The sequence below is a fragment of the Pseudomonas sp. LBUM1661 genome, from assembly GCF_059695925.1.
Genome location: NZ_CP166794.1, coordinates 4,819,252 through 4,867,500, shown reverse-complemented (window position 1 = coordinate 4,867,500; position 48,249 = coordinate 4,819,252). Strand labels below are relative to the sequence as shown.

Below are 48,249 nucleotides of genomic sequence, written 5' to 3'. Positions count from 1 at the left end.
CGTCGTGAGACAGTTCGGTCCCTATCTGCCGTGGACGTTTGAGATTTGAGAGGGGCTGCTCCTAGTACGAGAGGACCGGAGTGGACGAACCTCTGGTGTTCCGGTTGTCACGCCAGTGGCATTGCCGGGTAGCTATGTTCGGAATAGATAACCGCTGAAAGCATCTAAGCGGGAAACTAGCCTCAAGATGAGATCTCACTGGGACCTTGAGTCCCCTGAAGGGCCGTCGAAGACTACGACGTTGATAGGTTGGGTGTGTAAGCGCTGTGAGGCGTTGAGCTAACCAATACTAATTGCCCGTGAGGCTTGACCATATAACACCCAAGCAATTTGCTGACCCTTCTTTATCAATGAAAAGGGGCACCAGATTGCGGTGTGTGAAGACGAAACGAACCGAAAGTTCGAGATCTTGCAAAACACCGAAAGCTATCACTTACCCAATTTGCTGAAGCGCGGCCAACCGGCCACGAATCGGTACCCGAATTTCTTGACGACCATAGAGCATTGGAACCACCTGATCCCATCCCGAACTCAGCAGTGAAACGATGCATCGCCGATGGTAGTGTGGGGTTTCCCCATGTGAGAGTAGGTCATCGTCAAGATTAAATTCCGAAACCCCTATCTGCGTATGCAGGTAGGGGTTTTGTTTTGTCCGCAGGAAAGTGGCCTGTAAAAAAGGGACAGCCCAATGGCTATCCCTGGTTACAGCAACATCGTTAGTGGAACTTCGGTAGAACGTGTTCAGCAATCTCTTCAATCACCTCAGCCACCGGACGCTCACTACGACGCACGTGCAAACCGACATGCTGTACACCCGCCTCCCGCAATGCCTGAAGCTCGTCGATCAATGCCAACCGCCCGCAACTGCCGCCAAACCGCACGCGTCGCATCGGTGCATGAGGATTGTCCGCCAGATCCAGATGAACGAAGCTGATGTAGGGTTTATCGCCACCTACCTCGCGCCACAACCCCACTCGACGACGATGTTCGTCCGGAGTGCCGGGGTAGGCGAGCCAACCATCCATGTGTTCACCGATCCAGGCCGGAGATTGCTGCCCAAGACCCGCCACCAATAACGGTACCGGTTGATCACGCTCCGGAAGCAACCGAGCGCCTTCAGGCAGTCGCCCCTCGCCTTGGCTGCGCAGCAACTCGACCGTGTCGCGAAAGATCTCGCCGCGCTGATCGTAGTCGACGCCAAACAACGGATACTCCATCGGGCGGTCGCCGCTGGCCACGCCAAGGAGCAATCGGCCATCGCTCAACTCGTCGACACTGTTGGCCGCCTTCAGCGTTAACCAAGGCTGACGTAGCGGCAGTACCACTGCCGCCGTACCCAGCATGATGTTGTCGGTGATCCCGGCCAGGTAACCAAGATAAGAAAAGGTTTCGAAAACCTGTGCGGCATCACCGAACTGAGGGTCGTAGACCGGCACATCGCGCACCCAGAGTGAGCTGAAACCTGCCTTGTCAGCCAGGCGGGCCATCGCCGCGTGCTGCTTCAGATCGGGTACACCAAACGGCCTACCCTCGGCCATCCTCAGTCGCTGGCCATCGCTGGACCAATCGTTATCCAGTGGCAGTTCCAGGCCTATGGAAAATCCATTCGAGCCAAGCAATCGTTGAAAACGAGGGTGCATGAAATACTCCAAAAAAGGGAATGACATACACCCAGTATCTACAGGCCCTTCTGCAAGAAAAATGCATGAATGGGAATATCAATCTTGCGTAAAACACACGAGTAAGAAAAAAGCCGACCGTCTTTTGGCCTTCAAGGACAACCGTTCAAGGAAATCGCACTAAAGTGATCGCGCTGTTTTTGGTATCGTGCAGCTCGTTTTTTTAACGGACCGATTTCAAGCCCACGGATCGGTGCTCCCTTTTTCAGTCAACGAGCTGCTGCAGAAATGCCCGAAGCCATACCCATCAAGGACCATGAAGTCGAAACGCGCCTGGTCAATAAAAGACTGATGGCGTGCGCGCTCTTCGTCGTCGCGATTACCTGCGCGCTGGTGGTGCGCATGTATGTCCTGCAGGTGGTCGAATTCGACTATCACTCGACGATCTCCGAAAATAACCGGGTCCACGTCCTGCCGATCACGCCCACACGAGGTTTGATCTACGACCGCAATGGCGTGGTTCTGGCGGACAACCGGCCGAGCTTCAACCTTACGATCACCCGCGAACGTGCCTCAGATGTCAAAGAAGAACTGGATGAAGTCGTCAGCCTCCTGCATTTGCCGACGGAAGACCGCACGCTGTTCGACAAGGCAATGAAGCAGGCGCGGCATCCGTTCGTACCCGTCACCCTGTTCTATGAGCTCAGCGAAGAGCAGATCGCCGTGCTCGCGGTAAACGAGTTCCGTCTGCCGGGAATCGATGTCGAGCCACAGTTCGTTCGACACTATCCGTTGGGCGCACATTTTGCGCATTCGATCGGCTACGTCGGTCGTATCAACGAGAAAGAATCCAAAGCCCTGGATACCGTGGAATACCGAGGCACTCAATCCATCGGCAAGACCGGTATCGAAAAATTCTACGAGTCCGAGCTGCACGGTCAGGTCGGTTACGAAGAAGTCGAAACCAACGCCCAGGGCCGCGTGCTGCGAGTGCTCAAGCACACTGATCCGATCCCCGGCAAAAACATCGTCCTGAGCCTCGACGTCAAGCTTCAGGAAGCCGCCGAGGAAGCCTTGGGTGATCGCCGTGGCTCGGTGGTTGCGCTCGATCCGTCGACCGGCGAAGTGCTGGCCATGGTCAGCAAACCGAGCTTCGACCCGAACCTGTTCGTCACCGGTATCAGCTTCAAGGAATACGCGGCGCTGCACGACTCGATTGATCGGCCGCTGTTCAACCGCGTCCTGCGCGGTCTCTACGCGCCGGGTTCGACCATCAAGCCGGAAGTGGCGATTGCCGGCCTCGATGCGGGCGTGGTTACGCCGCAGACCCGCGTCTTCGACCCGGGTTATTACCAGCTCCCGGACTACGACCACAAATACCGCAACTGGAACCACAGCGGCGACGGTTGGGTGGATATGGACGCGGCGATCATGCGCTCCAATGACACCTACTTCTACGACCTCGCCCACAAGCTGGGGATCGATCGCTTGCACGACTACATGGCGATGTTCGGCCTCGGCGAGAAAGTCTCGCTGGACATGTTCGAAGAGTCGGCCGGCTTGATGCCTTCCCAGGCCTGGAAACGCGCTACCCGCCGTCAGGCCTGGTTCCCTGGTGAGACGGTGATCCTCGGCATCGGTCAGGGCTACATGCAGGTCACGCCGCTGCAGCTGGCCCAGGCCACGGCGTTGATTGCCAACAAAGGTGTATGGAACCGCCCGCACCTGGCCAAGACCGTCGACGGTGTCGCGCCGGTGGATGAGCATCCGATGCCGAACATCCTGCTGAAGAATCCGCATGACTGGGAACAGGTCAACCACGGCATGCAGATGGTCATGCACGATGCTCGCGGGATTGCCCGAGCGGCGGCGCAGGGGGCTCAATACCGCATCGCCGGCAAGAGTGGTACCGCGCAAGTGGTGGCGATCAAGCAGGGCGAGCGTTACAACCGGGCGAAAACCCTGGAGCGTAATCGGGACAACGCCTTGTTCGTCGGTTTCGCCCCGGCGGAGCACCCGAAGATTGTCATTTCGGTGATGATCGAAAACGGCGAGGCCGGTGGTCGTGTTGCCGGTCCTGTGGTGCGGCAGATCATGGATGCCTGGCTACTCGATCAGGACGGCCATCTCAAGCCGCAATACGCGACGCCAGCGAAAGCGCCCGGCGATCCTCACGTCTGAATGATCAGGCTTCACAGCGCAGGCTCACGAATACTGAGCATGTGCTGGAAGCTTTCGAGGAACACCGTTTCGGCCTGACTCATCTTCTGCTCGCGATTCCACAACAGCTGGATATCGAAATCTACCACCGACCGCCGCCTTCATTGGCGCGACCGTAACGAAGCCGAAGATGTGCTGCCCGAAGACGTGCGCCAGTGGGAGCAGGCTTGCCCGCGATGAACGATGACTCGGTCCCCCAGATGAAACACAAGCGCTGTAAGGCACTTGCCATCCCCCTGACGTTAACGTAAAGATTGCGACAGGGCGCTGAACTTGAAAGGCGCAAAGCGGACCGATCTGGAGCGCTTGATGACGCTAATAAAAACAACTTCACCCAAACTGCACCGCGAAGCCCGGCTGGCCCGGGAAAAACTCCATCTCGAGGGCGAAGTCCCCGATGGCGTGTTGCGCGCGGAAATCGATGCGTCGTGGCGGCGCAGCCTCAGCCATGGCGTGCATTTCAACGGCAAGCATGAGTTGGCGCTGGAATCGAGCGCGACGCTCGACGTGCTGCTGTCGAGCAATCGGCTGCTGATCGACGCGGCCATGCCGGCGATCGATTACCTGGCCGAACGCCAGGGCAAGGAAGGCCTGATCATTCTCGCCAACTCCGACGCGACCATTCTCGCCGTCGAAGGTCGTGCCGATCGCCTCAAGGGCAGCGGCCTGCAAGACATCACCCTCGGTGCGTGCTGGAGCGAAGCCGCTCGCGGCACCAATGCGCTGGGCACCGCGCTGGTCGAAGCCCGGCCAACGATGATCGATTGCGGCGAACATTACCTCGATCGCCTGACCGATTTCTCCTGCACTTCGGTGCCGATCCACTGCCCGCAGGGCGACATCCTCGGCGTGCTCGACCTGACCCGCGAAGGCCCGCTCGGCCGCGTCCACGACAGCACTGCATTACTGGCCATGGCCGTCAGCCAGATCGAAAGCCGGGTGTTCAACGCCAGCTACCCGGACCAGATCGTCCTGGCCTTCCACAGCCGTCGGCAATACCTCGAATCGCCGTGGCAAGGTTTGCTGGCTGTCAGCCTCGGCGGACAGATTCTGGCGGTCAGCGCCCAGGCCTGCCAGTTGCTGCATGCCGAACGCTCGGCGTTGGTTGGTCGACGCTGCGAAGAATTCCTCGGCGTCGATGGCCTGCAATTGTTATCGCGCCTGCATCAGGGTGGCATCGGCAGCCTGCAAACCGCCAAAGGTGAATTCTTCTACAAAACCCTGCGCGCGCCACAGCGCTCGATCAACGTCAGTACACCTGCGCGCAGCACCGTCAAAACCGCCAAACCCCAACCGGATCTGGATGCTCTGGCCGGCAGCAATGTCCGTTATGCCCGCGCCTTGCGCATGGCCCGGCAAGGCCTGGCCAATGAATTGCCGGTGTTGCTGCTGGGCGAAACCGGCACCGGCAAAGAAGTCATCGCCCGCGCCCTGCACATGGCCGGCACGCGTTGCGACAAGCCCTTCGTCGCGGTGAACTGCGCGGCGATTCCTGAAGGCCTGATCGAGTCGGAACTGTTCGGCTACCGCGAAGGCGCCTTCACTGGCTCCCGGCGCGGCGGCATGATCGGCCGCCTGCAACAGGCCCATGGCGGCACCTTGTTTCTCGATGAAATCGGCGACATGCCGCTGGCCTTGCAGGCGCGTCTGCTGCGGGTGCTGCAGGACCGCAAAGTCGCACCGCTGGGGGCTGGCGAGGAACAGGACATCGACGTCTCCCTGATCTGCGCCACCCACCGCGACCTCAAGCGTCTGGTGGAAGAAAAACACTTTCGCGAGGACCTGTTCTACCGGGTCAACGGCATCAGCGTGATGCTCCCGGCCCTGCGCGAACGCGACGATTTCAACGCTCTGGTCGGCCGGCTGCTGACCAAGCTCGACGCACCGACCGCCGTCCTGCACGACGATTTGAGCCGCTTGCTCGGCAGCTATCACTGGCCGGGCAACATCCGGCAACTGGAGATGGTCCTGCGTACTGCGCTGGCCATGCGCGAACCGGGCGATACCGTGCTCACACTCGACCACTTGCCCGACAGCATGCTCGACGAACTGACCGCCACCGAACGGCCTCAGGCCGGGAGCATTCGTGAAAATGAACTTGAGCTGATTCGCCAATCCCTGGACAGCCATCAGGGCAACGTCTCGGCCGCCGCCGACGCCTTGGGCATCAGCCGCGCGACCTTGTATCGCAAGCTCAAACAGTTGCGCTCGTGATGCAGCGCTTGATCGTTCGGCTGATCCACAGCCAGGACCCCGAAGCCCTGCACGTGGCGTTGCGTTGGCTCTACAGCTTTGTGCGGCCCCATCGGCTGGCGATTGCCGGGTTGCTCGGTTTGTCGGCCTGTGCTTCAGCGCTGGTGCTGGTGCAACCGTGGCTGACCAAACTGCTGATCGACGACGGCCTGCTGGCGCGCAACTTTCCGATGCTGGTGCTGATCGCCGGGCTGATGATCGTTGCCGGGTTGCTCGGCACGCTGCTCTCGGGCATCAATCGCTACCTGCACACGCGGTTGTCCGGGAGAATTCTGTTCAGCCTGCGCGACGACCTTTATCGGCATTTGCAAACCCTGTCGCCGAGCTTTTACGGCCAGCGGCGCATCGGCGACCTGATGTCGCGCCTCGATGGCGACGTCGCCGAGATTCAGCGTTTTGCCGTGGATTCGCTGTTCTCGGCGGTGTCGAGCGTGATCGGCCTGGTGGTCGCCGTGGCCATGTTGTTGACCCTGTCGTGGAAGTTGTCGTTGCTGGCGCTGGTGCTGATTCCCCTCGACGTGCTCTGGCTGCGCTGGATGCGGCGCAAGGTCGAGCGCGATGTGCGGCAATTGCGCGAGCGTTCGGCGGACATGTCATCGTTCATGGTCGAGACGCTGCCGGTGATGAAATTCATCCAGTCCGCCGGCCAGCAACAGCGTGAAGCGCGCCGGCTGGAGACCCTGGGCCATGGCTACATGAGCCAGTTGCTGCGCTTGCAAGTCACCGAATTTTTCACCCAGGCAGTGCCGGGCACGCTGACCTCTCTGTCCCGCGCCTTTGCGTTTTTGATTGGTGGTTATTGGGTGGTGCAAGGCACCTGGCAACTCGGCGCGCTGATCGCGTTCTCCACGTATTTGGGCATGGCCGTCGGGCCGGTTCAGAGTTTGCTTGGACTGTATGTGGCGATTCAGCGGATGACCGTGAGCCTTGGGCGCGTGATGGAATTGCGCGGCGAGGAGCCGACCGTGCTCACACCGGTTTCGCCGCAGCCGATGCCGACCTCCGGCGAGCTGCGTTTCGACGACGTGCACTTCAGCCATCCGGGTCGTCCGACCACCTTGCGCGGCATCGAAGCGCGGATTCCCTACGGCTTGAAAGTTGCCCTGAGCGGCGGTTCCGGGGTGGGTAAATCGACCCTGATTGATCTGCTGCAACGGCACCACGACCCACAGTCTGGCCGAGTGTTGCTGGGGGAGGTCGATTTGCGCGAACTGGACCTGTTCCAGCTGCGTCGGCGGATCGCCGTGGTCAGTCAGGACATCGTTTTGTTTCGCGGCAGCCTTGCCGATAACCTGGCCTACGCCGTGCCGGACGCCAGCCGCGAGGCGATCACCGAAGTGGCGCGTTTGGCGCAACTCGACAGCCTGATCGCCTCTTTGCCCGAAGGCCTCGACAGTCCCTTGGGCGAACGCGGTCAGCAGTTGTCCGGTGGGCAGAAACAGCGCATCGCCATTGCCCGGGCGCTGTTGCAGGACCCGTTGATTCTGGTGCTGGACGAAGCCACTTCGGCGGTCGATGAAGCCACCGAGCGCGAAGTGATCGAGGCCATCGACCGCCTGTTTGCCGGGCGCACGCGGATTCTGATCAGCCACCGTCCTTCCACCCTGGCCGACGCCGATCTGCGCTTTGAATTGTTCGACGGCGTGCTTATTTCAAAAACGGTGCTGCATGAAGCCTGAGTTACGGATCGGCGTGGTGGACAGCGGTCACTCGGCGGCGCAACGGGTGCAGGTGACAGCCGGGCGACGCTTCTCGTTGCTGGCGGACGGGCTGGCCGAAAGTGACCTGCGCGATGATCCGCTGGGCCATGGCAGTGCGGTGATCGAAGCCATCGGCCGGCGCGCACCTTCGGCGGTGTTTTGCGTGGCTCAGGTGTTCGACCAGCGTGGGGTCACCAGCGCGTTGCAGATTGCTACGGCGATTGACTGGCTGGTGGCGCAGGACGTGCGGCTGATCAATTTGAGCCTCGGCTTGCGTCAGGACCGCAGCCTGCTGCGTGAAGCCTGTGCGGCCGCCGTGGCGCGGGGCGTTTTACTCTGTGCATCCAGCCCGGCCCAGGGCGAGGGCGTGTTTCCGGCGAATTATCCGCAGGTGCTGCGGGTGACCGGCGATGCCCGTTGCGCCGAACAGGAATGGTCGTGGCTCAACAGCGCCCAGGCGGATTTCGCGGCGTGCGTGCATGGGACGTATCCGGGGCAGTCCGGTGCCAGTCTCGGTTGCGCGGCGTTGAGCGGGCACATTGCCGGTTTTCTCGCTGAACACCCCGAAGCCAGCAATGAACAGGTGATTGAATGGCTGCGGGAGAACGCTCGATATCGTGGTCCTGAACGGCGTTTCTCACCATGATTCTGATTCTTGGCGCAGGGCCCGCCGGCGCAGCGGTGGCCTTGGGTTTGCGTCGGCTCGGTTACCCCGTGACGCTCGTCAGCGAGTGGCGCCGGTTTGCCGCGCTGGAGGGCGTTAACGTGCGGGTGCTGGAGGCATTGCGTGGTGCCGGCCTGCATCAAGCGCTGGCGGATGCGGCATTGCCTTCCCAGCGGCAGGTGTCTTGGAACGGCCAGCAGCATGCACAAAATATCGAATTCCTATTGGATCGCCCGAGCTTCGATCGAGGCTTGCGCGAGGACCTGCGTGTTGCCGGCGTCGAGCTGATCGAAGGTCGGGTAGTGACGGTACAGTCCTCGGCTTCGGGGCACCGAGTCGAGATCGAAGGACGCGAAACACTGTCCGCAGATTTTCTGGTGGAAGCCCGTGGCCGTCAGGCGCCAACCCTCGGCAAAGGCTTGCGCGGGCCAGAGACCGTCAGCCTGCTCAATCGCTGGCAAGGCACGCCGGGCAGCACCGCCAGTGCGGTGGAAAGCCTTGAGGACGGATGGGCGTGGATGGCGCGGCGGGCCGACGGTCAGTGTTACTGGCAATGGACGGTGGACGTGGCCAGCGCTGAGTTGCCGGGCAAGGCGATGTTGCTCGATTACTGTCGTCAGCGACGCCAGGGCTCGGCGTTGGCCCGGGCGTTTTTCGCTGACGGGCCGGAAACGAATCTGCAACTGCATGCGCGCAGCAGCACCGCTATTTTGTGCCCGCAGGTGTGTGGCGATCACTGGATTCGGGTCGGCGACGCCGCGATGGCGGTGGACCCGCTGTCAGGCAATGGGATCTTTCAATCGTTGTCCTCGGCGTTACAGGCGCCGACGGTGATCAACACGCTGTTGCGCAAACCCGAGCGAGCGGCGCTGGCTCAGCGCTTTCATCAGCAGCGGGTGGAGCAGTTGTTTTTGCGCTTTGCGCGGATCGGGCGGGATTTTTATGCGGATGAACAGCGGTGGCTGGATCAGCCGTTCTGGCAGGCGCGGCGGCGGTGGCCGGATGCTGAGGTGGCGCATGCCGAGGCGGATTTTGCGTCGCTGAGGATTGAGCGGGCGCCGGTGCTGAAGGATGGGTTTGTTGATGAGGTTGAGGTGGTGATTACGGCGGATCAGCCACTGGGGATTTGGCATGTTCAGGGCGTTGAGCTGGCGCCACTGGTGCGGCGCTTACAGACCGAGTCGGCCGAACAGGCGTTGGCCGGGTTGACGGTGGAGCAGAGGCGGGTGGTTCGGGGGTGGTTGTTAAACCAGGGATTTAAACCCTGAGATTTGCGGTAGCCGGTCTGGCCTCATCGCGGGCAAGCCCGCTCCCACAGTGATCTGTGTGATGCCAGAGAGTATGGCTTCAACACAAAACCTGTGGGAGCGGGCTTGCCCGCGATGGCGCCCGAGAGAGCGCCGCTCTTACAACTTGATCAACACCGACTTCAACTCGGTGTAATGCTCGATCGCCGCATACCCCATCTCCCGGCCAACCCCCGACATCTTGTACCCGCCAAACGGCAGTGCCGGGTCCAGGGCGCTGTGGCAGTTGACCCACACCGAACCCGATTTGATGCGCGGAATCATCCGGTGCACCGCCGCCAGGTCATTGGACCAGACGCTGGCCCCCAGCCCATAAGGACTGTCGTTGGCCAAGCGCAACGCCTCGGCCTCGTCATCGAACGGAATCGCCACCAGCACCGGGCCGAAGATTTCTTCCTGCACCAGTGAATGCTTCTGATCGACATCCACAATCACCGTCGGTTTGACAAAGAACCCCGGCCCGAACTGCTCGCCGCCGCAGGCGATGGTCGCGCCACTTTCCCGGCCCTTTTCGATGTACCCGTAAACCCGCTCCTGCTGGCGCGCCGAGATCAGCGGCCCCATCTCGACACTCGGGTCCAGCCCGTTGCCGAGCTTCATCGCGTTGGCGATGTCGGCGATGTCCGCCACCACATTGTCGAAATGCTTGCGCTGCACATACAACCGCGAACCCGCACAGCAGACTTGCCCCTGATTAAAGAAAATCGCGCTGGCGGCACCGGCTGCGGCGGACTTCAGGTCGGCATCGGCCATGACGATGGTCGGTGATTTGCCGCCCAGTTCCAGGGTGACGCGGGTCATGGAATCCATGGCGATCTTGCCGATCTGCTTGCCCACGGCGGTGGAGCCGGTGAAGGTCAGCTTGTCCACCAGCGGGTTGTGGGTCAGGGCCGAACCTGCGGTGATGCCGGTGCCGGTGACCACGTTGAACACGCCTTCCGGATAACCCGCTTCCAGCACCAGTTCGGCGAGTTTCAATGCGGTCAGCGGGGTTTCGTCGGCGGGCTTGAGCACCACGGTGCAGCCGGTGGCCAGGGCCGGGCCGAGTTTCCAGCAGGCCAGCAGCAGCGGAAAGTTCCAGGCGACGATGGCGCCCACCACGCCCACCACGCCCACCGCTTCGCGACGAATAAAGCTGTGGAACTGATCGTTGGGCATCAACGGCATCGACACTTCAACGCTGGAGCCTTCGATCTTGGTGGCCCAGCCGGCCATATAGCGCAGGAAATCGATGGACAGCTGCACATCCATCACCTGGGCGACGGCGGCACTTTTGCCGTTGTTCAGGCATTCCAGTTGCGCCAGCAGTTCGGCATCGCGCTCCATCAGGTCGGCGAGTTTCCACAGCAGGTTCTGTCGCTCCCGGGGGCGGGTGCGGGTCCAGGCGGAATCATCGAAGGCCTGGCGGGCGGCGAGTACCGCGCGGTCGACATCGTCGGGCGTGGCCCGTGGCACCACGCACAGCACTTCGCCGGTGGCCGGGTTGTGCAGCGGCATGGTCTGGCCGTCGGCAGCCTCGACCCATTCGGCACCGATCAGCATGCGCGGCGCGCGCTGGATAAACGCCGAGGTGGCGGGAAGCAAATAAGGGAGGGGCATGGCGAAACCTCTTGTTGTTCGTGAGAGCAGGGGTTTCGCAATGGCTGTGCCAAGTGCCGGGAAGGGCCGGGAGAGCCCTTGCCTGGTTGGGTTTTGCAGCCTGCCAACGGATGACGGTGGTCGGGGTTTTTTCGCATAATGCGACACCCGTTGAGACGACGAGCAACCGGGTTGCGACCTTGAGGCCTCCACTATTGAGGACTAGAATTTTCAGGCTCGGTGGGTGAAATGACGGAGCATTTACCCCGTCACACCTCTGGCTCGAGGGAGGTAGCGATGTTCCTTTCAACCCTGGAAATACAAAGCATCATTGAGCATAAAATGTTGCCCGCCGTGTGCACGTGCAGCGTCGAAGCAGACCAATCCCTGACGATTCGGGTCTGCGACTGCATGACCGGCAAAGTCGATCTGGTGGCGACCCATGTTCCCCTGTGGACGCTGGACAGCCCCCACGCAATTGCCTCGCTGGTGGCCGATATGCGGCAGGAAATCGAAGCTCATAAAGGCGTTCAGCCGACCTTTTACATCTGAACCGGCGTCATGCCGCACCACGGAGGTGGTGCGGCTCGCGCCAATTATTCAAGACGCAATTTTTCGCGAAATTTCTTCGAACGTGGCGCCATCTACGGCGGCTAACAACTTTCGGTCATCGTCCAGTGTTGCCAGAAAGGTCACTTCGGTTTCCTTGCCCGCCAACATGAAACCGGCGATCGCCCCGATAGGGCCCAGCAGCATGGCCCCGGCCACGGGTGAAGCGGCGTTCTGAGGGTGAAAACGCCGTCTCTGTACTCTCCGTCACCCTGCAGAAAGTCCCCCGCCAGGACAGTGATGCTTGCCATTTTTTTATCCTCGACTGGCAATCGGTGAACAACCATTTCGCACGTGCAAGGAACCGTCGTCAATCGTCGGGCGATGAGCTGTTCCGGCCGGGGCATCTATGCTTGTCTCAGACTGCAACACCTGTCGCGATATTAGACGCAGGCGATCGGGTCCAGACTGCGGTTTACGCAGTCGTCTTCACGCAACTCATTGATTCAAAAGCTTATCGGCAAGCTGGCACGCTCCGTGTATTGCTCATGGCAGACGTTTCTCTTGCCTCCGTCAGCGGTGCGCCGCCGACGGCAGAAACCATAAAAACGATAAGCCACAACAATAAGAAAGCACCGTGCGAGGTTCGACGTTGATGAAGAGAAAACTCCGATCAGGCCTGAGCGCCAGTCTGCTGGCCGTGGCCGCATGTGTGGCGCTGCATTCGCCTTACAGCCTGGCAGCCCGCGACGCCCAGACCATCCTCAAGGAAACCTGTCAGGGCTGTCACACCCCTGAAGCCGATAACGCCCTGAGCCGTATCAGTCACCAGCGCAAAACCCCGGAAGGCTGGTTGATGAGCATCGCCCGCATGCAGATCATGCACGGTTTGCAGATCAGCGATGACGACCGTCGTGCCTTGGTCAAATACCTGGCCGACACCCAAGGCCTGGCGCCCAGCGAAACCGACGGCGTGCGTTACGCGTTGGAGCGGCGACTCAACACCGTCGAGAAATTCGACGACCAGACCAGCCAGATGTGCGGCCGCTGCCACTCCGGTGCGCGAGTCGCCCTGCAACGCCGTCCGGCCCAGGAATGGGAACGCCTGGTGAACTTCCACCTCGGCCAATGGCCGTCGCTGGAATACCAGGCCCTGTCCCGCGACCGCGACTGGTTCGACCTCGCCCGAAAAGACATGGTGCCGCTGCTGGCCAAGCGTTATCCGCTGGACAACCCGGCCTGGAAAAAATGGCTGAGCACCGCGCCGAAAGCGGACGCTTTGGTCGGTGACTGGAGCTTCAGCGGCCACTTGCCCGGCAAAGGCGAACTGGCCGGCGTGATGAGCGTCACGGCCGATGGCAGCGACACGTTCAAGGTCAGCGTCAAAGGCCAATACGCCGATGGCAGCCCGTTCAACGGCGACGGCAGTGCGATTCTCTACACCGGCTACGAATGGCGCGGCAACGTGACCATCGACGGCGTGACCATGCGCCAGGTCTTCGCCGCTCAAGGCAACGCGATGCAAGGCCGGATGTTCGAGGCTGAACACGACGAACGCGGTCTCGATTTTGTCGCCGCGAAACAAGGCAGCAGCCGTTTGCTGGCGGTGCAGCCGGGTTACCTGAAGGCGGGTGCCGAAACTGAAGTGACCCTTGTTGGCAGTGGTCTCACCGGTAAACCGAACTTCGGTAAAGGCGTGGAAGTGGTCGCCATCGTTGAACAAAGCCCTGAGCGGATCAAGGTCAAGCTCAAGGCCGCAGCGAATGCCCAACCGGGCCTGCGCACTGTCACCGTCGGGACGCTGAAAGGCCCGACCTTGTCGGTGTACAGCAAAATCGCCGAAGTCAAAGTCGTGCCGGAATTCTCGGTGGCGCGAATCGGCGAGGGCGGTGGTTCGACGCCGAAAGTCCAGGGCCGTTTCGATGCCGAAGCCTGGGGCAAGGGCACCGATGGCAAGCCGTATCGCATCGGCGTGTTCCCGGCGCAATGGTCGGTCGAAGCCTTCGACGACCGCGCCAGGGAAGACGAGGACGTCAAGTTCGCCGGCACCATGCAGGCGGACAGCGGCGTGTTCACACCGGGCGATGCCGGGCCGAACCCACAGCGCAAAATGTCCACCAACAATGCCGGCAACCTCAAGGTGATCGCCGCCGTCGACGACGCAGGGAAATCCCTGACGGGCGAGGGCCACATGATCGTCACGGTGCAACGCTGGAACAATCCACCCATTCCATGAGTTGACTGATTTCTCACGGTTTCAGACATCTTTTTGGAATGACCGCAGGCCCCGCCAAGCGGGGTTTGCACAGGAGGTTGCAATGGGCGCTATTTTGAATCTGGTCGAACGGAACCTGCACGAAGTGCACGTCGATGCCGACCGCATGCTTTTTCACATTCCCAGCAGTTCGCTGTTCGCCAGCGATGAACTGACGGGCACCATCATTGATACCTTGCGCGGTCCTGGTTGCTCCTCGGACGACTTGATCCAGCGTTTGTCCGCGCGTTTCAACGGTGAAGAAATCACCGAGACCCTGCGCGAGTTGATGTCCCTGGAACTGGTCAGCGACGGCTCGCCACTGACCCCGGATATCGGCACCAAACGGGTCGAGCGCACCGCGATCAATACCGTGGTGCTGAACGTCAACACCGGCTGCAATCTGAGTTGCACCTACTGCTACAAGGAAGACCTCGACAAACCGTCGGCCGGCAAGAAAATGGACGTCGAGACGGCGGTTGCCTCGGTGGAAATGCTGCTGCGCGAATCGCCGGATGAAGAGCGTTTCACCGTGGTGTTTTTTGGTGGCGAGCCGCTGAGCAATCGCAAGCTCATCGAGTACATGGTCGACTATTGCGAGAAGCGTTTCCGCGAGGCGGGCAAGTTCGTCGAGTTCGTCATGACCACCAACGCCACGCTGCTCACCGAAGAGACCGTTGACTACTTGAATGCCCACCGCTTCGGGCTCTCGGTCAGTATCGACGGGCCGAAAACCGTGCACGACCGCAATCGTATCACCGTGGGCGGGCAGGGCACGTATGACGTGGTGCGGCGCAAGGCCGAGATGCTGCTGTCGCGCTACAACAGCCGTCCGGTGGGCGCGCGGGTGACCCTGACCACCGGCGTCACTGACGTCGAAACTATCTGGGATCACCTGTTCAACGAACTGGGTTTTGCCGAAGTCGGCTTTGCCCCAGTGACCTCCGGCGACATCAGCACCTTCAACCTGTCCAGCGACGAACTGATCGAAGTCTTCGCCAGCATGAAGAGACTCGGTCGGCGTTACCTGGAAGCGGCGCTGGAGCACCGCAACATCGGTTTCTCCAACCTGCACCAGTTGATCACCGACATCCACGAAGGCCACAAAAAAGCCCTGCCCTGCGGCGCGGGCCTGAAGATGCTGGCGGTGGACCACAAAGGTGAATTGAACCTGTGCCACCGCTTTACCGGTTCTTCGCTGCCGACTTTTGGCAACGTGCACAGCGGCGTCAAACAGGTCGAGTTGAACGACTTCCTGTCCCTGCGCCTGGACCGCACCAACACCGGCTGCGAGGACTGCCAGATCCGCAACCTCTGCTCCGGCGGCTGCTACCACGAGAGCTACGCCCGTTACGGCGACCCGACCCACCCGACCTATCACTACTGCGAACTGATGCGTGACTGGGTCGACTTCGGCATCGAGGTCTACACCCGGATCATGGCCCACAACCCTGCGTTTATCAGCAGCTACATCACTCCGCGCAAGGCTCACTGATATGAAACATCTCAAGGCAATCAATAATAAAGCGTTGAAACTCGATGAGGCCGCGGCCGAAAACCGTATCGAAGAAGTGGTGGCGATGAGCTCCGTCGCGGGTTGCGCCTCGACCACCGACCCGGGTTGGGAGATCGATGCGTTTGGCGGGGTGTCGTCGCTGTGCCAGCCGATGGAAGCGGACCTTTACGGCTGTTCCGACCCTTGCTGGTGGCCGGCCCAGGTGCCCGACATGATGAGCACCTACCCGGACTGGAACAAGGATGCCCAGGCGTCCAACGACAACTGGCGCAACCTCGGGACTGTCTTTCCAAAAGACAAGTGATCGGATTTCAGAAGGATTTCAGCATGCTTACTGTTAAAGCCTGCGGCCTGGCCGCGTTTGCCGTCCTGAGCGCCTGTTCACTCAACGTTCTGGCCGATGAAAACACTGCGTTGCAAGACGGTCACGAGTACATGGTGACCACCAATTACCCGAACAACCTGCACGTGCTCGACCTGGCCAGCGACACCTTGTTCAAGACTTGCAAGATGCCGGACGCCTTTGGTCCCGGCACCGTGCAGTTATCGCCGGATCGTAAAACCGCCTACGTATTGAACAACCACTACGCGGATGTCTATGGCGTTGAGCTGGACAGCTGCAAACAGGTATTCCACGCCAGCATCACCCAGAAACCGGGGGAGAAAGCGAAGTCGATGTTCGCTTTCACCCTCAGTCATGACGGCAAGGAACTGTTTGCCATCGCCAACCCGACGTTGATGCTCAACGACCGGTATGAAGTGCAGCAACCTCGACTGGATGTCTACGCCACCGACGCCGGCATGGACGCCAAACCCGTGCGCAGTTTCCCGGCGCCGCGGCAGCTGACCATCATGCAGAGTGGCGACGACGGCACGCTTTATGTGGCGGGGGCGGATGTCTACAAGGTCGATGTGAAAACCGGCAAGTTTGACGTGCTGATCCCCAGCCGCCACTGGAAACGCCCGAACTACAGCGCGCCGGACGTGCTCTACGTGTGGAACCAGCAGACCTATCGCCATGACTTCTCGCTGCTCTACACCACCGCGAAATTCAAGGACAAGAAGCAGGACCCGTTGACCGCCGAGTACCTCTACGGGCTGTTCAGCATCGACCTGAAAACCGGCAAGACCGAAACCACCGACTTCGGCCCGTTGACGGAAATTTACTTCAGCGGCATGCGCTCGCCCAAGGACCCGAACCTGATGTTCGGCGTGCTCAACCGCCTGGCCAAGTACGACATCAAGCAGAAGAAAATGCTCCAGGCCGCGACGCTGGATCATTCCTACTACTGCATTTCCTTCAACAAGGACGGCAGCAAGATCTACCTGGCCGGGACGTTCAATGACGTGGCGATCTTTGATCCGGAGAGCATGAAGCAGATCGGCAACATCAAATTGCCGGGTGGGGATATGGCGATTACCACTGCTCAAATATTTGTCCGGTAACCTCGGCGTCTGAAAGGACGCCTTCGCGGGCAAGCCCGCTCCCACATTTAATCGCATTCGTTCTGAAAGAATTCGGTCGAATGTGGGAGCGGGCTTGCTCGCGAAGAGGTCCCGGAGTGCGCTCGAAAACTAAGCCCCAGGCACCGGACAACTCAAATCCCCCTCCTGACACTTCAAGTAATTCTTGAACGTCTCAACCCGCGCCTTGGTCAATTCAGTAACGCAATTGCTGTAGATCAGCGGATACACACTCCCACCCTCCACCCCGGCGCTCGAGAACTTGCACTCGGCATCCCGAAACGCCACCCACGCTCGCTGTGCACCGATCAGCAGCTTCTTGCTGTCGGGGTTGCTCTTCAAACGCGTGGTGATCTGCTGGTACAGCGCATTCAACTCCTTGTCGGCGGCCTTGTTCTGCTGCGCCGCACACTGATTCATCGTGGTCTGATCGGTGGCGTTGTCGCAGTCCACGGCATGGGCGAGGGTGCTGAACAGCAGAGGCGTCAGCGCCAGGAGAAAGCGTGGGTGCATGGGGGTTCTCGCTGTGACATTGAAAGTTGACGTGCAGTGTAGCGCTGCGGCGTGATCAGACATCTATGCCTGCCATTCAGGGTGTTTTTCAATCGCCTCATATTCAAGCCACGGCACGTCATGGGAGGTCCAGATATGCGCTTGAGGCGTCATTTGCGGATCAACATCCAATGTCGCTACACGAACAATGACGTGCGGCTGGGCCAAACGCTCCGCCACCAAGTGCGAGCCACACAGCGAACAGAAATGCCGAAGTTTGCCCGGCGACGATTCATAACTGCTTAGCCGATCCTGGCCTTTGGTCCAGCGAAAGTGTTCGCGCATGACCCCGGCAGTCGAAGCGAACGCCGCCGCGTGGGCCTTGCGACAGGTTTGGCAGTGGCAATGACTGATGGGCATGTCCAGGCTATCGAGTTCGTATTCGATGGCTTTGCATAAGCAGCTACCGTGCAGGCTGTTCATGATATTTCCCAGTGAGAATGAGTGGTTAGGGGGAGCCAATCTTCTTGTCTGATGTGCAAACGTTAGCAGCTTCAGGCCGCCGACTCTTGCCTTCAAATCCGTGCTACAGGTTAAAAAGTCAGCCGAATATTTCACTCAGGGTTGATTGCGAAGCCCGATTGATACAACTTTAGGGTGGGTCTTGTGGTCTTACAGGCCTACTGTTCATTACAGGAGGTGACGTATGAACCCAGCATCAGATCGCATCGAAAGGAAGATCCTGTTAAAAGCGCCGCGTTCGCATGTCTGGCGCGTGCTGGCCAACGCCGAAGCCTTTGGGCAGTGGTTTGGCGTGGCACTGGAGGGCAAGCGTTTTGTCGCCGGTGAATGGACCCAGGGGCAGATAACGTACCCTGGTTATGAACATTTGCTGTGGAATGTACTGGTTGAGCGGGTCGAGCCGGAGCGGGTGTTTTCGTTTCGCTGGCATCCGTATGCGGTGGAGCCGGACGTGGACTACTCCCAGGAACCCACCACGTTGGTGAAGTTTGAACTGCAGGACATGGATGAAGGCACCTTGCTGACGGTCGTCGAGTCCGGTTTCGATCACATTCCGCAGACGCGCCGTCTCAAGGCATTTCGCATGGACAGCCGGGGCTGGGATGAGCAGATGAACAATATCGAAGAGTTTCTGAAAACCAGCGCCAAGGCTCGCGAGCGTCAGGAGGAGTGATCGCCGGGTGTTAGTACGACAGCCGCGCTGGCCGCTGAAGGTCAGCTGCAGGTCACGAAAATCGCGGCCTCCAGGCTCGATGGCTGACATTTCTAAGGGTTTTCGGAAGGGCGGGTATAGCGAATGTCTTACACGCTATGGTCACTATGTCGCCTGTTACAGATTGGATCCGATGCGTAATCTAGCCTCATCAACTGAAGCACAGGAAGTGTTTCAGGATCACGGACGATCGGCCATCAGCAAGGAAAGCTATCGACAGGGAGTCGACTTGGTCTTGGGAAAAACCCGCTTCGGCGGGTTTTTTTTCGTCTATCGAAAAGCGCTGGCGTATTTTCACCCTAATGAAATGGCTACCCCCGCCGCCCCCTGTGATCGCCGCCCACTAAGCTTTCACCGGGGGCTCATCGGAGACTGTTGCCATGAACAAAGTAGCTATTGCCGCCATTGATTTGGGAAAACACTCCTTTCACCTGCATGCGCAAGATGATCGCGGTCATGAGCTTTGCCGCAAAAAATTCAATCGGATGACGCTCATTCAGTATCTGGCCAACCTGGAGTCCTGCACAGTCGTGATGGAGGCCTGCGGAGGCGCCCACTTCATGGCGCAAGAGGTCGCAAAGCTGGGGCACACGCCCAAACTCATTGCGCCTCATCTCGTGCGTCCTTACGTGAAAAGCAACAAAAACGACTTCGCAGATGCCGAGGCAATCTGCGAGGCGGCGACCCGGCCCACGATGCGTTTTGTGCCGCCCAAAACCCAAGCCCAGCAGGCGCTGGCCATGTCCAACTCGATACGTGAGTCGTTCATTAAAGACCGCACTGCGACCGTCAATCGGATTCACGCAGCCCTGCTGGAGGTGGGCGTCAGTCTGGCAGTCGGCTTCAAAGCCATCAAAGAGCTTCCAGCGTTGCTTGAAGTGAGTTCATTTTCTGAACGCATCAAGAAAAATCTGATGCTGCTGCATGGGCACTTCAACTATCTGGATGGGCAGGTCAAGGCGCTGGACAAGGACGTGGAGTGCCAGGCCGCTGAAGATGATCTGGCGGCGCGCTTGATGACCATGCCGTGTGTCGGCCCGATCACCTCCACCGTCCTGGCTGCCGAGTTGGGCGATGGCAAACAGTTCAAATGCGGCCGAGGCTATGCGGCCTCGATCGGCTTGGTGCCGAAACAGCATTCCACGGGCGGCAAGACCGTGCTGTTGGGCATTAGTAAACGCGGCGACCGAAACCAGAGGCGCCTGCTCATCCAGTGCGCCCGGGTTTATTTGATTCAGGTAGACCGACAAAAAGGCGCTTTGGCGGAGTGGGTCCGCCAGCTAATAGCGTCCCACCATCACTCCAATCTCGTGGTTTGTGCGTTGGCCAACAAGCTGGCAAGGATCGCCTGGGCGATTGCGGCCCACCACACTGAATTCGATGCGGGGCCAGCCGCGATGAACGCCTGACCCCGCTGTCACCCGAGCACCACCCACCTGGTTTTGCGATGCTGGATAACTGATGACGTGAACGGCCAACCGGCCTGACGACAACCCTGAGCTGCTACACGGCTGTAAGGCCGTCACTCTAATTAGGGTCGTTAGGCATCGATTCTCATCGAGGCGCGGGGCCATAACCCCACTCAGACGCCGGATAGATGAAAGCAAGCCAAACACGCATCAAAAACAGTATTGCAGAAAAGGGGGTAACCATAGATGTAGCAGCTGCCGAAGGCTGCGTTCGGCAGCTGCTACATGGAGAGGCTTTGTGGCTGAAATGGTCAAAGGCTTACGCTGGGGCGCTGGTATGTCCTCTGTTTACCCTTAACCGATGTGATTAATCTGGACCCATCAACTGAGTCGCAGGATGCACTCAGGATCACGGATGATCGACCATAGGCCAGGATGGCTGCTGACAGGATGTCGCAATGGTCTTGAGAAACCCGCTTAGGCGGGTTTTTTTTCGTCTGGCATAAAAGGCCGGTCAAAAAAATGCCCGGCACATTGGCCGGGCTTTTTTTATGCAAAGGGTTTTCATGCGAGGCGCTGGCCGGGTGTGCGGTCGGAACCGTCGGCGGCCACTTGCATGCCGGGTGTATGGTCCGAGCCATCCGCCGCAACCGCTTGTTGCTGTTCGGTAACCTGAGTGAAGAAGCGATCTTCCTGATGGCTCGGAACAGCAAATGCGCTGGCGCTGAAGGCAAAAGTGGCAAGGGCGATCAATTGGCTGAGCGTTTTCATGGCGGTGACTCCGGTCGTAATCAAAGGTGTGAGTGCCGGGTCTTGCAGGTCATCATGATCTGTTGAACCCGTTGCAGGTGTCTTTCTGCATGGGGTTCAGATTAGGGCCGGGGCGGGTGCTGGCGTTAGACGATTGCTGCCCTTGGTTTGCCTGATCCTGTTTGCGTGCATAAAACCGTTAGCGCGCCTGGGCCCGCAGGCGGGCGATGTCCTTGCTCGGCGAGGCGCCAAACAGGCGGCTGTATTCACGGCTGAACTGCGAAGGGCTTTCATAACCCATCTTGTAGCCGATTGACGAAACGTCGCTGCTCTCCAACATCAACAGCCGCCGCGCTTCTTGTAAGCGCAGCTGTTTCTGGTATTGCAACGGACTCATGGCTGTCACCGACTTGAAGCGGTGATGCAGCGCCGAGGTGCTGAGGTTGATCATCTGCGCCAGGTTTTCGATGCTCAGCGGTTCGGCGTAATGGCTGTTCAGCCATTCGATGGCCCGGCTGATGCGGTGGGTCTGGGTGTCAGGGATGGCGATTTCATGCAAGCGCTGGCCCTGCTCGCCACGCAGTAACCGATAGAAGATTTCCTGCTGTGCCAAGGGCGCAAGGTGCACGATGTCGTCCGGGGTTTCCAGCAACCGCAGCAAGCGCAACACGGCGTCGAGCAGCGGCGCGTCGATCCGGTCCAGAAATAGCCCACGTCCGGAACTTCGTGGAGCAGGAACGCCAATCGGGCTGACATCGGCGATCAAGCGGCAGATCTGCGCCGGGTCAATGTCCAGCCGCAGGCACAGGTAAGGCCGTTCCGGGCTGGCCTCGATCACCTTGCCGGCCAAGGGCAGGGTGACGGACACCACCAGGTAATTCAGCGGGTCATACACGTAGCTTTCCGCGGCCAGACGCACTTCCTTGCGCCCGTCGACGATCACGCACAGGCCTGGCTTGTGCACGGTGTGCAAGTCTTCGGTGGGGTGATCGCTGCGAATCAGGTGCAAGTCCTTGATCGCCGTGGCGTGGACGCCGTACTGCGGCGCAAACCGTTTCATCAGGCTCGCCAGTTCGGCACGACGCAGATCGAGGGTATTCGCGGAAGTAGATGCCGACATGTTCATCACTCTCCCAGGCCAATAATGGGGTCGGGTTAGTAAAACCGATTGTGCGCGAGTCGACCACCGCCGCTATTCGCCTCTACAGGATTGTGCAAGAACCCAGGAGGAATCGGCTAACGAGGCGCTTCAAACCGTCCCTAATCTGGACCTGTCGCAACATCCTTACCCAGATCAAGGAAAACAATCATGTCCAGCATTCAAGGCAAAGTCGTTGTCATTACCGGCGCCAGCAGCGGAATCGGCGAAGCCACCGCACGTCTTCTGGCCAGTCAGGGCGCCCGCGTCGTGCTCGGTGCCCGGCGTGTCGACCGCCTGGAAACACTGGTCGCAGAGCTTGACGCGGCCGGCCAGAGCGCGGCGTTCAGAGCGGTCGATGTCACCCGTCGCGATGACGTGCAGGCGTTCATCGATTTTGCTGTCGAGCGTTTTGGTCGGGTCGATGTGATCGTCAACAACGCTGGGGTCATGCCTTTGTCGAAACTCGAAGCGCTGAAGGTCGATGAGTGGGACCGGATGATCGACGTCAATATTCGCGGCGTCCTTCACGGCATCGCCGCCGGTTTGCCGCTGATGCAGGCCCAGCGTTCCGGTCAGTTCATCAACATCGCCTCCATCGGTGCCTACGCCGTCAGCCCGACGGCCGCGGTGTACTGCGCCACCAAATTCGCCGTACGGGCGATCTCTGAAGGCTTGCGCCAGGAAGTCGGTGGTGATGTGCGGGTAACGGTGATTTCTCCGGGGGTGACCGAATCGGATCTGGCCGAGAGCATTTCCGATGCCGGTGGCCGCGCTGAAATGCGTGAATTCCGCAAGATTTCGATTCCTGCTGTCGCGATTGCCCGGGCCATTGCCTACGCCATCGATCAACCGGCGGATGTCGACGTCAGCGAACTGATCGTGCGGCCGACGGCCAGTCCGTTCTGATCGGTTTTACCAGTCTGACTAACCAGCTGCGGGGGGAATTGATCCCCGCAGCCGTGCCATTTACTGGCGGTCGAGTTTCGCTGCAACACGCTCGGTGATTTCCGAGCGCAATTTCAACGAGCCGGCCGCACGTTTGCGCGCTTCCTCCAACACGTTGACCGGCGCTGTCTCGGGGCTGCCCGAGGCAAACGGTGGCGCCGGAGCGTATTCCAGTTGCAACTGCACCAGTTCTGCCGTGTCCTTGTCGAACAACTCTGCGGCAAGGGTCAGGGCAAAATCGATCCCTGCGGTGATCCCGCCCCCCGTCAGCAGATTGCCGTCGCGCACCACCCGATCCTTCACCGGAGTCGCCCCCAACGGCGCCAACAGTTCGTGATAGGCCCAATGCGTGGTGGCGCGTTTGCCCTTCAGCAGGCCCGCCGCGCCGAGTACCAGCGCGCCGGTGCACACCGACGTGACATAACGCGCATTGGCTGCCTGGGCCTTGATGAAGGCCAGCGTCTCGTCATCTTCCATCAACGGCCCTACGCCGCTGCCGCCGGGCACGCAGATCACATCCAGCGCCGGGCAATCGGCGAAGGTCGTGGTGGGTTTCAGCACCAGGCCTGTGCTTGCGGTGACCGGCACCAGGTCCTTCCAGATCAAATGCACGTTCACGTCCGGCAGCGAGGCCAGTACGTCGTAAGGGCCGGTCAGGTCCAGTTGCTGAACTTGAGGAAACAACAGAAAACCGATCTGCAACGTCATGGCTTTTTTCTCATGAAGTGGGTGGACGGCTTCACTGTAGGCTCGTAGGATTTGGCGTATACGCCAATATCCCCACGAATTACGCCAATCATGCCTAAAACCATTCACGTGCTCGCGTTTGCCAATGTGCAACTGCTCGATGTGACCGGGCCGTTGCAAGTGTTCGCCTCGGCCAACGATATCTCACGCCAGCAAGGGCTGGCGCTGCCGTATGCACCGACGGTGATTGCCAGCGGCGGCGGGGCGGTGATGTCGTCGGCGGGGCTGGTGCTGCTGGCCGAACCGCTGCCCAAGGAGGGCAGCGACACCTTGATTATCGCCGGTGGCTGGGGGGTTTATACGGCGGCGGACGATCAGTCGTTGGTGGCGTGGGTGCGTGAACATGCGACGGGCTGCCGGCGAGTGGCGTCGGTGTGCACCGGAGCGTTTTTGCTGGCGGCCAGTGGCTGGCTCGATGGGCGGCGGGTGGTCACGCACTGGACCCGTTGCGATCAGTTGGCGCAAAAGCATCCAAAACTGCAGGTCGAACCCAACCCGATTTTCATCAACGACGGCCCGGTGTGGACCTCGGCCGGGGTCACCGCCGGTATTGACCTGGCGCTGGCCATGGTCGAAGAAGACCTCGGCCGCAGCATGGCCCTGGAAGTGGCCCGGCAACTGGTGGTTTTCCTCAAGCGGCCCGGTGGGCAATCACAGTTCAGCGTGACCCTGTCGCTGCAAAAAGAAGGCGACCGTTTCGACGATCTGCATGCCTGGATCAGCGAAAACCTCACCATGGATTTGGGCATCCCGACCCTCGCCTTGCAGGCCGGCATGAGCGAACGCAGCTTCGTCCGCCACTACCGCGCCGACACCGGTCAGACCCCGGCGCGGGCCATCGAGCTGATTCGGGTCGAGACGGCGCGCCGGTTGCTCAGCGATACCGGCGTGCCGATCAAACGGGTGGCCATGCAATGCGGATTCGGCAGCGAAGAGACGCTACGCCGCAGTTTTCTGCGGGCCATGGGCGTGACGCCGCAAGCCTATCGCGAGCGGTTTTCCGTCAGCCCTCCAGCAGATCCAGCAATGCTTTGACCGTTGCCGCCGGGGCTTCCTCGGGAATGTTATGCCCGACGCCCGCCAGCACCCGGCGCTCATAAGGGCCGGTGAAATGTTCGATGTCGTCGTCGATTTCGGCAGCGGGTCCGACGCCATCGTCGGCACCGCACAGGGAAATCGTTGGCACGCTGATCGGTGGTTGTTGGGTGAGCGCTGCTTCCATCCACTCCAGCGCCGGATCGCCGGGCGCATACATGAACCGGTGGCGATAGGACTGGATCACCACGTCGACAAAATCCGGGTTGTCGAACGCAGGGGCGCTAAGCGGATACAACTCAGGACCCTTGGCCCAGGTGGGAGACCACAACTTCCAGAGCAATTCGCATAAGGCCCGGCGATTGTTCGTCAGGCCTTCGACACCGCGCGGCGTGTGGAAATAGAACTGATACCAGAGGCGATGCTCGGTTTCCGGGTCTCGCGGCTGGGTTGATGTGGGAATGTTCTGCAGGTTATAGCCGTCGCCGCTGACCAGGCAGCGGACCCGCTCCGGCCACAGCGCCGCGACGATGCACGCTGCCCGGCCGCCCCAGTCATAACCGCAGAGGGCGGCTTGGGGGATGGAGAGAGCGTCCATCAGATCGAGCAAATCCTGGGCGAGGGCGGCTTGTTGGCCGGAGCGCAGGGTGTCGGGGCTGTTGAACCGGGTCGGGCCGTAACCGCGCAGGTACGGGACGATGACGCGGTAGCCCTTGCCGGCGAGGACTGGAGCGATTTCATCATAGGCGCGGGGAGAGTAGGGGAAACCGTGGAGCAGGATGATCGGGTCGCCGGTAGCGGGGCCGTGCTCTTCGTAGGCGAGATTCAGGCTCGGGGTCAGGACATATTGGATCAACGCTTGATTGTTCATTCGATACTTTCTCCCAGGACTCCACTTCCGCCATCCGATTGAAGTACTTCGATCGATCCGGCGTAAAGGTCCACCATTTTGGTCCGCGAACATGTCAGGGCGTGATCTTCATCCAAATCAACATCCAGATACTCCCCACGCAACGTACTTTTTAGGTAGAGATTCAGCCTGTTGGTCTTATGGTTGGCTGATGGCCCCATCGCGGGCAAGCCCGCTCCCACAGGGTTTGGTGGTGCTCACACAATTGTGTTTACACCGAGAATCCTTGTGGGAGCGGGCTTGCCCGCGATTGAGGCGACGCGGTTTCACGGCTGCCAGAAATTCTTCTCCCCACTCAATTTCCGATCGAGAAAACTCGCCGCGCTGATCAGTGCCAGATGCGTCAGCGCTTGTGGTGTATTGCCCAGATGCCGAGCGTGACTGTCCAGCTCTTCGGCATACAACCCCAACGGATTGGCGTACCTCAGCAGTTGTTCAAACTCCAGGTGAGCCTTTTCCACCTGACCCGCCCGGGCCAGGCATTCGACGTACCAAAAGGAGCACGCGGCGAAGGCGCCTTCGGTGCCGGGCAGGCCGTCGATCCGGGTGTCTTCGTTGCGATAGCGATACACCATGCCGTCGCGCACCAGGGTTTTTTCGATGACTTGCAGGGTGGCGAGCCAGCGCGGATCCTTGGCACTGACGAAGCGCACCAGCGGCATCAACAACATCGAGCCGTCGAGGGCGGTGCCGCCCTTGTACTGGACGAAATGCCCGCGCTCTTCGTTCCAGAAGTTTTCCCAGATGTCTACGTAGATCGCCTGCCTTGTCTGGTCCCAGCGGGCGAAAGGCGCGGGCAATGAACGTTTGGACGCCAGGCGGATGGCCCGGTCCACGGCGACCCAGCACATCAGGCGCGAGTGCAGGAAGTCATGCTCTTCGCCGCGCATCTCCCAGATGCCGACGTCCTTTTGCTCCCAGGTTTCGCAGACCTGGTCGACCACTTCCACGGCGTGTTTCCAGCCTTCATGGGAGATGGCCTCGCCGTACTTGTTGACCAGGTACACCGCGTCCATCAGCTCGCCGAAGATGTCGAGCTGGACCTGATCGTACGCCTGATTGCCGATGCGTACCGGTGTCGCGTCGCCATGTCCGGACAGGTGCGGCAGTTCGGTTTCCGGCAGCTCCTGGCGGCCGTCGATGGCGTAGAGGATGTTGAGTTTCTTCGATTTGCCGTGGCAGTCGCTGACCCGCCCGCGCAGCCAGCGCATGTAGGCGTTGGCTTCCTCGACGAAGCCAAGGCGCATGAAGGCGTAGACGGTGAACGAGGCGTCGCGGATCCAGGTGTAGCGATAATCCCAGTTGCGTTCGCCGCCCGGTGTTTCCGGCAGGCCGAAGGTCGCGGCGGCGAGGATCGCGCCGTGTTTGCGCGAGGTCAGCAGCTTCAGGGCCAGGGCCGAGCGATTGACCATTTCCCGCCAGCGACCGCGATAGTTGGACTGGCCGATCCAGTCGCGCCAGAACTTCAGCGTGCGCTCCATGCACAGCGCAGCAGCGCCTTCCTTGAAGCGTGGGTCGTCGATGCCGCCGAGCAGGAACTCGGCGCTCTGGTCTTGATCGAGGGTGAACTCGGCGACCGCCGCATTGCCGTCGATGCTCAAGGACTGATCCGAAGACAGGCGCAGGGACGGCTGGTTGGCGGCGTCGAACGTCACATCCTTCTGATCCATGCGCGCGTGGGTCTTGGCGCGCGCGTAGTCATGACGCACGGCGCAGCACATGCGGAATGTCGCCTGGCCGCTGACCACCCGTACCCGACGCATCAACATCGGTAAATCATCCTCGCTGTCGCCGACGGGCAGCAGATCAGTGACTTCGACCACGGCGCGGTCGCTGAGCCAACGGGTTTGCAGCACGTTGGTGTCCGGCAGATAAATCTGTTCGCGGCGGGCATCGGGCAAATCCGGCGACAGTTGGAAAATGCCAGCCTCGGGCGTGTCCAGCAGCGAACAGAAGATCGATGGGCTGTCGAATTCGGGCCAGCAGAAAAAGTCCACGCTGCCCTTGTCGTTGACCAGTGCCGCGCTACGCATGTCGCCGATGATGCCGTGGGCGTCGATGGCGCTTTGTCGTTCGGGGTGATGATCGTGGGAATTCTGCATGACGGGTGAAGCCTTGCGTCGAGGGCTTAACTAGCTGACTGGTTTGGACGGTGGAGAGTTCATTTGTCGGAGCGAGGACAGTGGCTTTGCTGGCCTCATCGCGGGCAAGCCCGCTCCCACAATTGATTTGTGTACGCCGCTTAACTGTGGGAGCGGGCTTGCCCGCGATGGGGTCTTCACATTCCACCAACAATTGGCGGCTTCCCTCGCGATCAGCCTTTGTGGACACTTGCAGGCCATTGTCGAGACCCGCACCCCCATGGCAAACCCCTACCGCGAATTATTCAACGCCCCAGGCAGTGGCGCTTTTGTGCTGGCCGGGATGATCGCGCGCATGCCGATCTCCATGACCGGCATCGGCCTGATCACCATGCTCTCGCAGTTACAGGGTGGCTACGGACTGGCCGGTGCAGTGGCGGCGACGTTTGCCCTGGCCACGGCATTCTGCGCGCCGCAGGTTTCCCGGCTGGTTGATCGTTTTGGTCAGCGGCGGATTTTGCCGGTGTCGGCATTGCTGGGCGGCGGGGCATTGCTGATGGTGTTGCTCTGCACGCGCTTGCAAGCGCCGACCTGGACATTGTTCGTCTTCGCCGCACTGGCCGGGTGCATGCCGAGCATGTCGGCGATGGTCCGGGCGCGCTGGACCGAGGTGTATCGCGGCCAGCCTCAACTGCAAACCGCCTATGCGCTGGAATCGGTGCTCGACGAGCTGTGCTTCATCGTTGGGCCACCGCTGTCGGTGGGCTTGTGCGTGGTGGCGTTCCCCGAGGCCGGGCCGTTGGCGGCGTTGCTGATGCTGGCGATCGGGGTCACCGCGTTTGTCTTGCAGCGCGGCACCGAGCCACCGGTGCATCCCCATGAAGAGCACCATCAACGCTCGATCATTCGTTCGGTCGAGATTCAGCTGCTGATGCTGTTGATGGTCGCCATGGGCACCATCGTCGGCGTGGTGGATGTGGTCAGCGTGGCGTTCGCCCAGCAGCAGGGGCAACCGGCGGCGGCGAGTATTGTGCTGTCGGTGTACGCCATCGGCTCGTGCCTGGCCGGGCTGGCGTTCGGGGCATTACGTTCGAAAGTGCCGCTGCCTCGATTGTTTCTGTACGGCGGCGTGGCGACGGCGGTGACCACCTTGCCGTTGCTGCTGGCGGCGAACATTCTCGGGCTGTCGCTGGCGGTGTTCGTCGCCGGGCTGTTTTTTGCGCCGACGTTGATCGTGGCAATGGCGCTGGTGGAGCAAATCGTACCGCCGGCCAAACTCACCGAAGGCCTGACCTGGCTGGTCACCGGGTTGAGCATCGGCGTGGCGATCGGCGCCGCGAGTTCCGGGTGGCTGATAGACGCGTTCGGCGCGCGCAGCGGGTTTTGGGTGGCGATTGCCGCCGGGGCCGTCGTCCTCGGTTCCGCCCTGCAAAGCTATCGCCATTTGAAATGAAGATTTAACTGTGGGAGCGAGCCTGCTCGCGAAGGCGGAGTGTCAGTCAACATCGATGTTGATTGATGAACCGCTTTCGCGAGCAGGCTCGCACACAGTTGTTCTGCGACTAATTCGAGACCTGCCTCATCCGTTCTCTATTACAGACAACTTTCGAGGTAAACCCGGTGACCCAGCTGACTTTGCTCTGCCTGCCCTATTCGGGCGCGAGTGCCATGGTCTACAGCCGCTGGCGGCGCAAACTGCCGGAGTGGCTCAAGCTGCAGCCGGTGGAGTTGCCGGGCCGTGGCGCGCGGTTTGGCGAACCGTTGCACACCGACATGCGGCGTCTGGCGCTGCAATTGGCCCATGAACAAAAAGCCACGCTCAAGGCGCCGTACGCGTTGTTCGGCCATAGCCTGGGTGCGTTGCTCGCCTGTGAAATGGCCCATGCCTTGCGCTCGCTGGGTTGCCCGGAACCGGTGGCGCTGTTCGCCTCGGGCACGGCCGCGCCGACGCTGCGTGCCGACTACGACCGGGGTTTCGCCGAGCCGAAAACCGATGCCGAACTGATCGAGCAATTGCGCACCCTCAATGGCACCAGCGAAGAAGTCCTGGCTAACGAAGAGTTGATGAGCTTGACGCTGCCGGTACTGCGCGCGGATTTTCTGCTGTGCGGGCGTTTCGAACCGCAGCAGCGGCCCTTGCTCAAGTGCCCGGTGCATGTGCTCGGCGGCAAGGCCGACCGCGCGACCACCGAGCAGTTGATCGGCTGGAGCAAGGAAACCCACGGCAGTTTTTCCGTGGACATGCTCGCGGGCGGGCACTTCTTTATCCATGAACATGAAGCCAAGGTGCTGCGGGTGATCAAGGATCAGCTGGAGGTTCATCATCGGCGGCACGCCACGGCCGCCAGCGCCTGACACAATCCCTGTGGGAGCGAGCCTGCTCGCGATAGCGGCATCACATTCAACATAGATGTGAATGACAGGCCGCCATCGCGAGCAGGCTCGCTCCCACAAGGATTTTTGTCACCCTCACACTCCGCGTTCTACCTCCTTTCTGATAGTTGTTCTCATTCGCTAATTTTTCCGGTCTGCATTCGTTTTATAGGGACGACGTGCCTTTGTGCTTCCTGCCAACGATCCGGATGCTAAGAAATGAATGCTGAAGACTCCTTGAAACTTGCTCGCCGGTTTATCGGGTTGCCCCTGGAAAAGCGCCAGATGTTCCTTGCGGCCTTGCACAAGGAGGGCGTGGATTTCGCCCGTTTTCCGATTCCCGCCGGCGTCGACGCCGAGGATCGCCAGGCGCTGTCGTACGCCCAGCAACGCATGTGGTTTCTCTGGCAGCTGGACCCGCAAAGCGGCGCATATAACCTGCCGGGCGCGGTGCGGCTGACCGGGCGTCTGAACCTGCCAGCGCTGGAACAGGCCTTCGCCAGCCTCGTGGCACGTCACGAAACGCTGCGCACCGTGTTCCAGCGCCAGGCCGACGACACCTTGCTGCAAGTGCCGGCCTCGGCACCGCTGGTGATCGAGCATGTGGATTTCAGCGCATTGCCGGCCCCGGAGCGCGAGCTGGCAATCGCCTCAGCGGCCGAGCAACAATCGGTGCAGCCGTTCGACCTGCAAACCGGCCCGCTGCTGCGCGTCACCGTGCTCAAGCTCGCCGAGCAGCAACACGTCCTCCTGCTGACCCTGCACCACATCGTGTCCGATGGCTGGTCGATGAACGTGCTGATCGACGAATTCATCCGTTGCTACGACGCTTTTGACACCGATGCACAACCGCAACTCGCGCCCTTGCCGATCCAGTACAGAGACTATGCACTGTGGCAGCGCCGTTGGCTGGAGGCCGGCGAGCAGGCGCGGCAACTCGACTACTGGCAAGCGCAACTGGGCGCCGAGCATCCGGTGCTGGAACTGCCCACCGATCACCCGCGCCCGGCGATGCCGAGCTATCGCGGCACCCGTTACGAATTCGCCGTCGACGCGCAGCTGGCCGAGCAACTGCGCACCACCGCGCAGAAGCACAACATCACCTTATTCATGCTGTTGCTCGGTGCGTTCAACGTGCTGCTGCACCGCTACACCGGGCAGACCGACCTGCGCGTCGGCGTGCCGATCGCCAACCGCAACCGTACGGAAATCGAAGGACTGATCGGCTTCTTCGTCAACACCCAGGTGCTGCGCACCCAGCTCGATGGCCAGACCCGCGTCGACGATCTGCTGCGCGCGATCAAGGAAACCGCCCTCGGCGCACAAGCTCATCAGGACTTGCCGTTCGAACGCCTGGTCGAAGCGCTGAAACTCGAACGCAGCCTCAGCCACACGCCGCTGTTCCAGGTGATGTACAACCACCAGCCGCAAGTCGCGGACATTTCCACCGTGACCACCGCATCGGGCCTGGCGCTGGGCGTGATCGAGTGGGAAGGGCGTACCACCCAGTTCGACCTGACCCTCGACACCTACGAGAAGGGCGGCAAACTGCACGCCGCGCTGACCTACGCCAACGACCTGTTCGACGCCGTCACCATCGCGCGCATGGCGCAGCACTGGACGCACCTGCTGCACGGCATGGTCGGCGATTCACAGCAACGCATCAGTGATTTGCCGCTGCTGGAAAAAACCGAGTATCAGCGCATCGTCCATGACTGGAATCGTGCCGGTGAAAGCTTCCCTCAAAACCTGTGCATCCATGAGCTGATTGCCCGACAAGTCGCCGCGATCCCGGATGCAAGGGCGGTGACCTTCGCCACTCAACAGCTGACTTACCGAGAACTCGACAACCAGGCCAATCGCCTGGCGCACAAGCTGATCGAACTGGGCGTAGGCCCGGAAGTCCGCGTCGGCGTGGCGATGCCGCGTTCCGAGCAACTGCTGGTGGCATTGCTCGCGGTGCTCAAGGCCGGTGGCGCCTACGTGCCGCTGGACCCGGATTACCCGGCCGAACGCGTCGCCTACATGCTGGAAGACAGCCGCGCCCTGGTGCTGCTGACCGAGCAAGCTGTGGCGGCGACATTGAGCGTGTCGGCCGACACCCAAGTGTTGCTGATGGACAACATCGCGCTGGCCGCTTACCCGAGCAGCGCCCCGGTCACCCGCGTCACGCCGGATAACCTGGCCTACGTGATCTACACCTCCGGTTCCACCGGCAAGCCCAAAGGCGTGGCCATCACCCATCGCAACGTGCTGGCGCTGATCGACTGGTCGAAATCGGTCTACAGCCGCGACGACATCCAGGGCGTGCTGGCCTCGACCTCGGTGTGTTTCGACCTGTCGGTGTGGGAGCTGTTTGTCACCCTGGCCAACGGCGGCTCGGTGATCATCGCCCGCAATGCCCTGGAGTTGCCGCAGCTGCCGGCCCGGGATCAGGTGCGCCTGATCAACACCGTGCCGTCGGCGATCAATGCGTTGCAGCGTGACGGGCAGATCCCGCCGAGCGTGCGCATCATCAACCTCGCCGGTGAGCCGCTGAAGCAAAGCCTGGTGGACGCGCTGTATCAGCAATCGACCGTCGAGCACGTCTACGATCTGTACGGCCCGTCGGAAGACACCACCTATTCGACCTGGACCCGGCGCGAGGCCGGTGGCCGCGCCAACATCGGCCGTCCGCTCAAGCACACCGCCAGTTATGTGCTGGACGCCGATCTGCAACCCGTGCCGCAAGGCGTGTCCGCCGAGCTGTACCTGAGCGGTGCCGGCATCACGCGTGGCTACTTGGCGCGCCCCAGCCTGACCGCCGAAAAATACGTGCCGAACCCGTTCGCCAGCAACGGCGAACGCCTGTACCGCACCGGTGACCTGACCCGTTATCAGGCCGACGGCACGCTGCAATACGTCGGGCGCATCGACCATCAGGTCAAGGTCCGTGGCTTGCGCATCGAACTGGGTGAAATCGAAGCGCGGCTGTTGCAGCAGGACGCCGTGCGCGAACTGGCGGTGCTGGCGCAGGACGGCGTCAACGGCCAGCAACTGGCCGCCTACATCGTGCCGAGCGATTCGGCGCTGCTGGACGATATCGACACTCAAGCGCGTCTGCGTGAATCCCTGAAAGCGGCACTGCGTCAGCACTTGCCGGATTACATGGTCCCGGCGTTTCTGCTGTTCCTCGATCACCTGCCGCTGACCCCCAACGGCAAGCTCGACCGCAAGGCGTTGCCGGCCATCGACGGCACGCAACAACCACGCGAACACGTCGCACCACGCAACGCCCTGGAGAAATCCCTGGCAGTGATCTGGCAGGACGTGTTGGCCATCGACAACGTCGGCCTGGAAGACAACTTCTTCGAGTTGGGCGGCGATTCCATCGTGTCCATGCAAGTGGTCAGCCGTGCGCGTCAGGCCGGGATCGTGTTGAGCCCGAAAGACCTGTTCCAGCACCAGACCATCCGCAGCCTGGCGCAAGCCGCCCGCAGCGGTGAGCAACAACTGATCGACCAAGGTCCGGCGGTTGGCGCGGTGGCGCTGGCGCCGGTGCAGCAGTGGTTTTTCGAACACGCCATTCCTGAGCGTCAGCACTGGAACCAGTCGCTGCTGTTGGTGCCGCGCGAGGCGTTGAATGTCGAGGCGCTGGATCAGGCGTTGATCAAGTTACTGACCCAGCACGACAGCTTGCGTCTGCGATACGTACAGACGTCCGAAGGCTGGCAGCAAGCCTACGCGGCGCCGACCACTGAATCGGTGGTGTGGCAGCGTCAGGCGCAATCGGTCGAAGCGCTCAACGCCCTGTGCGACGAAGCCCAACGCAGCCTCGATCTGCAAAACGGTCCGTTGATGCGCGCGCTGCTGGTGACAATGGCCGACGGCACCCAACGCCTGCTGCTGGTCATTCATCACCTGGCGGTGGACGGTGTTTCCTGGCGGGTACTGCTGGACGATCTTCAGCAGTTCTACAGCGGCGGCAACGTGGTGGCGATGGCGAAAACCAGCACCTATCAGCGCTGGGTCGCACGTCTGCAGGATCATCTGCCAACCTTCGAAAACAGCCTCGGTCACTGGCAGACCCAACTGTGTGAAGCACCGAACGACCTGCCATGCGACCGCCCGAACGGCGCACTGGAAAACCGCTTCGAGCAGAAACTCGAGCTCAAACTCGACATCGAACACACCCGCAAACTGCTGCAACAAGCCCCGGCGGCCTATCGCACCCAGGTCAACGACCTGCTGCTGACCGCGCTGGCCCGGGCGGTTTGCCGCTGGAGCGGGCAGGGCAGCACGCTGATTCAGCTGGAAGGTCATGGCCGCGAAGACCTGTTCGACGACATCGACCTGACCCGCAGCGTCGGCTGGTTCACCAGCCTGTTCCCGGTCAACCTGATCCCGGCGAGCGACCTCGGCGCGTCGATCAAAACCATCAAGGAACAACTGCGCGCCGTGCCGGACAAAGGCCTGGGCTACGGCGCCCTGCGCTACCTCGGCAGCCCGGCGATTCGTGCCGAACTGGCCGCGCTACCGCAACCGCGCATCACCTTCAATTATCTGGGGCAGTTTGACCGGCAATTCGACGACGCCGCGCTGTTCGTCCCGTCCACTGAAGGCAACGGCGTGGCGCAGGACCCATCGGCGCCGCTGGGCAACTGGCTGACCGTCGAAGGCCAGGTCTACGGTGGCGAGTTGTCCCTGAGCTGGGGCTTCAGCCGTGAGATGTTCGACACCGCCACCATCCAGCGTCTGGTCGACGACTACGCGCAAGAATTGAAGGCGCTGATCGAGCATTGCTGCGCCCTTGAAGCACCGCAAGCGACACCGTCGGATTTCCCGTTGGCGCGGATTGATCAGGCGCAACTCGATGCATTGCCGGTCGCCGTCTCGACCCTCGAAGACCTTTACCCACTGTCGCCGATGCAGCAGGGCATGCTGTTCCATACCCTGTACGAACCGGAAGTGGGTGCCTACATCAGCCAGTTGCGCCTGGACATCCAGGGGCTCGATCCTTTGCGATTTGCTGAAGCCTGGCAAGCGGCTGTCGAGCGTCACGACATTCTGCGCAGCAGCTTCCACTGGCAGGGGCTCGACACCGCGCATCAAGCGATTGTGCGTCAGGTGGCGTTGCCGCTTGAAGTGCTTGAAGCGACCGATACCGATGCGCTGGCCGACGCCGAACGCGCCCAGGGTTTCCAGCTGGGCACCGCGCCGCTGTTCCGTTTGAAGCTGGTCCGTACCGGCGCTGATGACTGGCACCTGATCTACACCAGCCACCACATTTTGATGGACGGCTGGAGCAACGCGCAGTTGCTCGCCGAGGTGATCCAGCACTACGCCAACCGGCAGTCGCTGCCGGCGTCGTCGGGGCACTATCGCGACTACCTGGGCTGGTTGCAGCAGCAATCGGCAGTGGCTGGCGAGCAATTTTGGAAAGCCGCCTTGGCACCGCTCGAAGCACCAACGCTACTGGCCGAAGCCTTGAGGCCACCGGTTGGCGGCGAAGGCACCGAAGAGTATCGCGTCGCCCTCGACACCGGCGCAACCCAGCGTCTGGCCGAGTTCGCCCGCCAGCAGAAAGTCACCCTCAACACCGTGCTGCAAGCGGCCTGGAGCCTGTTGCTGCAACGCTACACCGGCCAGGATTGCGTGGTGTTTGGCGCCACGGTGGCCGGGCGTTCGGCGCCGCTGCCGGGGATCGAAGAGCAGCTCGGGCTGTTCATCAACACGCTGCCGCTGGTCTGCGCGATGAAGCCGGATCAAACCGTCAGTCAGTGGCTGGGCGAGTTGCAAGGCCTGAACCTGGCCATGCGCGAGTTCGAGCACGTGCCGCTTTACGACATTCAAGGGTGGGCGGGGCAGCAGGGTTCGGCGCTGTTCGACAGCCTGCTGGTGTTCGAAAACTTCCCGGTGGCCGAAGCGCTGAAGCAAGGCGCGCCGGCGGGGCTGTCGTTCGCCAACCTGCACAACCACGAGCGTACTCACTATCCGCTGACCCTGGGCATTGAATTGGGCGAAGGCTTGAGCCTGGAGTTCAACTACGACGCGGCGCGGTTCAGTGCGGCTCAGGTCGCTGAGTTGTCGGCGAATCTGCAGCATCTGCTGATGCAATTGGTGGCGCTGCCGAACGCGGCGTTAGGTTCGCTGGAACTGCTTGATGTCGACGGCAAAAACGCAGTGCTTGCGATCAGTCAAGCGGCCACGGTGGAGCTATCCACAACGCAGTTGGTGCACGAGCAAATTGCCGCTCAGGCTGCCGTCACTCCGCATGCACTGGCATTGCAGGTCGGCGGTCAGACCTTGAGCTACGGCCAGTTGAACGCCCAGGCCAACCGTCTGGCCCATCGGCTGATCGACAACGGTGCCGGGCCCGGCAAGCGCGTCGGCCTTGCCGTGCGGCGTGGTCCGCAGTTGATCGTCAGCCTGTTGGCGGTACTGAAAAGCGGTGCGGCCTATGTGCCGCTGGACCCGAACTACCCGACTGAACGCCTGAGCTACATGATCGACGACAGCCGCCTCAACGTGCTGCTGTGCGAAACCGGTCTGCTGGACGATTTGCCGCTGCCAGTGGAACTGTGTCTGTTAAGCCTGGACGCGTCGCTCGGCTATCCCGACCACGATCCTCAAAACCACGCGGTCGCCGAGGACCTGGCCTACGTCATCTACACCTCCGGCTCGACCGGCCAGCCCAAAGGCGTGGCCATCGCCCATGCCGCCCTGCGCGAGTTCTGCCAGACCGCCGCCGACTATTCGCGGCTGTCGGCGTCCGACCGCGTGTTGCAGTTCGCGACGTTCAGTTTCGATGGCTTTGTCGAGCAATGCTTCCCGGCGCTGTGCGTCGGTGCGGCGCTGGTCATGCGTGGTGATGAGCTGTGGGATGCCGGGCGACTGGCCGCCGAAATCGTCGCTCAAGGCGTGACCGTGGCGGACTTGCCGGCTGCCTACTGGTACTTGCTGGCCCGTGAATGTGCCAGCGGCGCCGTGGGTAGCCTGGGCCATTTGCGCCAGGTTCACGTCGGCGGCGAAGCGATGTCGGTCGAAGGCCTGCGTTTGTGGCATCAAGCCGGGTTGAGCCACGTGCGTTTGCTCAACACCTACGGGCCGACTGAAGCGACGGTGGTGTCCAGCGTTCATGAGTGCCAATTGATCGATGCCAGCGACGCGTTTGGCATCCCGATCGGGCGTGCCATCGCGGGCCGCGCGTTGTATGTGCTGGACTCGGCCGGTCAACTGCTGCCAAACGGTGGCGTCGGTGAACTGTGCATCGGCGCCCCGGCCAGCCTGGCGCACAGTTATTTCGATCGCCCGGCGCTGACCGCCGAACGCTTCCTGCCGGACCCGTTTGCCCGTGAGCCGGGCGCGCGGTTGTATCGCAGTGGTGATCTGGCGCGTTATAACGCCGACGGCGATCTGGAATACGTTGGCCGTATCGATCATCAAGTGAAGATTCGCGGTTTCCGCATCGAGATGGGCGAGATCGAAGCCTGCCTGCAAGCGCGGGAGGAAGTGCGTGACGCGGCTGTCATCGCTCAGGACGGGACGCAACTGGTGGCGTACGTCGTGGCCAGCGGCGCGGTGGTTTCTCAGGCTGATTATGTGGAAGGACTCAAGGCCGTACTGCGTCAGTCACTGCCGGAATACATGGTGCCGAGCCATCTGGTTCTGCTGGCCAAACTGCCGCTCAACAATAACGGCAAACTTGACCGCAAGGCCTTGCCGCGTGCTGAAGCCATCGATGCTCAACGTGCATTCGTGGCGCCGGCCGAGGGGCTGGAAACGCAGCTGGCGCTGATCTGGCAGGAAGTGCTGCAGCTTGAGCCAGTAGGGCGCGACGACAACTTCTTTGAGCTGGGCGGGCATTCGTTGCGGGTGCTTCAGGTGATCTCCCGCGTGCGTCAGCAACTGCACCTTGAACTGTCCGTGAGCAGCCTGTTTTCCGCCGCGAACCTGGCGGCATTTGCCGAACGTGCAACGCTGGCGAAGGTCAGCGGCCAACCGCTGCTGCAACGGGCGGCGGTTGATCAACCGCGAGTTCTGTCCTACGCCCAGCAGCGTCAGTGGATTCTCTGGCAGCTGGACCCACAGAGTTCGGCGTACAACATTCCCGCCGCGCTGCGCCTCAAAGGTCCGCTGAACCGCGAAGCCTTGCGTGAAGCCTTCGCCCGGTTGCAGGCCCGTCACGAAACCCTGCGCACAACCTTCGAACAGGATGGCCAGCAGGCGCGTCCGCTGGTCCACGCAGAAATGCCGTTGCAATTGAGCGAACGGCCAGTCGACGAGTCGTCGATCAACAGCGCCGTGGCCGAAGAAATCGCTCGGCCGTTCGACCTGCGCAATGGCCCGTTGTGGCGTGTGTTGCTGCTGCAAGTCAGCGCCAACGACCATGTGCTGGTGCTCACCGTGCACCACATCGCCGCCGATGGCTGGTCGATGCAGGTGATGGTCGATGAGTTCAGCGCGTTGTATCAGGCTGCCGTCGATGGCAACGCGGCGAACCTTGTCACTCTGCCGGTGAACTACAGCGACTACGCCCGCTGGCAGCGCGACTGGCTGGAGGCCGGGGAGGGCGCGCGTCAACTGACGTGGTGGCGCGAACAACTGGCGGGCAGCCAAACCCCGCTTGAATTGCCCAGTGAACTGACCCGCCCTGCCCGTCGCACCGAGCGCGGGGCCAGCCTGGCGCTGAACGTTGATCGCGCGTTGCTGGCCGGTTTGCGTCAGCGTGCCCAGGAACAACAGGTGACGCTGTTCATGCTGTTGCTGGCGAGTTTCCAGACCTTGCTGCAGCGCCAGAGCGGGCAGTCGAGCATCAGCGTTGGTGTGCCGAGCGCCGGCCGTTCGCGGATTGAAACCGAAGGCCTGATCGGCTTCTTCATCAATACCCAAGTGCTGCGTGCCGAGATCGACGGGCAGCAACCGTTCAGTGCCTTGCTGCAACAGGTCAAACAAGTGGCATTGGCTGCACAGGCCCATCAGGACTTGCCGTTCGAGCAATTGGTCGATGCCTTGCAACCCGACCGCAGTCTCAATCACAGCCCGTTGTTCCAGGTGCTCTACAACCATCAACAGCAGTTGGGCACCCGCGTTGAGCGCGCCGTGGCGGACATGCAGGTCGAGCGTCTGCACTGGCAGCAACACACCACCCAGTTCGATCTGGTGCTCGACACTCAGGAACAGAGCGAAGCACTCGACGCCAGTCTGACTTACGCCACGGACCTGTACGACGCAGCGTCCATGCAGCGCCTCGCCGAACAATGGCTGAACCTGCTGCGCGCCGTGGTCGAAGATCCACAGCAGCGGGTCGCTGAATTGCCGTTGCTGCGAGCGCCGCAAAAGGCTGCGCTGATCGAGCATTGGAACCCGGCGTTCGAGGCGCAAGCGCCATCGCCAACCCTGCATCAGTTGTTCGAGCTTCAAGCCGCTCAACAGCCGAACAGCATTGCGCTGGTCTGCGAAGGCGAGCAACTGACCTACGCCGCGCTCAACGCTCAGGCCAACCGACTGGCGCGCAAACTGCGCGAGCAGGGCGTCGGCCCCGAGGTGCGGGTCGGCATCGCCACCGAGAGGGCAATGCCGCTGGTGGTTGGCTTGCTGGCGATTCTCAAGGCGGGCGGCGCCTACGTGCCGCTGGACCCGCAATACCCGGCCGAACGCCTGAGCTACATGATCGAAGACAGCGGCATCACGTTGCTGCTGACCCAACAACACTTGATCGACGGTTTACCGGCCCGCGATGGCGTGCAAGTGCTGAGCCTGGAGTCGTTGCAACTGGACGCCTACAGCGCCGACAACCTGCCAGCGCTGGCGACCCCGGACAACCTCGCGTACGTGATCTACACCTCCGGCTCAACCGGTCGGCCGAAAGGCGCCTTGCTCAGCCATGGCAACGTCGGGCGTTTGCTGAGCGCGACAGCGGCTGAGTTCAACTTCGGCCCGGACGATGTCTGGACGTTGTTCCACTCCTACGCGTTCGACTTCTCGGTGTGGGAGCTGTTTGGTTCGCTGTGCACCGGCGGGCGCCTGGTGATCGTGCCGTATGACATCAGCCGCGAGCCGCAAGCGTTTCACCGCTTGCTCTGTGATGAAGGCGTGACGGTGTTGAACCAGACCCCGAGCGCGTTTCGTCAGTTGTTGCCGATTGCCTGCGCCAGCGAAAAAAATCTGGCATTGCGTCAGGTGATCTTCGGTGGCGAAGCCTTGGAAGTTGCGAGCCTGCGTCCATGGTTCGAACGCTTCGGTGACCAGCAACCCACGTTGGTCAACATGTACGGCATCACCGAAACCACCGTGCACGTGACCTACCGCGCCATCCGCCTGGCCGATCTCGACGGCAAGGCCCAAAGCCCGATCGGCTTGCCGATCCGCGACCTGCGCTGGTACTTGCTCGACAACCAGTTGCAACCGGTGCCGGTGGGCGTGGCGGGCGAGTTGTACATCGCGGGCGCCGGGCTGGCGCGTGGTTATCACGGGCGATTCGGCCTGACCGCCGAGCGCTTTGTGCCGAGCCCGTTCGAGGCGTCACAGCGTCTCTATCGCAGCGGCGACCTGGCACGCCAACGTGCCGACGGCAGCATCGATTACCTCGGACGAATCGACCAGCAAGTGAAGATCCGCGGCTTCCGCATCGAACTGGGCGAAATCGAAGCCGCGTTGCTGGCTCAACCGGGCGTGCGCCAAGCGGTGTTGAGCGTGCATTCCAGCGAGGGCGGTCCGCAGTTGTGCGCCTACGTCGTCGCCGAACAAACCCCGCACGACCCGATTGCCTGGCGCGACCACCTGCGCGCCGCACTCAAGGTCGATCTGCCGGATTACATGGTGCCGAGCCACTGGCTGCTGCTGGATGCCTTGCCATTGACCGGCAACGGCAAGCTCGACCGCAAGGCCTTGCCGCTGCCCGATGCCGAGGACTGGCAACGACCGTTCGAAGCCCCCGAGGGCGATCTTGAACGGCAACTGGCAGTCATCTGGGCCGACGTGCTGGGCGTGGCGCAGATCGGCCGGCGCGACAACTTTTTCGAATTGGGCGGGCATTCATTGCTCGCCGCCCAGGCGAGTGCCCGCGTGGAACTGGAACTGGGCATCGAGCTGCCGCTGCGCGCGCTGTTCGAATCCTCCGACCTTCAGGCTTATGCCGCCATGGCCGGGCAACACGCCCCGGCTGACAACGATGCACGTCTTGATGCGCTTGAGTCGCTTCTCGACGAGATGGAGATCAACTGATGGAACACACCACTGCCCAGCGTATCGCCAGCCGCTTCGCCGGCCTGCCGGCTGACAAGCGCCGCGAGTTTCTGCAACGCATGCAAGAGCAGGGCGTGAGCTTTGGCCAACTGCCGATTCCGCCCGCCGCCGAGCCGCAAGCGAGCTTCGAACTGTCGTATGCGCAGCAGCGCCAATGGTTCCTCTGGCAGCTTGATCCGCAGAGTTGCGCGTACAACATTCCGGCCGCCCTGCGTTTGCACGGGCCGCTGAATGTCGCGGCGTTGCAGCAGAGTTTTGATGGGCTGCTGGAGCGTCATCAGAGTTTGCGCAGCCGTTTCGTCGAGGACGACGGTCAGGTGCTGCAGACATTGGCCGAATTCACGTCGTTGCCGATTGAGCAGGTCGACCTGCGTGCCGAGCCTCAGGATCAGCGCCTCGATCTCGCGATGAAAACCGTCGAGCAGGACATCGCTCGCCCGTTCGATCTGCAACATGGTCCGCTGTTGCGGGTCAGCCTGTTGCAGCTCGATGCCGACGACCATGTGTTGTTGCTGACCTTGCACCACATCGTCACCGATGGCTGGTCGATGGGCGTGTTGGTCGAGGAGTTTTCCCGGCTCTACGCCGCGCATTGCCAAGGACAGAGCGAGGCGCTGGAAGCGTTGCCGATTCAGTATTGCGACTACGCCTTGTGGCAACGCCGCTGGATGGAAGCGGGCGAGCTGGAACGTCAACTCAACTGGTGGCGTGACACGCTGGGCAGCGAACAACCGCTGCTCGAATTGCCCACCGACCGTCCGCGCCCGGCGCAACCGAGCCAGCGCGGTGCGCGGCTGGATTTCGCCCTTGATGCAAAACTGGCCAGCGGCCTGATGACCCTGGCCAAACAGCATGGCGTCACGCCGTTCATGCTGTTGCTGGCGAGCTTCCAGGCTTTGCTCTATCGCTACAGCGGCCAGTCCGACCTGCGCATCGGGGTGCCTATTGCCAACCGCAATCGCGCGGAAACCAAAGGTCTGATCGGCTTCTTCGTCAACACTCAGGTGATGCGCGCCGAGCTCGATGGACGTCTGCCGTTTAGCCGGTTGCTCGACCAGACCCGCGCCGCGTCGCTGGATGCCCAGGGTTATCAAGACTTGCCGTTCGAGCGGCTGGTGCAGGCGCTGCAAGGTGAACGCAGCCTGAGCCACAGCCCGCTGTTCCAGGTGATGTTCAACCACCAGCAAACCAAACCGGCGGCGGTCAGTGGCTTGCTTGCAGGCCTGCGCGTTGAAGCGTTGAATGCCACGGCGCACACCACGCAATTCGACCTGCAACTGGACACTCAGGAAGAGGGCGACCAGTTGTTCGCCAGCCTGACTTACGCCACCGACCTGTTCGACGCCGAGCGTATCGAGCACCTCGCTCGACATTGGCGCAACTTGCTGGCCGGGGTGCTGGCGAATCCGCAATGCCCGCTCGCCGAATTGCCGCTGCTGGATGCCGACGAGCGCCTGCGCATTCTTGACGACCTCAACGACACCGCTCAGGCCTATCCGGGCGACGTCTGCGTACAGCGGCATTTCGAAGAGCGCGTGATTGAAAACGGTGAGGCGACTGCGCTGGTGTTCCAGGGGCAGTCCTTGAGTTACGCCGAGTTGAACCTGCGCGCCAACCGTCTGGCCCATCACTTGCGCGCTCAAGGTGTCGGCCCGGAAGTGCTGGTGGGGATTGCCTGCGACCGTTCGATTGAAATGGTCGTCGGCCTGTTGGCGATTCTCAAGGCGGGCGGCGCCTATGTGCCGCTGGACCCGGAGTATCCCGTTGACCGCCTGAGCTACATGATCGAAGACAGTGGCATTTCGCTGTTGCTGACCCAGGAACACCTGCTGGCGCAACTGCCGACCCCGGATAACGTGCGCACCTTGTGCCTGCACGCCGAAGCCGATTGGTTGAGTGATCTGCCGGGGACTGATCTGCCCAACCTGGCAGTCGCAGAAAACCTCGCCTATGTGATTTACACCTCCGGCTCCACCGGCAAACCGAAAGGCGCGGGCAACCGCCATGTGGCGCTGCACAACCGTCTGGAGTGGATGCAGCAAGCCTACAACTTGCTGCCGAGCGACCGCGTGCTGCAAAAAACGCCGTTCAGTTTCGACGTGTCGGTGTGGGAGTTTTTCTGGCCGCTGATGAAGGGCGCCACGCTGGTCATCGCAGCGCCTGGCGAGCATCGCGATCCGCAGCGTTTGGCTGCGTTGATCGTGGAACAGGCGATCACCACGCTGCACTTTGTGCCGTCGATGCTTTCGGCGTTCATCGCCGCCGACGAGGCGCTCGCATGCACATCGTTGCAACGGATCATTTGCAGCGGTGAAGCGCTGCCGATGGAACTGCAACGCCAGACCTTGCGCAGTCTGCCGCAAGCCCATCTCTACAACCTCTATGGCCCGACCGAAGCGGCCATCGACGTGACCCATTGGACCTGCGTCGAAGAAGGCCGCGACAGCGTGCCGATCGGCCGCCCGATCGCCAACCTGCGCACCTGCATCCTCGACAGCGAACTGCAACCGTTGCCGCTGGGTGCGGTGGGCGAGTTGTACCTCGGCGGCGTCGGCCTGGCCCGTGGTTATCACCGCCGTGGTGCGCTGACTGCCGAGCGTTTCGTGGTCGACCCGTTCGGCAGCGGCGAGCGCCTGTACCGCACCGGTGACCTGGCGCGCTATCGCGCCGACGGTGCCATTGACTACTGCGGTCGCATCGACCACCAAGTGAAGATTCGCGGTTTGCGCATCGAACTGGGCGAAATCGAAGCGCGCCTGCAAGAGCATGCCGACGTGCAGGAAGCCGTGGTGCTGGCCCTGGATGGCCCGAGCGGCAAGCAATTGGTCGCGTACATCGTGCCGCAGGACCGCGCCCTGTTGGACGTCGATGCCGGGCAACAAGGCGTGTGGCGTGAAACCCTGAAAAGCCATTTGCTCGCCAGCCTGCCGGATTACATGGTGCCGGCGCAGACCGTGCTGATCGAACAAATGCCGCTAAGCCCAAACGGCAAACTCGACCGCAAACGCCTGCCCGCGCCGACCGCACACATCAGTCAGCGCGCTTTCGAAGCGCCACGCAGCGAACACGAGCAGGTGCTGGCGCAGATCTGGCAAGACGTGTTGGGCGTGGAACAGGTCGGGCGTCAGGATAATTTCTTCGAACTGGGCGGCGATTCGATCATTTCGATTCAGGTGGTCAGCCGTGCGCGGCGTGCCGGTCTGAGCCTGCAACCGCGCGACCTGTTCCAGCAGCAGACTTTGCAAGCATTAGCCGCCGTAGTGAAAGAACAGGCCGCGCCGCTGGCGCAACAAGGGCCGGTGGACGGAGTGCAGAAACTCACGCCGATTCAACGCTGGTTCTTCGACGAGCCGATTCCGCAGCGTGCGCACTGGAACCAGGCGGTGCTGCTGGTGCCGCGTGAAACCCTCGAATTGCCACGTCTGCAAGCGGCGCTGCAACGTTTGCTCAAGCAGCACGATGCGCTGCGTTTGCGCTTCAGCCAGGTCGGCGAGACACCGCAATCCCTGCAAGATCCCTGTGGGAGCGAGCCTGCTCGCGATGACGCGGGAGCAAACAACATCAATGGTGCCTGTGCTGACCCTATCGCGAGCAGGCTCGCTCCCACAGAGTGGTCGGCGCGGTATGTCGGGGCCGACAGCGCTGACGTGATTGACATGCTCTGGACCGCGCGCGTGGCCAGCGCTGCCTCGCTGGAATCGGTGTGCGATGAGGCGCAGCGCAGTCTGAGTCTGCAAGACGGTCCGTTGCTGCGTGTGGCATTGATCGCTCAGGCCGATGGCTCGCAGCGGTTGCTGTTGGTCATCCACCACCTCGCCGTGGACGGTGTGTCCTGGCGAGTGTTGCTGGAAGATTTGCAGGCTGCTTATCAAGGACAAGAGCTGCCGCCGAAGACCAGTTCTTTCCAAGCGTGGGCCGAGAAACTCGACGCTTATGCCCGGTCCGAAACCGCTGCCGGCGAACTGAACTGGTGGCAGGCGCAACTGAGCCTCGCCAATGATTCGCTGCCAGCAGCCAATGCCGAGGCCAGTCAGGCCGGGCATCTGCGCCAAGGCGTGAGCATCGGTCTGGACCGCGAGCAAACCCGGCAATTGCTGCAACAGGCGCCGGCGATCTACCGCACGCAGGTCAACGATTTGCTGCTGACCGCACTGGCCCGCACCCTCAGCCGCTGGACCGGACACGATTCGGCGCTGATTCAACTCGAAGGCCACGGGCGCGAAGAGCTGTTCGACGACATCGACCTGACCCGCACCGTCGGCTGGTTCTCCAGCCTGTTCCCGGTGCGCCTGACACCGACCGCCGACCTCGCCGGTTCGATCAAGGCGGTCAAACAGCAACTGCGCGAAATCCCCGGCAAAGGCCTGGGCTACGGCCTGTTGCGCTACATGGGCGATGCCTCGACCCAAGCGGCGTTGGCTGCATTGCCGCAAGCTCGCGTGACCTTCAACTACCTCGGCCAGTTCGACCAGAGCTTTGCCGAGGATTCACTGTTCACTCCAGCAGTTGAGTCCAGCGGTGCCGCGCAATCGGCGGACGCACCGTTGCCAAACTGGCTGTCAGTGGACGGCCAGGTCTATGGCGGCGAGCTGAAACTCGACTGGACCTTCAGCCGCGAATGCTTCGACTTGCGCGAGATCGAAGCACTGGCCGCCGATTACCAACGCGAGTTGCTGGCGCTGATCGCCCATTGCCTGAGCGATGGCGCGGGCGGCGTGACCCCGGCGGACTTCCCGTTGGCGCGTCTGACTCAGGCGCAACTCGATGGTCTGGCGGTACCGCCGGCGCAGATCGAGGACCTGTATCCGCTGTCGCCGATGCAGGCCGGTTTGCTGTTCCACAGTTTGTACGAGTCCGAATCCGGCGCGTACGTAAACCAACTCAGCGTCGAAGCTCGCGGGCTCGATGCCGAACGGCTGGGTCGCGCGTGGCAAGCAGTACTCGACACCCATCCAATCCTGCGCAGCAGTTTTCACTTCCCGGATGGCTTCGAAGCACCGCTGCAATTGGTCCATCGTCATCTGAATTTGCCGCTGACCTGCCTCGATTGGCGTGATCGTAGCGATCAGGCTGAAGCGCTGGCGCAGTTGATCGACAGCGAGCGCCTGCAACTCGATTCGACTCAAGCGCCGTTGATGCGCTTGACCCTGGTGCGCCTCGACGATGAGCGTCAGCAACTGATCTACACCCACCATCACCTGTTGCTCGACGGCTGGAGTCATTCGCTGCTGTTGAGCGAAGTCCTGCAGCGTTATGCCGGACAGGACGTGCAGGCGCCGACCGGGCGTTTCGCCGATTACATCGGTTGGCTGCAACGTCAGGATGCGCAGGCTGACGAGCTGTTCTGGCGCGAGCAACTGGCGACCCTCGACAACCCGACCCTGTTAGCGCAGAGCCTGGCCCATGGTGCCAGCCAAAACCTGTCGAGCACCGAGTTTGCCGACCATCGCCAGACCTTCGATGTCGCCACCAGCCAACGCTTCAGCGAGTTTGCCCGTCAGCAAAAAGTCACCCTCAACACCTTGGTGCAAGGTGCCTGGGCCCTGCTGCTGCAACGCTACAGCGGCCAACGCAGCGTCGCGTTCGGCGCGACCGTGGCCGGGCGTCCGGTGGATTTGCCGGGGGCTGAAAGCCAGCTCGGCCTGTTCATCAACACCTTGCCGGTGATCAGCAGCCCGGACGCGGTCGAAAGCGTCGGCCAATGGCTGGCCCGATTGCAGGCGCAAAACCTGGAATTGCGTGAGCATGAGTTCACGGCGTTGGGTGACATTCAGCGTTGGGCCGGACGTGCCGGCGAGCCGCTGTTCGACACCCTGCTGGTGTTCGAAAACTTCCCGGTGGCCGAGGCGTTGCAACACGGTGCGCCGGCCGGGTTGAGCTTCTCAATCCCGCAGAACCATGAACGCACCAATTTTCCGTTGACCCTGGCGGCCACCGCTGAAACTCAGTTGAGCCTGAACTGGAGCTACCAGTGCGCCCACTTCAGCGGCGAAGCGATTGCCCGCATGAGCGAGCATCTGGCTGCGCTGCTGGCGGCGATGGTCGCCGCGCCACACGTTGCACTGAGTGAACTGGACCTGCTGACCGCGCCGGAGCGTGCGCAGCAATTGCTGGAATGGAACCCGCCGTTCAGCGTGACGGAAAACCCGCTGTGCGTGCACCAGTTGATCGAGGCCCAGGCAGTCGCCCGACCGGACGCCACGGCGCTGATCTTCAACGACCTGGAACTCAGCTTCGACCAACTCAACCGTCGCGCCAACCGTTTGGCCCATCACCTGCGCGCACTGGGCATCGGCCCGGAAGTGCGGGTCGGCCTGGCGATGCAGCGTTCGCCGGACATGATCATTGGCTTGTTGGCGATCCTCAAGGCCGGCGGCGCCTACGTGCCGCTGGACCCGGCGTACCCGGCGGAACGCCTGCGCTATCTGATGGAGGACAGCGGGATTTCGCTGCTGCTCAGCCAATCGTGGCTGCGGGAAAAACTGCCATTGCCCGAAGGCTTGGCGGTGCTGGAAGTGGACCGTGAACCGCTGGACTTCATGGCCGACACCACCCCGGTCAACCTGACCTGCGCTGAAAACCTCGCGTACCTGATTTACACCTCGGGCTCCACCGGGCGGCCAAAAGGCGTCAGCGTGGCCCACGGTCCGCTGGCCATGCATTGCCTGTCGATCGGCGAGTTGTACGGCATGACCCCGGACGACCGCGAACTGCAATTCGCCTCGATCAGCTTCGACGGCGCCCACGAACGCTGGCTGACGCCGCTGGTGTTCGGTTCAGCA

General features: G+C 61.5%; 27 protein-coding genes, 2 rRNA genes and 2 pseudogenes (2 of these 31 cut by a window edge). 20 read left to right on the top strand and 11 right to left on the bottom strand.

The window, feature by feature from the left end:
• Both ACA057_RS22240 and rrf read left to right on the top strand, forming a co-directional pair.
• A 23S ribosomal RNA gene (locus tag ACA057_RS22240) occupies nucleotides 1-314 on the top strand (it extends 2,578 nt beyond the left edge of the window).
• 172 nt (nucleotides 315-486) lie between these two features.
• Nucleotides 487-602 (top strand): 5S ribosomal RNA (gene rrf / locus ACA057_RS22235).
• A 114-nt stretch (nucleotides 603-716) separates the two neighbouring features.
• Here the strand turns inward: rrf and ACA057_RS22230 are convergent.
• Nucleotides 717-1,640: a TIGR03571 family LLM class oxidoreductase gene (locus tag ACA057_RS22230; RefSeq protein ID WP_497342366.1), complete on the bottom strand. Its 924-nt coding sequence runs from the start codon at nucleotides 1,638-1,640 to the stop codon at nucleotides 717-719.
• Nucleotides 1,641-1,907: 267 nt separating this feature from the next.
• Between ACA057_RS22230 and mrdA the strand changes: the two genes are divergently transcribed.
• Nucleotides 1,908-3,800: a penicillin-binding protein 2 gene (mrdA, locus tag ACA057_RS22225; RefSeq protein WP_497342364.1), complete on the top strand. Its 1,893-nt coding sequence runs from the start codon at nucleotides 1,908-1,910 to the stop codon at nucleotides 3,798-3,800.
• A gap of 11 nt (nucleotides 3,801-3,811) precedes the next feature.
• Here the strand turns inward: mrdA and ACA057_RS22220 are convergent.
• Nucleotides 3,812-3,928, bottom strand: a pseudogene (locus tag ACA057_RS22220) (LysR family transcriptional regulator); the annotation flags it as partial.
• Nucleotides 3,929-4,148: 220 nt separating this feature from the next.
• On the opposite strand from ACA057_RS22220, the gene ACA057_RS22215 reads away from it, so the two are divergent.
• From ACA057_RS22215 to qhpG, 4 genes are read left to right on the top strand one after another with little or no spacing between them, the layout of a single operon-like run.
• Entirely contained in the window at nucleotides 4,149-6,053 is a 1,905-nt protein-coding gene (locus tag ACA057_RS22215) for a sigma-54-dependent Fis family transcriptional regulator (protein ID WP_497342362.1), read from the top strand.
• A complete protein-coding gene (locus ACA057_RS22210; RefSeq protein ID WP_497342360.1) occupies nucleotides 6,053-7,771 on the top strand; it encodes an ABC transporter ATP-binding protein in 1,719 nt (572 codons plus the stop codon). The genes ACA057_RS22215 and ACA057_RS22210 overlap by 1 nt, the downstream gene beginning before the upstream one ends.
• Nucleotides 7,761-8,438: a subtilisin-like serine protease QhpE gene (qhpE, locus tag ACA057_RS22205; RefSeq protein ID WP_497342358.1), complete on the top strand. Its 678-nt coding sequence runs from the start codon at nucleotides 7,761-7,763 to the stop codon at nucleotides 8,436-8,438. Before ACA057_RS22210 ends, qhpE begins: the two co-directional genes overlap by 11 nt.
• On the top strand, nucleotides 8,435-9,724 hold the full coding sequence (qhpG, locus tag ACA057_RS22200; protein ID WP_497342356.1) for a flavin-dependent monooxygenase QhpG: 1,290 nt from the start codon (nucleotides 8,435-8,437) through the stop codon (nucleotides 9,722-9,724). Before qhpE ends, qhpG begins: the two co-directional genes overlap by 4 nt.
• A 138-nt stretch (nucleotides 9,725-9,862) precedes the next feature.
• On the opposite strand, the gene ACA057_RS22195 is transcribed toward qhpG, so the two are convergent.
• Nucleotides 9,863-11,362 carry an aldehyde dehydrogenase family protein gene (locus ACA057_RS22195; protein ID WP_497342354.1) on the bottom strand — a complete coding sequence of 500 codons (1,500 nt, stop codon included), beginning with the start codon at nucleotides 11,360-11,362 and terminating at the stop codon, nucleotides 9,863-9,865.
• A 276-nt stretch (nucleotides 11,363-11,638) separates the two neighbouring features.
• Here ACA057_RS22195 and ACA057_RS22190 point away from each other — a divergent pair, with 276 nt between their 5' ends.
• The gene (locus tag ACA057_RS22190) at nucleotides 11,639-11,893 is read left to right on the top strand and encodes a DUF1652 domain-containing protein (protein WP_401358776.1); all 255 of its coding nucleotides are present in this window, start codon (nucleotides 11,639-11,641) and stop codon (nucleotides 11,891-11,893) included.
• A 48-nt stretch (nucleotides 11,894-11,941) separates the two neighbouring features.
• Here ACA057_RS22190 and ACA057_RS22185 read toward each other — a convergent pair.
• Nucleotides 11,942-12,201 (bottom strand): annotated as a pseudogene (locus tag ACA057_RS22185) (hypothetical protein).
• Nucleotides 12,202-12,545: 344 nt separating this feature from the next.
• Between ACA057_RS22185 and peaA the strand changes: the two are divergent.
• The 4 genes from peaA (at nucleotide 12,546) to peaD (ending at nucleotide 17,106) form a co-directional block, all read left to right on the top strand.
• A complete protein-coding gene (peaA, locus tag ACA057_RS22180; protein WP_497342351.1) occupies nucleotides 12,546-14,126 on the top strand; it encodes a quinohemoprotein amine dehydrogenase subunit alpha in 1,581 nt (526 codons plus the stop codon).
• 82 nt (nucleotides 14,127-14,208) lie between these two features.
• Nucleotides 14,209-15,639: a quinohemoprotein amine dehydrogenase maturation protein gene (gene peaB, locus ACA057_RS22175; protein ID WP_497342349.1), complete on the top strand. Its 1,431-nt coding sequence runs from the start codon at nucleotides 14,209-14,211 to the stop codon at nucleotides 15,637-15,639.
• A 1-nt stretch (nucleotide 15,640) separates the two neighbouring features.
• Nucleotides 15,641-15,964, top strand: a complete 324-nt coding sequence (gene qhpC, locus ACA057_RS22170) for a quinohemoprotein amine dehydrogenase subunit gamma (RefSeq protein WP_008027961.1) — start codon at nucleotides 15,641-15,643, stop codon at nucleotides 15,962-15,964.
• Nucleotides 15,965-15,987: 23 nt separating this feature from the next.
• Entirely contained in the window at nucleotides 15,988-17,106 is a 1,119-nt protein-coding gene (gene peaD, locus ACA057_RS22165) for a quinohemoprotein amine dehydrogenase subunit beta (RefSeq protein ID WP_497342347.1), read from the top strand.
• Nucleotides 17,107-17,235: 129 nt separating this feature from the next.
• On the opposite strand, the gene ACA057_RS22160 is transcribed toward peaD, so the two are convergent.
• Complete coding sequence (locus ACA057_RS22160; protein ID WP_497342345.1) at nucleotides 17,236-17,637, bottom strand: lysozyme inhibitor LprI family protein; 402 nt, start codon at nucleotides 17,635-17,637, stop codon at nucleotides 17,236-17,238.
• Between the two features lie 63 nt (nucleotides 17,638-17,700).
• Nucleotides 17,701-18,099, bottom strand: coding sequence for a GFA family protein (locus ACA057_RS22155; protein ID WP_497342343.1), 399 nt, complete (start codon nucleotides 18,097-18,099; stop codon nucleotides 17,701-17,703).
• Between the two features lie 223 nt (nucleotides 18,100-18,322).
• On the opposite strand from ACA057_RS22155, the gene ACA057_RS22150 reads away from it, so the two are divergent.
• Both ACA057_RS22150 and ACA057_RS22145 read left to right on the top strand, forming a co-directional pair.
• Nucleotides 18,323-18,811 carry an SRPBCC family protein gene (locus ACA057_RS22150; RefSeq protein ID WP_497342341.1) on the top strand — a complete coding sequence of 163 codons (489 nt, stop codon included), beginning with the start codon at nucleotides 18,323-18,325 and terminating at the stop codon, nucleotides 18,809-18,811.
• 419 nt (nucleotides 18,812-19,230) lie between these two features.
• Nucleotides 19,231-20,259, top strand: coding sequence for an IS110 family RNA-guided transposase (locus ACA057_RS22145; protein WP_497342339.1), 1,029 nt, complete (start codon nucleotides 19,231-19,233; stop codon nucleotides 20,257-20,259).
• Between the two features lie 564 nt (nucleotides 20,260-20,823).
• On the opposite strand, the gene ACA057_RS22140 is transcribed toward ACA057_RS22145, so the two are convergent.
• Together ACA057_RS22140 and ACA057_RS22135 are read right to left on the bottom strand one after the other, a co-directional pair.
• Nucleotides 20,824-21,030, bottom strand: a complete 207-nt coding sequence (locus tag ACA057_RS22140; protein WP_497342337.1) for a hypothetical protein — start codon at nucleotides 21,028-21,030, stop codon at nucleotides 20,824-20,826.
• A gap of 178 nt (nucleotides 21,031-21,208) precedes the next feature.
• On the bottom strand, nucleotides 21,209-22,129 hold the full coding sequence (locus ACA057_RS22135; RefSeq protein WP_497342335.1) for an AraC family transcriptional regulator: 921 nt from the start codon (nucleotides 22,127-22,129) through the stop codon (nucleotides 21,209-21,211).
• 189 nt (nucleotides 22,130-22,318) lie between these two features.
• Between ACA057_RS22135 and ACA057_RS22130 the strand changes: the two genes are divergently transcribed.
• A complete protein-coding gene (locus ACA057_RS22130; protein WP_401358760.1) occupies nucleotides 22,319-23,056 on the top strand; it encodes an SDR family oxidoreductase in 738 nt (245 codons plus the stop codon).
• Between the two features lie 60 nt (nucleotides 23,057-23,116).
• On the opposite strand, the gene inhA is transcribed toward ACA057_RS22130, so the two are convergent.
• Complete coding sequence (gene inhA, locus ACA057_RS22125; protein ID WP_497342332.1) at nucleotides 23,117-23,803, bottom strand: isonitrile hydratase; 687 nt, start codon at nucleotides 23,801-23,803, stop codon at nucleotides 23,117-23,119.
• Between the two features lie 90 nt (nucleotides 23,804-23,893).
• On the opposite strand from inhA, the gene ACA057_RS22120 reads away from it, so the two are divergent.
• The gene (locus ACA057_RS22120; protein WP_497342330.1) at nucleotides 23,894-24,877 is read left to right on the top strand and encodes a GlxA family transcriptional regulator; all 984 of its coding nucleotides are present in this window, start codon (nucleotides 23,894-23,896) and stop codon (nucleotides 24,875-24,877) included.
• Here ACA057_RS22120 and ACA057_RS22115 read toward each other — a convergent pair.
• Complete coding sequence (locus ACA057_RS22115) at nucleotides 24,846-25,748, bottom strand: alpha/beta fold hydrolase (RefSeq protein ID WP_497342328.1); 903 nt, start codon at nucleotides 25,746-25,748, stop codon at nucleotides 24,846-24,848. The genes ACA057_RS22120 and ACA057_RS22115 overlap by 32 nt on opposite strands.
• Before the next feature lie 305 nt (nucleotides 25,749-26,053).
• A complete protein-coding gene (locus ACA057_RS22110) occupies nucleotides 26,054-27,889 on the bottom strand; it encodes a glycoside hydrolase family 15 protein (RefSeq protein ID WP_497342326.1) in 1,836 nt (611 codons plus the stop codon).
• 259 nt (nucleotides 27,890-28,148) lie between these two features.
• Between ACA057_RS22110 and ACA057_RS22105 the strand changes: the two genes are divergently transcribed.
• The 4 genes from ACA057_RS22105 to ACA057_RS22090 all read left to right on the top strand — a co-directional run.
• Nucleotides 28,149-29,321, top strand: a complete 1,173-nt coding sequence (locus ACA057_RS22105) for an MFS transporter (RefSeq protein WP_497342324.1) — start codon at nucleotides 28,149-28,151, stop codon at nucleotides 29,319-29,321.
• Between the two features lie 167 nt (nucleotides 29,322-29,488).
• Nucleotides 29,489-30,223 (top strand): thioesterase II family protein, encoded by a 735-nt coding sequence (locus tag ACA057_RS22100; protein ID WP_497342322.1) that lies wholly within the window; start codon nucleotides 29,489-29,491, stop codon nucleotides 30,221-30,223.
• 237 nt (nucleotides 30,224-30,460) lie between these two features.
• Complete coding sequence (locus ACA057_RS22095; protein WP_497342320.1) at nucleotides 30,461-41,446, top strand: amino acid adenylation domain-containing protein; 10,986 nt, start codon at nucleotides 30,461-30,463, stop codon at nucleotides 41,444-41,446.
• Nucleotides 41,446-48,249 carry the 5' portion of an amino acid adenylation domain-containing protein gene (locus ACA057_RS22090; protein ID WP_497342318.1) on the top strand. The gene runs 5,073 nt beyond the window's last position, so only the first 6,804 of its 11,877 coding nucleotides appear in the window; its start codon is at nucleotides 41,446-41,448; the stop codon falls past the right edge of the window. The genes ACA057_RS22095 and ACA057_RS22090 overlap by 1 nt, the downstream gene beginning before the upstream one ends.

Coding starts and splice junctions, on each gene's coding strand:
- qhpC (WP_008027961.1), top strand. CDS start 15,641: ATGAAACATCTCAAGGCAATCAATAATAAAGCGTTGAAACTCGATGAG.
- mrdA (WP_497342364.1), top strand. CDS start 1,908: ATGCCCGAAGCCATACCCATCAAGGACCATGAAGTCGAAACGCGCCTG.
- ACA057_RS22110 (WP_497342326.1), bottom strand. CDS start 27,889: ATGCAGAATTCCCACGATCATCACCCCGAACGACAAAGCGCCATCGAC.
- ACA057_RS22150 (WP_497342341.1), top strand. CDS start 18,323: ATGAACCCAGCATCAGATCGCATCGAAAGGAAGATCCTGTTAAAAGCG.
- inhA (WP_497342332.1), bottom strand. CDS start 23,803: ATGACGTTGCAGATCGGTTTTCTGTTGTTTCCTCAAGTTCAGCAACTG.
- peaA (WP_497342351.1), top strand. CDS start 12,546: ATGAAGAGAAAACTCCGATCAGGCCTGAGCGCCAGTCTGCTGGCCGTG.
- ACA057_RS22095 (WP_497342320.1), top strand. CDS start 30,461: ATGAATGCTGAAGACTCCTTGAAACTTGCTCGCCGGTTTATCGGGTTG.
- ACA057_RS22135 (WP_497342335.1), bottom strand. CDS start 22,129: ATGTCGGCATCTACTTCCGCGAATACCCTCGATCTGCGTCGTGCCGAA.
- qhpG (WP_497342356.1), top strand. CDS start 8,435: ATGATTCTGATTCTTGGCGCAGGGCCCGCCGGCGCAGCGGTGGCCTTG.
- ACA057_RS22130 (WP_401358760.1), top strand. CDS start 22,319: ATGTCCAGCATTCAAGGCAAAGTCGTTGTCATTACCGGCGCCAGCAGC.
- ACA057_RS22115 (WP_497342328.1), bottom strand. CDS start 25,748: ATGAACAATCAAGCGTTGATCCAATATGTCCTGACCCCGAGCCTGAAT.
- peaD (WP_497342347.1), top strand. CDS start 15,988: ATGCTTACTGTTAAAGCCTGCGGCCTGGCCGCGTTTGCCGTCCTGAGC.
- ACA057_RS22210 (WP_497342360.1), top strand. CDS start 6,053: ATGCAGCGCTTGATCGTTCGGCTGATCCACAGCCAGGACCCCGAAGCC.
- ACA057_RS22215 (WP_497342362.1), top strand. CDS start 4,149: ATGACGCTAATAAAAACAACTTCACCCAAACTGCACCGCGAAGCCCGG.
- ACA057_RS22120 (WP_497342330.1), top strand. CDS start 23,894: ATGCCTAAAACCATTCACGTGCTCGCGTTTGCCAATGTGCAACTGCTC.
- peaB (WP_497342349.1), top strand. CDS start 14,209: ATGGGCGCTATTTTGAATCTGGTCGAACGGAACCTGCACGAAGTGCAC.
- ACA057_RS22140 (WP_497342337.1), bottom strand. CDS start 21,030: ATGAAAACGCTCAGCCAATTGATCGCCCTTGCCACTTTTGCCTTCAGC.
- ACA057_RS22230 (WP_497342366.1), bottom strand. CDS start 1,640: ATGCACCCTCGTTTTCAACGATTGCTTGGCTCGAATGGATTTTCCATA.
- ACA057_RS22105 (WP_497342324.1), top strand. CDS start 28,149: ATGGCAAACCCCTACCGCGAATTATTCAACGCCCCAGGCAGTGGCGCT.
- ACA057_RS22155 (WP_497342343.1), bottom strand. CDS start 18,099: ATGAACAGCCTGCACGGTAGCTGCTTATGCAAAGCCATCGAATACGAA.
- ACA057_RS22190 (WP_401358776.1), top strand. CDS start 11,639: ATGTTCCTTTCAACCCTGGAAATACAAAGCATCATTGAGCATAAAATG.
- ACA057_RS22195 (WP_497342354.1), bottom strand. CDS start 11,362: ATGCCCCTCCCTTATTTGCTTCCCGCCACCTCGGCGTTTATCCAGCGC.
- ACA057_RS22160 (WP_497342345.1), bottom strand. CDS start 17,637: ATGCACCCACGCTTTCTCCTGGCGCTGACGCCTCTGCTGTTCAGCACC.
- qhpE (WP_497342358.1), top strand. CDS start 7,761: ATGAAGCCTGAGTTACGGATCGGCGTGGTGGACAGCGGTCACTCGGCG.
- ACA057_RS22145 (WP_497342339.1), top strand. CDS start 19,231: ATGAACAAAGTAGCTATTGCCGCCATTGATTTGGGAAAACACTCCTTT.